Annotated in this window: 41 protein-coding genes and 1 riboswitch (2 of these 42 running past the window's edge); of the genes, 20 read left to right on the forward strand and 21 right to left on the reverse strand. The window is 40.9% G+C overall.

Features of this window, described 5'->3' with window-relative positions:
- The 3 genes from R9C00_09765 to R9C00_09775 all read right to left on the reverse strand — a co-directional run.
- On the reverse strand, positions 1-302 hold the beginning of the coding sequence (locus R9C00_09765; protein ID WPO37737.1) for a T9SS type A sorting domain-containing protein. It extends 799 nt beyond the left edge of the window; 302 of the gene's 1,101 nt are visible here — the first part of the coding sequence; its start codon is at positions 300-302; its stop codon lies beyond the left edge, outside the window.
- A 402-nt stretch (positions 303-704) separates the two neighbouring features.
- Positions 705-1,787 (reverse strand): T9SS type A sorting domain-containing protein, encoded by a 1,083-nt coding sequence (locus tag R9C00_09770; GenBank protein ID WPO37738.1) that lies wholly within the window; start codon positions 1,785-1,787, stop codon positions 705-707.
- Between the two features lie 401 nt (positions 1,788-2,188).
- The gene (locus tag R9C00_09775) at positions 2,189-3,214 is read right to left on the reverse strand and encodes a T9SS type A sorting domain-containing protein (GenBank protein WPO37739.1); all 1,026 of its coding nucleotides are present in this window, start codon (positions 3,212-3,214) and stop codon (positions 2,189-2,191) included.
- 474 nt (positions 3,215-3,688) lie between these two features.
- Here R9C00_09775 and R9C00_09780 point away from each other — a divergent pair, with 474 nt between their 5' ends.
- The 3 genes from R9C00_09780 (at position 3,689) to R9C00_09790 (ending at position 7,536) form a co-directional block, all read left to right on the forward strand.
- Entirely contained in the window at positions 3,689-4,768 is a 1,080-nt protein-coding gene (locus tag R9C00_09780; GenBank protein WPO37740.1) for a transposase, read from the forward strand.
- Between the two features lie 244 nt (positions 4,769-5,012).
- Complete coding sequence (locus R9C00_09785) at positions 5,013-6,119, forward strand: hypothetical protein (protein ID WPO37741.1); 1,107 nt, start codon at positions 5,013-5,015, stop codon at positions 6,117-6,119.
- Positions 6,120-6,165: 46 nt separating this feature from the next.
- Entirely contained in the window at positions 6,166-7,536 is a 1,371-nt protein-coding gene (locus R9C00_09790; protein ID WPO37742.1) for a caspase family protein, read from the forward strand.
- Between the two features lie 480 nt (positions 7,537-8,016).
- Here R9C00_09790 and R9C00_09795 read toward each other — a convergent pair whose 3' ends face one another.
- From R9C00_09795 to R9C00_09820, 6 genes are all read right to left on the reverse strand, one after another.
- Positions 8,017-8,202 carry a DUF2892 domain-containing protein gene (locus R9C00_09795; GenBank protein ID WPO37743.1) on the reverse strand — a complete coding sequence of 62 codons (186 nt, stop codon included), beginning with the start codon at positions 8,200-8,202 and terminating at the stop codon, positions 8,017-8,019.
- Positions 8,203-8,210: 8 nt separating this feature from the next.
- The gene (locus R9C00_09800) at positions 8,211-8,516 is read right to left on the reverse strand and encodes a hypothetical protein (GenBank protein WPO37744.1); all 306 of its coding nucleotides are present in this window, start codon (positions 8,514-8,516) and stop codon (positions 8,211-8,213) included.
- Between the two features lie 66 nt (positions 8,517-8,582).
- Complete coding sequence (locus tag R9C00_09805) at positions 8,583-11,774, reverse strand: efflux RND transporter permease subunit (protein WPO37745.1); 3,192 nt, start codon at positions 11,772-11,774, stop codon at positions 8,583-8,585.
- A 163-nt stretch (positions 11,775-11,937) separates the two neighbouring features.
- A complete protein-coding gene (locus R9C00_09810; protein ID WPO37746.1) occupies positions 11,938-13,038 on the reverse strand; it encodes an efflux RND transporter periplasmic adaptor subunit in 1,101 nt (366 codons plus the stop codon).
- Positions 13,039-13,040: 2 nt separating this feature from the next.
- Positions 13,041-14,354: a TolC family protein gene (locus R9C00_09815; GenBank protein ID WPO37747.1), complete on the reverse strand. Its 1,314-nt coding sequence runs from the start codon at positions 14,352-14,354 to the stop codon at positions 13,041-13,043.
- Positions 14,355-14,763: 409 nt separating this feature from the next.
- A complete protein-coding gene (locus tag R9C00_09820; GenBank protein ID WPO37748.1) occupies positions 14,764-15,009 on the reverse strand; it encodes a hypothetical protein in 246 nt (81 codons plus the stop codon).
- A gap of 182 nt (positions 15,010-15,191) precedes the next feature.
- On the opposite strand from R9C00_09820, the gene R9C00_09825 reads away from it, so the two are divergent.
- The 6 genes from R9C00_09825 (at position 15,192) to recQ (ending at position 23,537) form a co-directional block, all read left to right on the forward strand.
- Positions 15,192-15,527: a DUF6150 family protein gene (locus tag R9C00_09825; GenBank protein WPO37749.1), complete on the forward strand. Its 336-nt coding sequence runs from the start codon at positions 15,192-15,194 to the stop codon at positions 15,525-15,527.
- Positions 15,528-15,636: 109 nt separating this feature from the next.
- A complete protein-coding gene (locus R9C00_09830) occupies positions 15,637-16,272 on the forward strand; it encodes a carbonic anhydrase (protein WPO37750.1) in 636 nt (211 codons plus the stop codon).
- A gap of 180 nt (positions 16,273-16,452) precedes the next feature.
- Positions 16,453-17,121: a nitroreductase family protein gene (locus R9C00_09835; GenBank protein WPO37751.1), complete on the forward strand. Its 669-nt coding sequence runs from the start codon at positions 16,453-16,455 to the stop codon at positions 17,119-17,121.
- 150 nt (positions 17,122-17,271) lie between these two features.
- Entirely contained in the window at positions 17,272-18,552 is a 1,281-nt protein-coding gene (locus R9C00_09840) for a GDSL-type esterase/lipase family protein (GenBank protein WPO37752.1), read from the forward strand.
- 239 nt (positions 18,553-18,791) lie between these two features.
- Positions 18,792-21,164: an ATP-binding protein gene (locus tag R9C00_09845; GenBank protein WPO37753.1), complete on the forward strand. Its 2,373-nt coding sequence runs from the start codon at positions 18,792-18,794 to the stop codon at positions 21,162-21,164.
- 228 nt (positions 21,165-21,392) lie between these two features.
- Positions 21,393-23,537 carry a DNA helicase RecQ gene (gene recQ / locus R9C00_09850; protein ID WPO37754.1) on the forward strand — a complete coding sequence of 715 codons (2,145 nt, stop codon included), beginning with the start codon at positions 21,393-21,395 and terminating at the stop codon, positions 23,535-23,537.
- Positions 23,538-23,562: 25 nt separating this feature from the next.
- Here recQ and R9C00_09855 read toward each other — a convergent pair whose 3' ends face one another.
- The gene (locus R9C00_09855) at positions 23,563-24,156 is read right to left on the reverse strand and encodes a hypothetical protein (GenBank protein ID WPO37755.1); all 594 of its coding nucleotides are present in this window, start codon (positions 24,154-24,156) and stop codon (positions 23,563-23,565) included.
- Between the two features lie 402 nt (positions 24,157-24,558).
- Between R9C00_09855 and R9C00_09860 the strand changes: the two genes are divergently transcribed.
- Both R9C00_09860 and R9C00_09865 read left to right on the forward strand, forming a co-directional pair.
- Positions 24,559-26,982 (forward strand): TonB-dependent receptor, encoded by a 2,424-nt coding sequence (locus R9C00_09860; protein WPO37756.1) that lies wholly within the window; start codon positions 24,559-24,561, stop codon positions 26,980-26,982.
- Positions 26,983-27,045: 63 nt separating this feature from the next.
- Positions 27,046-28,194, forward strand: coding sequence for a PepSY-associated TM helix domain-containing protein (locus tag R9C00_09865; protein ID WPO37757.1), 1,149 nt, complete (start codon positions 27,046-27,048; stop codon positions 28,192-28,194).
- Between the two features lie 15 nt (positions 28,195-28,209).
- Here R9C00_09865 and R9C00_09870 read toward each other — a convergent pair whose 3' ends face one another.
- Together R9C00_09870 and R9C00_09875 are read right to left on the reverse strand one after the other, a co-directional pair.
- Positions 28,210-28,902, reverse strand: coding sequence for a TrkA family potassium uptake protein (locus tag R9C00_09870; protein WPO37758.1), 693 nt, complete (start codon positions 28,900-28,902; stop codon positions 28,210-28,212).
- 11 nt (positions 28,903-28,913) lie between these two features.
- Positions 28,914-30,686, reverse strand: coding sequence for a potassium transporter TrkG (locus R9C00_09875; GenBank protein WPO37759.1), 1,773 nt, complete (start codon positions 30,684-30,686; stop codon positions 28,914-28,916).
- Between the two features lie 394 nt (positions 30,687-31,080).
- On the opposite strand from R9C00_09875, the gene mpgS reads away from it, so the two are divergent.
- Together mpgS and mpgP are read left to right on the forward strand one after the other, a co-directional pair.
- The gene (gene mpgS, locus R9C00_09880; GenBank protein ID WPO37760.1) at positions 31,081-32,382 is read left to right on the forward strand and encodes a mannosyl-3-phosphoglycerate synthase; all 1,302 of its coding nucleotides are present in this window, start codon (positions 31,081-31,083) and stop codon (positions 32,380-32,382) included.
- A 67-nt stretch (positions 32,383-32,449) separates the two neighbouring features.
- On the forward strand, positions 32,450-33,265 hold the full coding sequence (gene mpgP, locus R9C00_09885) for a mannosyl-3-phosphoglycerate phosphatase (protein WPO37761.1): 816 nt from the start codon (positions 32,450-32,452) through the stop codon (positions 33,263-33,265).
- Positions 33,266-33,497: 232 nt separating this feature from the next.
- Here mpgP and R9C00_09890 read toward each other — a convergent pair whose 3' ends face one another.
- The 4 genes from R9C00_09890 to R9C00_09905 form a co-directional block, all read right to left on the reverse strand.
- Entirely contained in the window at positions 33,498-37,022 is a 3,525-nt protein-coding gene (locus R9C00_09890) for a DEAD/DEAH box helicase (GenBank protein ID WPO37762.1), read from the reverse strand.
- A 17-nt stretch (positions 37,023-37,039) separates the two neighbouring features.
- Positions 37,040-39,016 carry a glycoside hydrolase family 97 protein gene (locus R9C00_09895; GenBank protein WPO37763.1) on the reverse strand — a complete coding sequence of 659 codons (1,977 nt, stop codon included), beginning with the start codon at positions 39,014-39,016 and terminating at the stop codon, positions 37,040-37,042.
- A 91-nt stretch (positions 39,017-39,107) separates the two neighbouring features.
- Positions 39,108-39,842, reverse strand: coding sequence for a tRNA threonylcarbamoyladenosine dehydratase (locus tag R9C00_09900; GenBank protein ID WPO37764.1), 735 nt, complete (start codon positions 39,840-39,842; stop codon positions 39,108-39,110).
- A complete protein-coding gene (locus tag R9C00_09905) occupies positions 39,823-40,509 on the reverse strand; it encodes a TatD family hydrolase (protein ID WPO37765.1) in 687 nt (228 codons plus the stop codon). Before R9C00_09905 ends, R9C00_09900 begins: the two co-directional genes overlap by 20 nt.
- Before the next feature lie 202 nt (positions 40,510-40,711).
- Between R9C00_09905 and nadA the strand changes: the two genes are divergently transcribed.
- Positions 40,712-41,707 (forward strand): quinolinate synthase NadA, encoded by a 996-nt coding sequence (nadA, locus tag R9C00_09910; GenBank protein WPO37766.1) that lies wholly within the window; start codon positions 40,712-40,714, stop codon positions 41,705-41,707.
- A 125-nt stretch (positions 41,708-41,832) separates the two neighbouring features.
- Positions 41,833-43,395 carry an L-aspartate oxidase gene (gene nadB, locus R9C00_09915; protein ID WPO37767.1) on the forward strand — a complete coding sequence of 521 codons (1,563 nt, stop codon included), beginning with the start codon at positions 41,833-41,835 and terminating at the stop codon, positions 43,393-43,395.
- A 61-nt stretch (positions 43,396-43,456) separates the two neighbouring features.
- Here the strand turns inward: nadB and R9C00_09920 are convergent, their stop codons facing one another.
- From R9C00_09920 to R9C00_09930, 3 genes are all read right to left on the reverse strand, one after another.
- Complete coding sequence (locus R9C00_09920; protein WPO37768.1) at positions 43,457-44,392, reverse strand: DMT family transporter; 936 nt, start codon at positions 44,390-44,392, stop codon at positions 43,457-43,459.
- A gap of 204 nt (positions 44,393-44,596) precedes the next feature.
- Positions 44,597-47,182, reverse strand: coding sequence for a DNA gyrase/topoisomerase IV subunit A (locus tag R9C00_09925; protein ID WPO37769.1), 2,586 nt, complete (start codon positions 47,180-47,182; stop codon positions 44,597-44,599).
- A gap of 851 nt (positions 47,183-48,033) precedes the next feature.
- The gene (locus tag R9C00_09930; protein ID WPO37770.1) at positions 48,034-48,411 is read right to left on the reverse strand and encodes a group III truncated hemoglobin; all 378 of its coding nucleotides are present in this window, start codon (positions 48,409-48,411) and stop codon (positions 48,034-48,036) included.
- A gap of 244 nt (positions 48,412-48,655) precedes the next feature.
- Between R9C00_09930 and R9C00_09935 the strand changes: the two genes are divergently transcribed.
- The 5 genes from R9C00_09935 (at position 48,656) to R9C00_09955 (ending at position 55,376) form a co-directional block, all read left to right on the forward strand.
- Positions 48,656-49,237 carry a DUF4136 domain-containing protein gene (locus tag R9C00_09935; protein WPO37771.1) on the forward strand — a complete coding sequence of 194 codons (582 nt, stop codon included), beginning with the start codon at positions 48,656-48,658 and terminating at the stop codon, positions 49,235-49,237.
- A gap of 295 nt (positions 49,238-49,532) precedes the next feature.
- Positions 49,533-49,752: riboswitch (cobalamin riboswitch) on the forward strand.
- Between the two features lie 155 nt (positions 49,753-49,907).
- Positions 49,908-50,525 carry a hypothetical protein gene (locus R9C00_09940; GenBank protein WPO37772.1) on the forward strand — a complete coding sequence of 206 codons (618 nt, stop codon included), beginning with the start codon at positions 49,908-49,910 and terminating at the stop codon, positions 50,523-50,525.
- Positions 50,526-50,529: 4 nt separating this feature from the next.
- Positions 50,530-51,111 (forward strand): MotA/TolQ/ExbB proton channel family protein, encoded by a 582-nt coding sequence (locus R9C00_09945; protein ID WPO37773.1) that lies wholly within the window; start codon positions 50,530-50,532, stop codon positions 51,109-51,111.
- A 4-nt stretch (positions 51,112-51,115) separates the two neighbouring features.
- Positions 51,116-51,454 carry a DUF2149 domain-containing protein gene (locus tag R9C00_09950; GenBank protein WPO37774.1) on the forward strand — a complete coding sequence of 113 codons (339 nt, stop codon included), beginning with the start codon at positions 51,116-51,118 and terminating at the stop codon, positions 51,452-51,454.
- A 4-nt stretch (positions 51,455-51,458) separates the two neighbouring features.
- On the forward strand, positions 51,459-55,376 hold the full coding sequence (locus tag R9C00_09955) for a cobaltochelatase subunit CobN (GenBank protein WPO37775.1): 3,918 nt from the start codon (positions 51,459-51,461) through the stop codon (positions 55,374-55,376).
- Positions 55,377-55,455: 79 nt separating this feature from the next.
- Here the strand turns inward: R9C00_09955 and R9C00_09960 are convergent, their stop codons facing one another.
- Together R9C00_09960 and R9C00_09965 are read right to left on the reverse strand one after the other, a co-directional pair.
- The gene (locus tag R9C00_09960) at positions 55,456-56,892 is read right to left on the reverse strand and encodes an aldehyde dehydrogenase family protein (protein WPO37776.1); all 1,437 of its coding nucleotides are present in this window, start codon (positions 56,890-56,892) and stop codon (positions 55,456-55,458) included.
- 167 nt (positions 56,893-57,059) lie between these two features.
- A protein-coding gene (locus R9C00_09965; protein WPO37777.1) for a glycoside hydrolase family 30 protein crosses the window boundary here: on the reverse strand, positions 57,060-57,671 show its 3' end. The gene runs 819 nt beyond the window's last position; only the last 612 of its 1,431 coding nucleotides appear in the window; the start codon falls outside the window, past its right edge; its stop codon occupies positions 57,060-57,062.

Below are 57,671 nucleotides of genomic sequence, written 5' to 3' on the forward strand. Positions count from 1 at the left end.
AGTCCATCAAGTGGGAGTGGCAATGAGGCTGAGCCAATATTAGTTGGGTCAGTCAAGTGGTAATTGTAATAACCATCGATTACTATTACGTCACCAGTTTTTATAGTTATAAAATCACCAAAAGTAGGAATAGTAGGGTTAGCATTGCAATTTGCAGTGCATGTCCAAGTAGAAGCTAAATCCCATACTCCACCACCTACACCATTTGATTCTAACACCCTTTGCCCCCTCACTTCCCCAGTAAATAGTGATAAGACACAAAACAGTAAAGCTATCTGAAAGTAGAAGTAGATCTTTTTCATCCAGTTAAATTTTAAATCTTCGAAATTAGTTTAGCTAGTTAGGTTCAATCTATATGAAGATAATTAAGGATTGATTAATTGTTGGTAGGCAGCTTGTTCAAGTTTTAAGTAGCCTTGAACATCTGTTAGTAGGTATAAAGCGGTTAAAATAACAAATATCACGCTTTTGTAGGTTTTTGACCGATTAGTGATTTTTTTGCAGGCTCACAATTAATGGACTAAGGTAGTATAAACTGCATAAAGAGGCAAGGGGGCAATAGTTAATCTGTACTAATTTAACAGTTTGGGATTGTAAGTTGTTACGATTCCTTAGAATCATGTAATATTTTATGGGTTTTGTGCAAAAACAAAAAAGGGAATGAGCGTACGCTCATTCCCTTTTTTATGAAAAATTATTTGGGCTTAATGAAATATCATATGCTTCCTAAAGACCTGTCCATCAATTTGCACATTCAACATATAATGCCCTGATTGCAACTCCTTTTCAGGGGCAATATCAAGCACATCTCTGTCTAGCACCAAGGTTTTGGTGAAAACTTGCATACCAACCGCATTCATCACAGAAACTTCTATTTCCTTTCCAAAGGCGTTGGGGTAGTAGAGCGAAAAGTTACCGTTGGGAGCAGGGTTGGGGAAGACAGATAGCTCCTCAAGGCTAGCTTTAGAAGAAACCGAAACTACTTTCGAATATTCAAAAGAACCATCTAGATCAATCATTTTGAGGCGGTAATACACCAAATCCCTGCCGGGGAACAAATCCGTGTAAGAATAATCGGTAAGCAAGTCTTCGCCTCCTTTCGGATCGACTTCGGCAACAAAATCAAAATCCAACCCATCAAAAGATTTCTCGATTTCATAATGCGAAAAATCCCACTCCGAAGCGGTAGTCCATTTGATGTTTGTGAAACTGCTGTTTGCAGAGGCGGTGAAGGAGGTTAGGGTGACGGGGAGAGAGATAAAAGAAGGTCTGGTAGCGTCAGCAGGCCAGATGTATTCTTCGTCGGCAGAGGCTATGCTTCCTGTTACTTGTCCACAGACAAGACATGCAGCCCCTGACCAATACCTATTGCCAGAAACACTTATAAAAAGAAAATTCCCTGCGCCCACACCTGAAGTTTCGTCTAATAAACTGGCATCTTCTTCCAAAAATACCGCAGACTCTGGCCCTGTGAGCGTTAGGCTGCCGTAAGTAGGTATTTGGCCAAAGCAACCGAAACCATCACACGAGGCTTCCATGATTAATGTTCCTTGGATGACCAATGTAGTATTGAACATAACATGATCAGTTCCCCTTACAGTCACTGTTACTCCTTCAGGTATTTGTATGATGTCGTTGTCACCAGGGATTCTTGTACTGGGATTCCAACTATTTTGGTCGTCCCAATCCCCACCTGTTGCTATAATTGTCTGACCAAATGTTGTATTAAGTGATAGAAAGCCTAAAATGAACAGGGCGATCTTAAAGTAGAAGTAGATCTTTTTCATACAGTTAAAGTTAAATTCTCCGAAAAGTGAATAAGCTAGTTGGGTGATTGATTAATTAATTAATGCAGATAATCTAAGGATGGATAGTTATTGCTAAGTGGGCTGTTCAGCGATTGGACAGATCCGAACAGGGATTAATGTGAGTTGCTAGATGTTTGTTTAACACAAAACACATCTTTGTAAGTTTTTGATCAATTAGCAAGCTCTTAATTAATAAGCGAAGGTAGTGTAAACAATATAAAGAGACAAGGGCGCATATGTTAATCTGGGGTAAGTTAACACATCAAGGGATGTGAATTGTTACAAATCCTTAGAATCATGTAATATTTTATAGGTTTTGTGCAAAAATAAAAAGGAAATAAGCCTATGTTCATTCCCTTTTTATGAAAAATTATTTAGGCTTAATGAAATATCATACGCTTCCTAAAGACTTGTCCGTCAATTTGTACATTAAGTGTATAATGACCTGACTGTAACTCTCTGTTGGGCATGATTTCCAGTACGTCTCTATCGAGAACTAGATTTTTAGTGAATACTTCCTTGCCTACAATGTTCATGACCGATACTCGTACTTCTTTGCCAAAAGCGTTAGGGTAGTAGAGAGAGAACCTGCCAGCGGGTGCAGGATTGGGGAATATTGAAAGTTCTTCTAGGCTAGCTTGGGTTGACACAACTACCACCTTCGAATATTCAAAAGACCCGTCCAAGTCCACCATCTTGAGGCGATAATACACCAAGTTTTGTCCAGGAAACAAATCAGTATAAGTATAATCAGTAACCAGGTCTTCACCGCCTTGCGGATCAACCTCAACGAGAAAATCAAACTCCAGCCCATCAAAAGACTTTTCGACCTCATAATGTGAAAAATCCCATTCTGAAACAGTACTCCATTCAATAAAAGCAAAGCTGTTTTTTAAAGAGGCACTAAAGGAAGTAAGGGTTACAGGTAGGGAAATTATACCAGTACTTATGGTGATTTCTTTTTTGCCTTCTATGTTTCCATCTGAACCGACTCGATTGAATGAGGATGGTGAGCCAATAATAATTCGTTGGGATTCTGTATAGTCAGTTGCAGGGAAAGGACTGTTGTTGGTAAAGCTAATGCTAGCTCCATCTTCTATATAAATATAAGAGCTGCTTGGGAGTTTTAGTATAGCAATGTTTTGGAAGTTTAATTCGCCATTTATGTAAATGTTTATCGCGGTTAAATGTGCATCAAATAATTGAGTAACATTGAATATTACAATATGGTCTTCTTTTATGATGACATCATCTCCAGGTTCTGGCACATCATCGCAAGTCCAAGTTCCCGGCGTATTCCAATTGCCAGATCCTTTGGATTCGCATGTATCTGCGTTAGCTTCCTTTGCCGATAAAATGACACTAAAAAACAAGACCAATTGGAAATAGAGGTAAATTTTTTTCATGCAGTTAATGTTCAATCTTCTTAAAATTATATTAGCTGGTAGTGTTGGTTAGCTGTGATAGCCCTAGCGGAATTCAAAAGTATTGTAAAGAACCAAAGGGTAAAATATCGGTAAATCAATACTTGGAGAGTTATGTAAGTTATTGGCTAGGTGGTGGCTTTTTGTAGTCTGGCTTATTGTATAAAGATAAATTATATCCTGATTGATTAGAAGTAAAGCAAATTTAGTTCTGAAATATTAACAGATATGGGATATTATTTTATGGATAAGTTTTGTTATGTTGTTTGTTTTATGTGCTTTCTGTTTCAAAAAGAACGAATATAGCTAATGATTTTTCAAGAGTGAGTAATTTATGATGTCTTTTTAGCGAATATGCTTACTTAGAAGTACATTATATTTTTTAAAATTGTCTATCTCTTTTCCAAGGGCTCTTTATGAATTTACTTGAACGCTTATCTTTGTATTCAAAAAACGATGAATTTTCTATCTCAATTTAGTGACTTACTTCCTGTTCTACCACCTTTTGAGTTAGTTCTAGCAGAACGTGACGAGCCTAGCAACACCGTACATCTATATTTAGAGGTTCCACCTGAAGCTACCCCAAAAAAATGCTCTATTCATAGCTATTACGACCGTACCTGGGAACACTTAAAGCTTTTTCAATATCGCTGTTTTATCCATTGTAAGCTTCCTATATACAAAGATAGGGATACCGGTAAACTATCTAAGGCAGAGGTTTCCTTTTCTAGAGATTATTCGCGGTTCACACTTATGTTTGGGCAAGAAGTCATGCGTTTGATGCATATCCACCATTGTTTTACGGCAGTAGCCAGGACACTTGGCATTCGAGTCCAACGGGTTGAGCATATTTATCATCATTATACCCAACATCTTGAAGATGACTACTATAGTCAGCATACAGCCTCTAGGATTGCTTATGATGAAACCTCTACCCGTAAGGGACATGAATACATCACCAGCTTTTTTGATCTAGATACTTGGCAACTACCCGGTAGTTACGAAGGTAGATCTTCTGAATGTGTTGCCCGATTTAAGCAAGATCATCCCTATCCAGAAGCAGTAGAAGAAATTTCCATTGATATGTCCCCTGCCTTCATCAAGGGGGCCAAACAGTGTTTTCCACAGGCTAAGGTTACTTTTGACAAATGGCATGTGATCAAACTTCTCTACAAACATCTAGATCGACTTGGGGAAAAGGCTTATTGCTTTCAAGCTCAAATTGAACTATCAATGGAAAGGATAGGTACTTTTTATCGGCAAGATCAATTTCAAGAGCTAAAAGCCCAACTGTGCTTCATTATGGACCTCGCCCAGGAAACCATGGAAACCAATCCGATCACTAAATCGATTAAAAGCCATTTTGATGGAATTGTTCAATACGCTCAATCTAAGATTAATAACGGTATCTTAGAGGGGCTCAATTCTAAAATTCAAATCATTAAACGGGTTGCTAGAGGGTTTCGGTCTAAAGACAACTTCATCAAGATGATTTACTTTGTATTTGCAAAATACCAGTTTCAAGTAAATTCATAAAGAACCTTTCCAAGTCAAACCAGTTCCTAAGCAAAAGGTAGATTTCCACTTTTGGCAACCAGATTTCCTTTTCTTATGAGAAGGTTTTAAAACTATCAGCTTGTTTTGTAATAAACTGCAGGTAAGTAGTTTTTCATGTTTTTATAAAAACCTTTCAAAACTTGAAACCTTTGACCTTATTTTTACATATATAACATAGCTGTAACTACTTATTGAAGATAAAATTAACAAAACCTCTCTCTGAATGAGAAACATTACCACTTACAAAGGTTGTTTGGCCTTATTGTGTATGCTATCTGCTAGTACCCTGTTGTTTTCCCAACAGCAGATCAAGCCCTACAAAACTCACACCATCAGCACTGCCGATACCGAATTTGAAGGCAGTACGTTGCTAATTGACTTTCAGCTCAGCGAGTCACTTTCAAATATTTCTGGTTCTGCCGCTTCGTTTGACCCTACGTACATCATTGAGAAGGTTACCGTCACCGATGACGAAGGCAAGGAACTTTCGGCCACCGAATTTGATAACCGTCCCTCGGTATTGGATGCGGGGGGAAGCTACCAGCTTGTTTGGGACTTGGAACGACAAGGGGTGCTGGAGCTCTACGGTGTTCAAAAAGTGGAGATTGAAATTGGCTACTCTGAACAGACCAAGCGAGAAATTTCCAACCATAACGATGAGGTCTATAGAAAAAACAGGAGGCAAGGGACGTTTTCCTCTTTGTTTGGTTTCAATAGGGATTATTCCCAGTTCTCTATTTTCGGTGGTTGGCAAACAGGGTATCTTATTCCTGATATAAGTGCGGATGAAGGATACTCAATGAGCGTGACCGATACTGATGCGAGCAATGCGTGGTATTTTGGCGGGCGTTTGTATTTTACCAACTATTTCAGTGTGCAAGCTTCAGCGCATTTTACCAAAGCCAGTTTCCAATACGATTACCACTCTTCAGGCCCTTCGGCTGTTGTTACCCAGCAACTCAAGTACGAAACTGTCCAAATTCCGCTTGTAGCCAATATCCACGTAGGTCCCAAATTTACACTGTTTGGAGGCCTGTATTTTAGTAAAATTAAGAAGGGCTCAATTGAAGAAGAAGGAAAAACTGCCTTAGATTTGTTTGATGAGAATTTGAATGTGGACGGAGAGTCTCCCTTGGTAAGTTCGGACAAAGGCTATCTGGGCGGAGTAGAATATAAAATGAGTAATATCGCCATAGGGGCGAAGTACGAAAGAGGGTTGCAAAACCTTTTCAATGAAAATTATAACTCACTAGAAATTCCTACCAAAGAAGATGGACGGCAGCTGTATCACGGCATGGCTTCAGTTTATATCACTTGGTTTCTCTTTTAATAGGTTAATCTTACTCATTGGCATACCACTAATTTACTACAAGAAGATGAAAAATCTCATTGCATTGCTGTTCTTGCTGTTATTATCATCGAGTCTTTCTGCTCAATATGTAAACTTGAAAGTGTTGCTCAAAAAAGAGAGTGACAAACGGTTTGTGAAATGGGCAGAGAAAGGTGAGTTTGAATCGTCTGAACAGTACAAGGCAAGGATGGCTGGTCAAAAAGAGTATTACAACACCATTTTCCAACAAGTTTCTTTGGAGTATGAGCAGAAGTATTTGGGGAAAATAGACTTTGAAAATTATGTGCTGGGGAAATACGACGCAGACAACGAGGTATTTCCCATCAAGTTCGAAATGCTTGATACAATTTATTTGAAAGTGCCGCGCGATTATGCTCCAGAATTTAAGTCCCGGAAAGATTTTAGAGTAGAAAATGTGGATTTGGTGATGGAAGACAATAGTTGGTCGCTTTCTGAAATTACGATAAGGGACCGGTTCTATGACCAAGTTTACCAAAATAGTGGTAACCCGAAATACAAAATGTACCAATACGAACCGCCAGTAGTCCCTACGGTTTCTATCAGTTCTTTTTCGTCCAATACAGCCGATGTAGATATAGACGAAAATATCCCCGAAACAGATGTTAAGAGAGAAGATGCCTTGGCGGTGGTTTTGGGCGTGGAATATTACCAACACAACGATATCCCAAATGTGCAGTATGCGGTAAACGATGCGTTGGCTATCAAAAAATACCTCATCAAAACAATGGGCTTCAAAGAAGAGCAGATCATCTTCAAGGCGAACCCAACCATGACGGACATGAACTATCTTTTTGGTGGAGAAAGCTCGCCCGAAGGGAAATTGTATAATACGGTAAATCCTCAAAAAACGGATGTGTTTGTGTATTTTAGCGGACATGGAATTCCCAATACAGAAGATGGAAAAGCCTTTTTTGCCCTGTCCGACGCAAATCCTTATTATGTGAAAAGTACCTGCTATCCGCTTGAGCTTTTCTACCGAAACTTGAGCCAAGTCCCTTGTAACAATCTAACAATTGTACTGGATGCCTGCTTTAGTGGTGGCTCACATTCGGGGCTGATTATTCCCAAAGCGTCTCCTGTATTCATCATGAACGAAGCGAGGCTAAGGGCTGCGGAAAATGTCCAGATAATGACTTCTTCTTCGGGCACGCAGATTTCCTCTTGGTATCCGGAAAAAAATCATTCTATGTTCACATACTTTTTCCTCAAGGGAATTATGAGCGATGCAAACTCCAATGATGACGACCTGCTTACTTTTGGGGAACTAGCTGGCTATGTAAACGAACAAGTTACCCGAATGGCAAGGAAAGAATACGGTCGTATCCAACAGCCGAGTATCGATGGGGAAATGGAAAAAGTGTTTGTGAGGTATTGATTTGATGATTCTTTAGGTGATTTCATGCCACGTTAAAAACAAGTGTAATTTCCTTGCTGCTCTTGGTTTTCCAGAGCGAAAGCATTTGCCAACCAAAGGAAAGCTTGATGGAAATTTTACAAAGCTTTTGAAGGAGTAATTTCGTGACTTTTTAATAATCCACCTGAAAGGCAGGATTAGCCACTTTCATAAAAAGCTGTAACGTTTTCATCCCATTTTTAGGAATACTAACTCTGGTAGGAGATTCGCCTATTCCCTAGGGCTGTGGCGCACAGCTCTTTTTGTTCGAAAAAAGTGGATTGTGCGATACAAACCACGGGTTTTTATTGTACTGTTACATTTGTCCACGTACTAAATCACCTGTGTTTTTTGCAATTACTTGGCATGAATAACCTCAATAAAAATCCCTACTCAGTTTCTAACTTATCTTGATAGAATAACTGTGTAGGGATTGGAAGGTGAAAATTAAAGAAAAGGGGATTAGTTTTTTACCCCAACGGTTTTCAAAATATCTTCTAGCAAACACCATTTTGTGAGTGAAGACTGGAATAAATTGATTCCGACAAATGCTGTAAGCCAGAGCCAGTGGATATTTACATAGATTGCCAATAGTAGGCTGGCTAAAATAAATATTCCTGCTACTCCTCGTACAATTCTGTTTTTCATACTTATAATTAATTTATTCTGTCAATGTTAACTAAGGCTACATGTATTTTGGAAGTGGTTTTTAGTGAAGCGTTAAAGGATTCGATGCTTTCAAAAACCTGATCCACATATTCTTCGGGAGTGAATGCATAAAACATCAGTGATTGGTTTTCACCCGCGTCGCTTGCAAACCAGTTACTCTCAAGAGACGTTATCGACATGTTTTTATAACCAGTTATTTTCTGATAGGAAAAAGCTGTCACACCTGATTTTTTAAGGGTTTCTTTTATCTCCTTTTTAAATCCGTCAATGGCTGTGATTATGAGTAATTTCATGTTTATATGGTTTGTTGTGGATGATTCTTGTATCTGCAACCGGAAGGTCGTGGAGGTTTGGTCTCATTACTTTTCCCATTTGTTTTTTTCGGTCATGTAGTAAATAAGAGGTACTACGATGAGCGTGAGCAATGTAGAAACAATCGCTCCGGCTACCAATGAAATGGCAAGTCCTTGGAAGATCGGGTCAAACAAAATGATGGATGCTCCAATTACCACTGCGCCAGTAGTAAGCAGAATAGGCGTGGTTCTTACGGCTCCTGCATCTATGATTGCCTGCTTCAGTGCTGTGCCTTCGTTCAACCGGATTTCAATAAAATCGATCAGCAATACCGAGTTTCTTACCATTACTCCCGCCAGTGCAATCATCCCAATGAAAGACGTAGCGGTGAAAAATGCGCCTAGTAACCAGTGCCCGAGTACAATGCCAACCAAGGAGAGTGGAATGGCAATCATCATGACTATTGGGGTTTTAAAATTCTGGAACCAGCCTACAATCAACATATAAATGATCACGATTACGATCAAAAATGCTGCTCCTAAATCGCGAAATACCTCAAGGGTGATTTGCCACTCTCCATCCCATTTGATGGTAAAATTGCTTTCATCTGTAGGTTGTTCCATGTAGAGCTCATTTATTTCATACCCTTGTGGCAGTTTTATTGCTTTTAGCTTTTTCTCCATTCCCAAAATGGCATAAACAGGACTTTCCAGCACGCCAGCCATATCCGCTAGTACATAAACTACTCGTTTTTGATCTTTGCGATAGATGGTTTTTTGAAGCGTATCTTTGTTGACTTTTACCAGATCGCTTACGGGTATTAGGTTACCATGCTGTCCTTTGATTTTCAGGCTTTGGATTTCTTGCAAGCTGCTTTTGTCTTTGTCATCCAGTGAAAGTACGATGCCTACATTGTCATTGGAATTTTCATCATAGAGATTGGAAACGGGTAGGTCCCTCAATATATAAGTGAGGTTACCTATTATTTGCTTAGGGGCTATGCCATTTAGCATCGCTTTTTCCCTATCTACCACCAGCTTGTATTCTGTCTGGGCTTCTTCCACCATCCAATCGGTGTCTACAATATCATCTGTATTTCCAAGTATGTTTTTTACCTGATTGGCAACGTTGATCTGCTCTTTGTAATTTGGACCATATATTTCCGCCACTAGGGTAGAAAGCACTGGAGGCCCAGGCGGTACTTCCACTATTTTTACATTAGCGTCATATTTTTGGGCTATTTTCTGTATTTCAGAACGAACTACTTTGGCTATATCATGGCTTTGCAGTGCTCTGTCTTCTTTGTGCAAAAGGTTTACCTGAATATCGGCCATGTTGCTTCCCCCACGGTTGTCGTAATGCCTTACCAATCCGTTAAACGTGATGGGTGCAGAAGTGCCAATGTAGTTCTGATAATCTACCACTTCAGGAATGGTGGACAAGTACTGGGCAATTTCTTTGGTAACTGCGGCAGTTCTTTCCAATGTAGTACCTTCGGGCATATCCACTACTATCTGGAATTCATTTTTATTGTCGAAAGGAAGCATTTTAACAGCCACCGATTTAGTAAAAAACATCGAAATTGATCCGATCAGTAGCACAAAGGTAATTCCCAACATGAGCCATCTTTTTACGGTGCTGTCTAACATCGGTTGCTCTACCTTTTTATAAACCTTGTACACCCAGTTGGTTTCCAACCCGTGTTCTTCCTTGTGTTCCTGATCGTCTTTTTCTCTTAGCAAATGATAGCCTAGATAAGGAGTAACAGTCAATGCAACAAACAATGACAACATCATGGCAATGGAAGCTCCAATGGGCATCGGGCTCATATAAGGACCCATCATTCCCGATACAAAGGCCATAGGTAGAATAGCTGCAATAACTGTAAATGTTGCCAAAATAGTAGGGTTACCTACCTCGTTAATAGCAAAGATAGCCGCCTGTTTGAAAGGCAATCGCTTCATTTTGAAATGGCGGTGCATGTTTTCGGCAATGATGATACTGTCATCCACCACAATTCCTACTACGAACACCAATGCAAATAGGGTGATTCTGTTGAGCGTGTAACCCAACATATAATAACTAAAAAGTGTGAGGGCAAATGTGAGCGGTACGGAAAAGAAAACTACTAATCCACCTCTCCAGCCCATAGCCAGCATTACAAGTATAGTTACTGCCAAAATTGCCACACCGAGGTGCATCAACAATTCGCCAACTTTATGAGAAGCCGTTTCTCCATAGTTTCTGGTAACGCTCACATGTACATCATTCGGGATTAGATTGCGCTTGAGTAACTCTACCTGACCGAGGACTTTATCAGCAATCTTCATGGCATCGGCACCCTTTACCTTGGCAACTGAGATGGTTACAGCTGGGTATTCGGATTTGAATCCTTTAAATTCTTCGTTGGCTTTTCCATAACCAAAAGATACATAGTTGCTTGGTTGTTCTGGGCCATCTACAATGGTAGCTACCTGTTTCAGGTAAACAGGCATGTTTTTGTTTACCCCGATGACTAAGTTTTCCACATCTTCTGAGGAAGTGAGAAACTGTCCTGTGGTGATCAGAAATTCTTCATCTCTATTTACAAAACTTCCAGATTGAGAGCTCCCATTGTTTGCCTGAATCATCTGCATGATCCCCAAAGCATCCACCCCGCTTTCAGCCATCTTGTCTTTATCCAATACTACTTTTAGCTGACGATTTCTTCCTCCAATCACCTTGGTAATGGCGACATTTTTTACTTTTTCAATTTCAGAAGTGACTTCTGCCGCAATTGCTCTGAGTTGGAAATCGTCGTAGTTTTCGCTCCAAAGCGTTAAGCCCAGCATAGGGACATCATCAATGGACCTGGTTTTCACCATAGGCTGGTACACTCCCGATGGGAACATGTCTTGGTGCTTCATAAGCTCGTCGTATAATTTCACATAAGAGCGTTCCATATCTTCTCCTACATAAAATTGTACAATGATCATTGCCATTCCGTTCATGGCCATCGAATGAATGTGCTCGACTCCTTTGATGTTTCCAATCACTTTCTCAAGTGGTTTTACCACCCTGTTTTCTATTTCTGTCGGACTCGCTCCTGGATAGCCAACCATAATATCGGCCATTGGTACATTTATCTGAGGTTCTTCTTCCCTCGGAATCAGCGAAGAACTATATACTCCAATTATCATCAGGGCTACCATTAAAAGAATGGTCAGCTTGGAATTGATGAAAAAGTGGGCAATTTTACCTGAAATTCCTTCTTCCATTTTGTTTTATCTATTTTGAGTCTGTGTTTGGGAGGAGGAAATGTTCGTTTCCTCTAAAATCCTTTCAACAGTTTGATAAACCGTAAGAACTAGTCCTGTTTTTTTGTAGCGGAGAAAGTTGTTATGGTTATCAGTGGTTTTTTAAGACTTATTTGAGCGTAGATTAATTTTTTCCAACTACTTGAAATTCGACTTTGGCACCATTGAAGAGCTTTCCTTCAGAAGAAGTAATGAATTGTTCATCGGTCGAGATCCCTGATAGTACTTCCACCTGATCTCCATAGGTTTTGCCAATTCTCAACCATCTCAAAATGGCCACATTTTCATTTCCGATAGTATAAACCCCTTCTAGTTGGCCATTTTTGACAAGTGCCGATTTCGGTATTAAAACAGTGCCTGCTGAAGTAGCGTCTGAAGCTTTTGTTACGGGGAACCGTATGTGTACAAACATGCCAGACAAAATGCTGCCGTTTGTTGTGTCCAAGTCTATTTTCACTAAGTATTGCCCTCCTGTATTTTTGGCGGATAAACTTACTTCGCTTACTTTTCCGTCCACTTCTGTTCCTTGCGATTTGACCAATACTTTCACAAGCATACCATTTTCTATGGCATCGATATCCGTTTCTGAAACCATTGCCATAACCTGCAAATTTGAGCGAGTTTCTATGCTTAGCAAAGGCATCCCTGGGTTGGCCATATCACCTTCTTTTACAAAAGTATTGGTCACAATTCCTGAAAAAGGCGCAGTGATATTGGCATAAGCAAACTGGGCAATAACCTCGTTTTTCATCTGTTTTGCAGCTTCCAAACCTGCCTTCGCCATCTCGTAGCGCGTGGTCATGTCATCTAGCTCTTTTTGCGAGGCACTTTTTTGCTCGAAAAGGGTCTTAAAGCGTTCGTAATCTTTTTTAGCATTAGCATATCCCGCCTCTGCTTGTATGATGGATGCTTCTACCTGTGCTTTTTTTGCTTGCAAGTCTGTATTGTTTATGCTAAGCAAAAGTTGCCCTTTGGAAACTTGTTGTCCCACTTTTACTTTAAGCCCGGTTACATAGCCCATCATTCTGGTGCTGAGATTACTGCTGTTTTCAGCTTCCACCTTGCCGCTGGCAGTGAAGTATTGATCGTTTTTACCCGCTTTTATTTTACTCACTTTTACCATTATTGGGTCTAATGTTTCCGTAGATTTTCTTTCTTCTGAACCACAACTTGTGAAAAACTGTGCAAGAGAAAATGTTATTATTATGATAAGTAGCTGTTTCATTATTATTTAGTTAAAAATTCCAAGTATTGTTGAGTGAAATTGTATTCAAATACAGCCTGTAGTATTTCCAGTTCTTTTTGGATCATTTGTGTTTCAGACTGCAATAAGTCAGTTGTTTTTTCGAGCCCTTGTTGGAAACGGTCTGAGCGAATTCGGTACGCTTCGCGAGATTGTTCCAATGCTAGCTTAGAGAGGTTTACTTTGTTGTATGCGTCTCTTAATTGTCTGTGGGTTTTGTTGATTTCCAGTTGGCTTTGGCTCTTATACTGCGTGCTTTCCACCTGTGCTTTCTGAAATTCAACTTTTTGTTTTTCCATCTTGCCTATGGATTTGTATCCGTCGAACAAGTTCCATGAAAGCTGAGCACCAACAAGGTAGCCACCGGCTCCCATTTGGAAAAGTCGATCGTCGTTCATCAGGTAGCTACCAAAGGCATTCAGCCTAGGGAGGAACTTCATTTTGCTCGACTGAAGCATATTTTCATAAGCTTGTGTTGAAAGATCTATTGCCATGATATCTTTTCTCGCTTCTGATAGAGAAGTGTCAAAAATTTTTAGCTCGATGTCAGAAGCTAGTTCTTCGGCAGGTTTGTAAATTACAGTTGAATTTTCTTCGTTCAACAGAAATGCTAAGTAATCGGAAGCATTTTTTACATTGCTATTTGCATATTGCAACTGGTTTTTTACTTCATTTGCCCGTACCTGAACCGATAATAAATCAGTTTTTTGGAGCATGCCTTGTTTGAAGTAATTTTCTACCAATTGTAGGCTTGCCTCAGATGTTGCATTGGCTTTTTCCAATACTTTAACCGCGCTATACGCCATTTGCAACTGCATATAAGCCTTGCTTACTTCTAGTTTAATGTATTCTTTTGTGCGTTCAGCCTGTAACTGATACGCTTGCATTTTTGTCTTGGCAGCTTTTCTTTCATACACGCCATCAAGATTGAAAATAGGTTGTTGTACTTCAATAGCCGTTGAGTAATTGTCTATCTTATCAGGGTTGTTCAGCAAGTCAGGATTAAAGTCTGACGGAGTTAAGATTTGCTGGTTGAGCTTGCTCCCAAAAGCCATTAAAGGGTTTGTTGTTAAAATAGCTGTATGAGATACCGATACATTCGGTAAAAACAGCGATCTTGATTGATTGTAATCAGCTTTTGCCGATTCAAACGTCTTTTCTGCAATCTTCACCTGCAGGTTTTCCTGAGAAATTTTCGACAGAATATCGTCCCTTGAAATAGTCAAAGTATCTTGTCCAAAAGAAGTGTTGACAGAAAGAATTGTCGAGATTAATACAATTAAATACCTGTTCTTCATTTTAAAATTTCAAATTTCCTTTATTGATGATACAAAGCTAGGGGGAAGGAAATCGCTGGTGAGTAACTAATGTTACTTAGGAGGGGGTTTGGTAAGGATTTATTTTTAAAGTGTTGTAAATGAGTGTGGTATTGTGAGGTTTATTTGTGTGGCAACAAGGGTTTTTTGGAAGACGTAGCCCTGTCCAAATATATTCGAAAGCCTATTGGGGGAAGAAGGGTATCCGAAAATGAAAGGTTTTACCAAAAGTTAAAATTCTAAGGGCTTGTTTGAATCTAGGTTTTCCGAGTGTCGGTCCAAAACCGAAAACGATCACCACGGCGGCGAACCGCTTTGAGGATCTCACTTCAAAAGAAAATTTGCAAATAGCTCCGCTCAAATCATGCTGGCTTTTTTGCAATACGATAGATTATTGACCTTCATACGAACCGTCGGTTGTGTAGTTCATTTCAACTAATTGATAAGTAAAGGGAGGCAATCTATTTGGGAAAGAAGTGTACTGCTTATGCACATACCTGTAAAACCCAAAAGCAGCGTCTTGAACCGTATACTCTACAGATGCACGGGAATGGATAAATTCATCTTTTCCTTGGCTGAAAAGCTGTATTGATAGAAGAATCAATAAAAAGGTGATACAAACTTTCCTCATACTCATGGCGTGTTAAGTAGTTGTATATAGCAATATGATTTATCTTGTTATCCTATGCAAGGAATACTTTTGATTCTGTTTTGGCAGAAAATTGTTACCAAGTCTTTTTCTCTAGTATAGACATTAAGGGAGTCCTAGCTATTTGCTAGTTTTGTCATCTTCAACAAAACGAATTGTCTTATATCTATATGAAAGTCATTACAATTACATTATTAGGATTGATGCTAAGCTTGGTGGCAAACGCCCAGTCAAGCAGTGTTTGTGATATTTTTGGGGCGGTGTACGAAGAAAAGGAAGCCTATCGAGCGGACTACAGGGTGTACATAGAAGAAGATGAATATTCGGCTGACCTTATCGTGTTCAAAGAAGATAACGAGCTCATGGCCGATAAGACAGGGCTTTGGCACTTTGTGAAATACCGCAACTTTGCCACCTTTACTGTCAGTTTTGTAAAAGATAGAGGGCAAGCTAACTTCACCGTCTACTTCACCGAAATTGATGCCGAAGCTAGATGCAATAGGTGACTTTTTTAGGTTATTTCTGTAACCTTGTCGAGGTTTATTGGCTATTCTTATTTATCTTCATTCTAATATTAAATTTATTAGGCATTAACCTCATTTAACTTACTAAAACATGTTTGGTTATAATCAGATTTTTGAAAATAACAAGAAGTGGATAGCCGAGAAAAAGCGGACAAACGCTGAGTTTTTCGAGAACCTATCTAAGGGGCAAAGTCCAGGCTGCCTGTACATTGGGTGTAGCGATAGCAGGGTAACTGCTGAAGACCTGATGGGCGCTGAACCTGGCGATGTATTTGTACATAGAAACATAGCCAACTTGGTGCCTAATAATGATAACAGCTCTGCCTCGGTGATAGAATATGCTATCAACCATTTGGATGTAAAGAATATCATCGTCTGCGGTCATTATTTTTGCGGTGGGGTAAAAGCAGCCATGACCGCCCAAGACCTTGGTTTGCTAAACCCTTGGCTCAGAAATATCCGCGATGTGTATAGGCTTCATAAAGTAGAGCTAGGTGCCATTAAAGATGAAGAAGAGCGCTACAAGCGATTGGTTGAGCTGAATGTGCAGGAGCAATGTGTGAACGTGACCAAAATGGCTGCTTTCCAAAAGAAATTCCTTGCTGATGGCTACCCTACAATTCATGGCTGGGTGTTCGATATCCATTCTGGGGAATTGATTGACTTGAAGTTTGATTTTAAAACAATACTTGATTCTATCAGGGAAATTTATGACTTGGGAGTGTAAATAGCCCAAGAGTTAAAAAAACTAATCATCTTCTTGCTTCCATTTTATTGGGCTCGAAGAGGATTTTGTTTGTTATTTCACTAACAGGCAGCTCCCGCTTTGGGTATATTTCTTCCTTTCGTCTCAATCCTTTAGTTTTGGGTAAGTTTGAGAGTGTGACCTAAGAAATTCAACCACAAAATGAATACAGAAGAAAATTTTATTCCTTACAAAAGGGATACCTACGAGGGAGAAGAATTGAAAGAGAAAGCAAAAAGCTATTTTGAATACATGGATACCCGCCGTTCGCTACGCGAGTTTTCCGACAAGCCTGTTCCCAAAGAAGTAATTGCCGATATTATTCGGGCGGCATCGACTGCGCCTTCTGGTGCACATAAGCAACCTTGGACTTTTTGTGCGGTTTCTAGTGCCGAAATAAAAAAGCAGATTAGGATAGCGGCCGAAAAGGAAGAATACGTAAACTACCATGGAAGGATGAGCGATGAATGGCTCAAAGACTTGGAAGCATTTGCCACCAATGATCAAAAGCCATTCTTGGAAATTGCCCCATGGCTCATCATCGTCTGCAAGCGGATTTATGAACTGGAAGGGGAGGAGAAAAAGAATAATTATTATGTAAATGAGTCGGTTGGCTTAGCTGCTGGTTTTCTGCTAACGGCAATTCACAATGCCGGGTTGGTTGCGCTTACACATACACCTAGTCCTATGAACTTCCTCATGAAAGTATTGAAGAGACCTGCAAACGAGAAGCCTTTTTTACTGGTTCCAGTAGGTTACCCAATAGCAAATGCCAGTGTTCCCGACCTCAAAAGAAAAGACCTAGATGAAATAGCGATATTTTATGAATAGAGGCTTGTTTTGTCCCAAGGTGTTGCAAAACAGGTGGTTATATTCTTCATTCAAATTCATATTTTTGGTTTTTGATGAAAGAGAATTTGAAAATAGACGTTGAATCCGTAGTTTGCAGTTAGAGTCTGTTATGGAAAATAGTATTAGCACATGATTAAGGTAAAAAAGGTTTTATTTCTAGTTTGGATAGTTTCAGCCCAACTTGCGTGGGGACAGGACATGGCGCAGCCAGAAGCGTATGGCATTGATAGCATGAGCGCCAGTGCATTGGAAATGAAATATGATTTTGTGCGCTATGACTTAAACCAACTCCAGCTTTTCCATGCGGATGCACTTAGCCATTACTTTGAAAAAGCCCAACGCCTCCAACGTACAAATGATACTAAGCTTAGCATACTTCATATAGGAGATTCGCACATCCAAGCTGATATTTTCTCTGGCAAAGTAAGAAACGATTTCAATAGCGATTCGAGGTTCAACCTGAATGCGCGTGGACTAGTTTTCCCTTATCGTGCTGCCCGCACCAATACCCCGTATAATTACAAATCGTATTATACAGGAAGGTGGGAAAATATGCGTGCTGTAAAAAGCAAGCACCGTAGCGAATGGGGGCTTACTGCCATCACGGTACTTACCAATAGCACAGCATCTACTGTAACAATTAAGCCAAATGATGGGGAGCAAAAATACTTGATCACCAAGGTGAAAATATTCTATCCCAATCATGATAAAAACCAGTTTGTGCCTTATATCCCAATTGATGAAGACAATTACATTACCAGTTATTTCACGGGAGATGGCTTTGTGGAATATACCTTTGATAAGCCTCTGAACGAGGTAAAGTTGCAATTGCAAAAAACAGCAGATAACCAGACTGAGTTTTTGTTGCAGGGCATGACCCTTGAGAATATGGAACCGGGCATGACGTATCATTCTACGGGTTTGAACGGAGCTGAGGTTGACACCTATTTGCGTTGTAAAGATTTTGCCCGCCAAGTAAAAGTGATCAAGCCTGATTTGGTGATCATTTCCCTGGGTACGAACGATGCCTATATGTACACTTTCAATAGCAGCCTTTTCAAGATGAAGTATAAGCGCTTGCTTGCACAAGTGAGCGAAGCAGCCCCTAGGGCTTCAATCATCCTGACCACGCCGGGCGACGGCTACCGTAGAAGGCGCTATCCTAACAAAAATAATGAGAAAGCTGCCGAGGCTATCATGGAAGTGGCTAATGATTTGAACCTTGCGGTTTGGAACTTCTACGAAGTAATGGGCGGTTATCAATCGGTGAATACTTGGTATAAAAATGGGCTTTCCCAGCGAGATAAATTGCATTTCACTACCAAAGGCTACAACCTTCAGGGCGACTTGTTCTACGAATCGTTGGACAGAACTTACAGGCAATGGCAGTCAGGTGTTTATGGGCAATAAGTTTTTATTACAAATACTTCAAATTACTCCATCGCGCCTGTTTTTCTGAACTTGCCCCCTTTTTCTGGTTGATAAACAAAAGCTCTAATTTTCTCTCTTTCATCAAAATCAATCTCATTTCTTTTTTCTGCCCTAATTGTTGATTAGCTTTCAACTGAAAAATTAAAAGCTATAGCACAGGTTTTTCTTTGTATTGACTTGCTGTTACTATTCCATATATGAAGAGTGTCTTTCAGAAAATGCATAGTCTTAACAGCGGTAAAATGCTGGTATCAGGTGTTTTACTGATTCTTTCTTTCGTGGTGATGGACTTTGTGATTTCCTTAAAAACAAGGGAAGTGACAAGGGGAATGGCCTATGAGCTTGCTTACGAATCGGCGCAGAGCAAGGGGCAATTGCTTAGCAAAGATTTTGAGCTTTCGCTAAACATCACTCGCCAACTCCGAAATATAATGATAGAGTTGAGGGAACGGGAGAAAAACGACAGGTCATTGATGGATAGCATCATGTCAAAGGTCTTAAAGAATAACCAGGAAGTGTATGGGATATGGACGGTGTGGGAGCCTAATGCATTTGATGGGAAAGATTTGGAGTTTGCGAGGCGCGCACATAGCAACGGACGGTTTATGCCCTATTGGCGCAGGGATGGAACGTTGATAAAGAAATACCAATGCTCGGAAAAGGAAACAACAGAACTGTATGCACAAGCTCAAGTCAGTAGGCAAGAAGTGTTTTTAAATCCTCATCATCATATGGTAGAGGAAGATACGATGCTTATTATTTGTTCGCTAGTTCCTATCATAGACCAAGGTGATTTTTTGGGTGTTGTTGGGGTTTATTTTGAGTTGGAAGATTTAAAAAATAGGATTGAAGGTATAGAGGTAAGAGATGGAGGATATGCTTCCTTAGTAGCTAACAATGGAGTGTTTGTGGTGCACCCGGAGCAGGGGTATATTGGTAAGGACATTAACGAGAGGTACGAAGCCGATGCTGTAAAAAAATCGATTGAGAAAGGGCAGTTGTTTACCCACAAAGTGTTTTCAGAATATTTGGGTGAAGAGGTTTACAGGGTGTATGTTCCAGTTGTGATGAAAGATCCGAACGAGCCATGGTCGCTTATTATCAACATACCCGACAAAGCGATTAACGCCAGTTCGCGTGAACTCAGTTTTTATACCTTAGGTATCGGGATGGGGACTACTCTCATTATCTTTTTCTTACTTTTTTATTCAGTAAAAGGTTGGGGGTATGAATTAAAAAGACGACAAGAAGTGAATGCTCGGCTCAGCTCCGTGTTAGAAAGCCCAACGGGAGTCTCTATTTTTTCCATAGACTTATCCAATCAGTACCTTACCTTCAACAAATTGCACGAAAAGCAGATTCAAGAAGAGTATGAGATCACAATTTTTGTGGGAATGGATGTGCAATCTTTTATAAAAGCTCCTTACGACTCCCTTTTGAAAAATGGATTTGCCAAAGCCAAAGAAGGTAGTTCGTATGTGGTGCAGCGGAAATATAAACGTAAGTACTTTGAGGTTATTTTCAACCCTATTTTTGATAAGGATAAAGAGGTGATTGGGATTACCGTTTTTGAAATTGATATCACCAAAAGTAAAACTGCCGAAATGGAGCTGTTGACCTATCGGGATCAGCTGGAAAAGTTGGTGGAGAAGAGAACGGAGGAGTTGAATAGGCAAAAAGACGAGCTTCACGGCCAAAAGGAGCGGATTAAAGAGCTGTTGGAAGACAGCAACCAGAAAAATGAGGAGCTAAACACGACACTTTCCCAACTAAAAAGCACGCAGACGAAGCTTCTTAATTCAGAAAAGCTGGCTTCTTTAGGGCAACTTACCGCAGGTATTGCCCATGAGATAAACAACCCTGTTAATTTTATAAGCTCGAACATCTATCCCCTCCGCAGGGATTTTAGCGATATCAAAAAACTGATAGAGGCAGTGGACAGGTTGCCTGAAAGTGAGGACAAACTTGCTTTGGTAAATGAAATAGTATCACTGAACGAAGAGCTAGAAGTAGATTTCTTGATACAGGAAATAGACCAGATGCTCGATGGCTTAGCGGAAGGGGCTAGAAGAACGAAGGACATTGTCACGGGTCTGAGAAATTTCTCTAGAATGGACGAGGGAGTGTGGGAAATCTACGATTTGCAAGAAGGCTTGGATGCTACGCTCAACCTGCTCAACAATAAGATTAAAAATGAAATAGAGGTAGTGAAAAACTACAGCAAACTATCCCATGTGGAGTGCCAGCCGGGCAAGGTCAACCAAGTGTTTATGAACCTGCTTTCCAATGCTATCCAAGCTATGGAGAACTCTTCCCAGCCTAAAGTATTGACCATTGAAACCAAACAAGAAGAAGAGTACGTGATGATCAGTATCGGCGATGAAGGAAATGGGATGACAGAAGAGGTGAAGAAGAAGATATTTGAGCCTTTTTTCACGACCAAACCTGTAGGCGAAGGGACTGGTTTGGGGCTTTCCATTAGCTATGGCATCATAGAGCAACACGGCGGTAGAATTGATGTAGAAAGCCAAGTAGGAGAAGGAACTACTTTTACCGTTTGGCTACCCGTTTCGAGGGAAATCGGGTTTTAGACCTGCTTTTAGGCTACTTGCGGCTGTGAGGAAAGGTTTCTGTCAATTGATTCTTAAATAATATGAATCCAATTTACAGGGCGGTAAATATTGGGCAATAGCCTCATAGTTAGGTGGGTTAATAGTTGGTTAATTACCCTTGCAAGTTTCAATTTAACCTTGCCAATCAACAAGAATTCCGTAACCTCACCAGTTCAAGAATAAATTCCTTAGTTTTGGAGAAACAAAATGAAATTTATTCCCCTCCCAATGGTTCTTGAAAAAGTATTACAAAAACATTTTGGCTATAGCAGCTTTCGTCCACAGCAAAAGGAGATTATTGAGCATGTGTTGGAAGGTAAGGATGCGGTGGTACTGATGCCTACGGGAGGTGGTAAATCCATTTGTTATCAAGTGCCTGCGTTAGTCAAAGAAGGGCTTACCGTGGTCATTTCCCCACTTATTGCCCTAATGCAAGACCAGGTCCAAAGCTTGCGAGCCAATGGAGTGGAAGCGGCATTTCTCAATTCTAGTTTGAATGCGGAGCAGGAAAGTGAGATTCGGGGGAAGCTAGAAAAAGGCGAGATCAAGCTGTTGTATGTCTCTCCTGAGAAATTGTTTTCAAGAAACTTTCTCGATTACCTAGGCATATTAAAACTTTCCCTTTTTGCCATAGACGAAGCCCATTGTGTGAGTAGCTGGGGGCATCATTTCCGACCCGAATATAAAAAGCTATACATATTAAAAGAAACATTCCCCAATATCCCTGTAGTAGCGCTTACCGCTACTGCCGATAAGGCTGTTCGTTCGGATATTGGTACACTTTTGAAGCTGGACCAGCCCAAATATTTCATCGCCTCTTTCGATCGACCCAACTTATCTCTTGCGGTGTTGCCCGGAAGGAAAAAGTGGGAGCAGATACAAGGGATAGTGGAGAAATACAGGGGGAAAAGCGGTATTGTCTATTGCAGTAGCAGAAAAGCGACGGAATCTCTTGCGGTAAAGCTTCAGGGAATAGGCTTAAAAGCGGATTTCTACCACGCAGGGCTAGATAACTTGACTCGCCACAAAACGCAGGAGGATTTCATCCAAGGAGATTTGGATATAATTTGTGCTACGGTAGCCTTCGGAATGGGCATTGACAAAGCCGATGTTCGGTATGTGATACATAATAATATGCCTGGAAACTTGGAAAGTTATTACCAAGAAATTGGGCGTGCGGGTAGGGATGGGCTTCCCTCCGAAACCGTTCTTTTTTACAGTTACCGTGATGTGCAAACCCATATTGGGTTTATGGAAGACATTACGGACGATGCCTACCGCAAAATCCAGATGGCGAAGCTGGATAGGATGCAAGAGTTTGCCGAGTCGCAGGTGTGCCGAAGGAAGGTGCTCATGACCTACTTTAGCGAGATTCCTGAAGAGGACTGTGGCAATTGCGATGTTTGTAAAAATCCTCCCAAGTACTTCGATGGGACTATGCTGGCGCAAATGGCGCTATCTGCCATGGTACGGACCAAGGAAAAAGTGGGTATCACTACACTGGTAGATATTCTGAAAGGAACGTATTCGAATGCGGTGCAAGAGCATGGCTATTCCCAAATAAAAACCTTTGGTGCAGGAAGGCAAACGACCAATTTTGCTTGGTTGCTTTTTATCCAGCAGTTTATCCAACAGGGAATTGTCGAACTAGATTATAAAGACCATTACAACCTGAAGCTGACAAGGCTGAGTAAAGAAATCCTTTTTGAAGGAAAGAAAGTTCAGCTAGTAACACCAGAAACAATAAAAGAAAGACAAGAACAGCAGAAGCAGGTAAAAATAGAATCAACACCTACAAAAGCTGCCATCAACCCTTCTTTGTTCGAAAAATTGCGGATTCTCCGGAAGGAGCTTGCCGAAGCACAGGGTGTTCCAGCCTTTATGGTTTTTGGGGATGCCAGCCTGAAAGATATGTGCGAAAAGTTGCCCAAGTCTATGCAAGAGTTCTTGAATGTTTCGGGAGTGGGGGAGCACAAAGCTAAGCAGTATGGCGAAGAGTTCTTGAATGTGCTGAGCAAGTTCGGACCTACCCCAAAGCAAAAGGGCGACACACATAAAATTACGCTTTCCATGTACCGAGATGGCAAAAGTGTAGAGGAAATAGCCCAAGAGCGGGGCATCCAACCCACCACGGTGTATTCCCACTTTGCTAAGCTCATTTCCGATGGGGAAGCAGTTGATATTCATGAGCTAGTCTCCGAGGAGGAAATTAAGAAGATGGAAAAGGCTGTAGGTGAACTAGGCTTTCAGGATGCCCTCAAGCCTTACTTTGACTTTTACAACGGGGAACTAGAGTATGGTAAAATTAGGGTGGCATTGAGTTTTCTGAAATTAGAGAACAATGAAAGCTAATTTGGGGAATGGCCATTTTGCCAACTTATTTATCAAAAGGCACATTTGTGATCACTACCTCCAGCGGTAGTTTTTTACGGACAGAAACATAGCAATCGTCGCTTATGGAGCTATCTGCAATGGATAATTCTTCGTTGCATTTATCAGAGTCTTTATATCCCATAACAGTATAGGAAGACCAATTGATTTTGAGGCTTATTGAGTTTCCTCCAGAAATGAATTCAACCGCTTCACTTCCTATGGAGCTTATGGGGGTTCTTGGGTATATATTCCAGCCTTTAGATGGTATTTCGTTATAGATATCATCTAAGGCCAAAAAACTACAATATTTTTCAAGGCTATCCCTATGAGTTGTCATTTCTTCTAACGGTTTGTAAAAAACCAGTTGAATAACCATTCCTTCATATGAGATTTCAATAATATCGTCTTTTTCCTCGGGGCGCTCAGGGTGGTATCGGGTGATAAATGCAGAGGCTTTGTCCCCCTTTACTTTTAAGGAATATTTTTCAGGGTTTTCACTGTACCATCTGTTGATGTTCTCAATCACTTGTTCTTTGGGCAATTGCGCATTTGCTGAGCAAGATGAAAGTAAGAGCAATAAGGGAATTAGAAATTTCATGAGTTGAGCGTTTTGATATGTGAAGGTCATGTTCATTTGTCTTGAATTACATTAGTTAAACGGTACAATTAGTACTCGATTTTACCTCTTTTATTTAAATTAAAAGCTGTGTGGGGATTATTTTTTAAAGTTGGTATTACTTATTCGGTATGCATAATGAGGCAAAGCCGATGAGGATAGTGGCGTTATTTGCAGAGGTTTTATCGAAATAATGGCTGGGGGTTATGATCTGCTTTTTCCCTAATAATGCAACCTGTTCTTCGAATTGTGAAATATTTTTCAGGCACATAATCAGTTGGTTACCTACTCTTATTTAGATTAATTAAAAATAATATTGACAAGTAGGTTTTGCTCAATTACTTTTGCGGGACACTTATTTGAAATGAGTCTAAATAAAAACAAATGAAAAAACAATTTACCTTTCTGATTTTATTTTTGCTTAGTACGCTGGCTTTTGCTCAGAGCGGAACGGTTAAAGGTGTGATCACCGACAATACCCAAACGACTTTGATAGGGGTCAACATAGCATTGAAAAACACAACGGAAGGAGTGCATACCGATGTAAATGGATATTTTGAACTTTCAAATATTTCTGAGGGAGAGTATGTTTTATCTATTTCCTACTTAGGCTTTAAAACGAGGGAGATACCTTTTGCAATTACAAGTGGTGAAACCCTTGATCTGCAGACTATCATTCTATATGAAGGAAATGAAATATTAAGAGAAGTTACAGTTACAGGTGAGCGTATCAACAAGTTTTCGAGGGAAAAAACAGCGTATGTAGCCAAGTTGCCTCTCAAAGATATAGAGAATACGCAAGTTTATAGCACTATAACAAATGACTTGCTTGAGTCTCAGGTAGTCACAAACTTCGACGATGCGTTGAAAAATGCAGTAGGAGTAGAAAAGCTCTGGTCCTCTACTGGTAGAGGTGGGGATGGCGCTGGTTATTTTTCCCTCCGTGGTTTTTCCGTTCAGCCTCAGTTGGTAAATGGCTTGCCAGGCTTGACTAACGGGACTATAAACCCAGCCAATATCGAACGTATAGAGGTTTTGAAAGGTCCTTCGGCCACGTTGTTCGGAAATAGTGTGACTTCTTACGGAGGGCTGATAAATGTAGTGACCAAAAAACCATTTGTTGGTACGGGAGGAGAACTTTCATTTACTTCAGGTACGTATGGACTGAACCAGATAACGGGTGATTTTAATACTGCCATAAGTGAGGACGATAATATTTACTTTAGGTTAAATACATCTTATGCAACCGAGCAAAGCTTTCAAGATGCAGGGTTCAGGGAATCATTCTTTGTAGCTCCTTCTCTTTCGTATAAAGTAAACAATCGCCTTGCATTCTCATTTTATGGGGAAATTACTCAGGCAGAGCAAACTAACCCGATGTTTTTGTTTTTGAACAGAAGCGCGCCTACAGCGGCAAAAAACCTTGAAGAACTAGGCTACAATAACAAGTTGTCGTTTACCAGCAATGACCTTACGCTCCAAAACCCTACGCAGAATTATAGGGTGGAAATGGACTATAAGCTTTCAAGTAAATGGAAATCGCAAACCTTGCTTTCTAAAAGTTTTACTTCTACCAAAGGGTATTATTCGTACTTGTACGATTACGGTGTTTTGGGTGATAATGTATTTACTCGTTTTATTAACAAGCAAAATGCAAGTACGCAGACTACCGATATCCAGCAGAACTTCATTGGTGATTTTAAAGTAGGCTCACTGAGAAATAGGGTAGTGGTAGGGTTAGATTATTATACTGCTACGGAGACAAATAACAGTACAGGTTATGCTTTTTATGGAAATATCACGCCTGATGGCGGAACAATTGGCGACAATCCTTTCACGCCAGATGTGGAGAATGACTCGTACCCGCTTTCAACTTCTGGGGTAGACGCGGCTTTAGCTTCTCAGGCTGTAGGAAATCAAAAGTCGAGGTATCATATCTACAGTATGTATGTGTCGGATGTATTGAACATCACCAAGAGCTTATCGGTAATGGCTGGGCTTCGTCTTGATAGGTTTGACAACGAAGGGAGTTTGGCAAGTGAGGAGGATGATTATGACCAAACCACCCTTTCTCCTAAACTTGGAATTGTTTATCAGCCTATTGTTGACAAGCTTTCTTTGTTTGCCAACTATCAGAATGGGTTTACCAACGTAGCCCCACAATTGGTTGGAAACCCAGAAGATGGACCTCAAACACTAAAGTCGTTTGATCCAGAGCAAGCTAACCAAATGGAAGTGGGTATTAAGACAAACCTCTTTGACAACAGGTTGAATGCCACCGTAAGTTATTATGATATCACGGTTACAGACCGTGTGATTACCGATCCGTCTTCGCCCTTCAACAAGATCCAGGGTGGAGAAGTAGAAAGCAAAGGTTTTGAAGTAGAAGTGAATGCCAACCCTATTGATGGACTGAACCTGAGAGCGGGCTACAGCAATAACGATAGCAAAACGGTAAAATCCGATAATGAGAATATTTTGGGGCGTAGGCCATTGGAAGCTGGTCCGGAAACGCTTTATAACTTTTGGGCAAATTATGAGATTCAGCAAGGAAGTTTAGATGGCTTTGGGCTGGGCTTAGGTTTCAATGGGGCAAGTGAACGATTTGCCATTAATTATGCGGCATCTGGCGAGTTTATTTTGCCTAGCTATACCATTGCAAATGCCTCTATTTTTTACCAAGCTGCCAATTATCGGGTAAGTTTGAAGCTCAACAATGCTTTCAATAAGGAATATTACAAAGGTTGGACTACCATTACGCCACAGACGCCAAGAGCTTTGTTGGCAAATGTGACCTTCAAATTTTAAGTAAACTATTCTTCACTCAAGGGCAGCCTATTTATAGGTTGCCCTTTCCATATTTAGAGTCAGATGAAATCTAGGAAATTAATCTTCACACTTCATAAGGTATTGGGGCTAGTCACTGGAGTGGTTGTTTTCATTGTCTCCATCACAGGTTGTTGTTTTGCTTTTAAAGAGGAAATTGAAAGCTTGTATAGCGACTATAAAAAAGTTGAAGTTCAAGATGCGGCTCTCCTTACTGTTACGGAGGCAAAAACGATAGCCAAGAGTGTTTTTCCTAACAATACCGTTCACGGAACGCTCTTCAAGAAGGCAGACGATGCTGTTGAGGTTATTTTTTACGACCGCGAACCTGAGTTTTACCAAAGTGTATTTATAAATCCTTACACAAAAGAAGTGATTCAAGTTGATGACCGCCTTTCTGGGTTCTTTGCTTTTGTGCTCAAAGGACATATGTGCCTGTGGATGTCGAGGGAAGTTGGAGAGCAAATAGTGGGCGCATCTATCTTCACCTTCATGCTCATCATCATTTCTGGTTTCTTTTTGTGGATACCCAAACAACGAAAAAACCTAAGGCAACGATTGAAATTTGATTGGAAAGCGACAACAAAATGGAAGCGTAAGAACTTTGATTTGCACACCGTGGTGGGTTTTTATATATGCATTTTTGCCTTGGTTTTTGCTTTTACCGGCTCGTTGATTTCGTACAATTGGCTGAAGTATGTGGTGTATAAATCGACGGGTGGGGACAAGGTGCCGGCTTTTATCATCCCCGATAACCTTAGTGAAGCTCCTTTTGCCGAAAATGGTATCAAACCTATTGACTTGCTTATCCCTAAGCTTCAAAAAGAATCGCCAAATGCAGCTGGGTTTGAGTTGCATTACCCTGCATCTGACACAGCCAGTATTTATGTAGAAGTTTCAAACAGCGAAGGTTTGTACTACGATGCGGACTACCGCTTTTTTGACCAACACACGCTGGAAGAAATTGAGACCGATGCGATTTATGGAAAGTACGAAAATGCGAAAATCCCCGACAAAATCTTACGGATGACCTACGATACACACATTGGTTCTATTGGCGGGATAGCAGGTAAGGTCATTGCCTTTTTGGCTAGCCTTATTACTGCCAGCCTACCGGTAACGGGTATTCTGTTATGGTATGGCCGCACTTATAAGAAAAAGAAGAAGCTGAGCTTGTCAGAAGTGAGGGTGTAGAGGTGTGCTAAGAGCTCAGATCAGGCTGCTCATCATTTTTTCTAGTGCCTTTATTTGCCCAAAGAGGATGAGCGTGTCATTTTTTTCAAACTTGATACTACCGTTGATCACGCCGGCTACCTTGTTTTTGCTGATTTCTCTGCCCAAAAGGTTTTTCTTTTTGCTGTGCCTGATAATGGTGATAATAGAAACATTCCATGAGTGGATAATATCTATTTCTTCCAAGGTTTTTCCTATGAAACTTTGGGGGACTTTAAACTCTGCTATTTCGTACTTATCATCTAACAGGTAGGTATTTATGTTCCCAGTTATGGTTAGCCTATTGGCAAAATTATCGGCAAATTCAGCCTCTGGGTTTATTATATCTTCAATGCCCATAGCCTCAAATATTGTTTTTTGGATTTCGGAGGTATAACGTGCTACAATTCTACAATTGGGTACATGTTTCTTAAAAAGTGCAGCAGTGGTAATGGCCGCTCCTGAGTCTTCACCGATGGAGATGATAACTCCATCGGTATCTGATAGGGGAAGTTGGCTTACAGCCAGTTCATTAGTGCTGTCAAGTTTGAGAGCATGTGTCAGTTTATCTTTGTACATGTTGATAGAGGCTTCGTTGTTGTCAACGCCTATTACCTCATGTCTGTTCTCTGCTAGTTTTAGGGCTAGCGACGATCCAAAGTTTCCAAGTCCGACTACTATGTATTTCAATGTGCAAGAGTTTAGTTGATGAAAATTTCTTCCCGGGGGTATTCTATAGCTGAATATTGATATGTATAAAACTGCCTTGTAATACCAATAAGGAGTGTAAGTAAACCTACACGGCCAATCAGCATGGTACTAATAATTACCAGTTTGCTGGCATCGCTAAGTTGTGAGGTGATTCCCATACTCAGACCCACAGTGCTAAAGGCTGAAATACACTCAAAAGCAATTTGCATGATACCAAGTTTCTTATCGAAGTGAATGAGCAAGAAGGTTGAGATACCAATCATGATCAATGAAAGGGAAATAATGGTGGTGGCGCGCTGCAAAGCTGTTTGCGAAATTTTTTTGTATCCTACAATGATGTTTTTGTACCCCGTAACTTGTTGGATGATATTGAAACTGGCAATGGCAAATGTACTCGTTTTGATCCCACCACCCGTTGAGCCAGGAGATGCCCCAATCCACATAAGGAACAAGACAATCATAATAGTAGTGAAGTGAAGGTGGCCAATCTCTACGTTATTGAACCCTGCCGTACGTGTGGTGATTGAGCCAAATAATGCAGTGAAAAATTTCCCTATTCCCGAATGTTCTTGAAGGCTATTGTTTATTTCCAGTAGATAAAAGAATAACGTTCCGAAAACTATGAGAGACAAGGTCGTATAGAGTACTATTTTACTATTCAAAGAAATATGCGGCTTTAGCTTTTGGATATGGCCTTTCCACGTAATATTGAACAAGCGGTAAGTCGTATAGAAAAACCATTTTTTTAGGTAATGGAAAATATTGATGAATACCACAAACCCCAAGCCTCCACATACTATGAGCAGGGCAATACTCATTTGTAGGCTATAGTTATACCTGAATCCCTCCTCGTACAGGGAATTGGACAGTGTGGAAAAACCGGCGTTGCAAAATGCGGAAATGGAATGAAACACACTGAAAAACATGCGTTTTTTAAATGTTCCGAAGGTATCATCTAATGATGAAAATATCAGTAATGTACCTATTCCTTCTGCTGAAAAAACAAAGATGATGATTTGTATCAGGCGCTTGAATGTACCATCTAGTGTGTCGGCATTTATCATGTCTTTTATGTTCAGGCGTGATTCAAAAGAGCCAAAACCTTTGAAAAAAAGTGCGAATAGGGAAGTGAAACTCAACATGCCAAGTGCGCCAAACTGGATAAGGCACATAATGGTCAGTTGTCCTATTAGAGTAAAATCCTTGCCTGTATCTAAGACGGCTAGACCTGTTACGCAAACTGCACTGGTAGATGTGAAAAGTGCATTGATAAAATTGATGCCATGCACTGTAGCCTTGGGGGCCATGAGTAATAACGTTCCTATGAAGATGAGAACAACGAAGCTTAGTACAAAAACCAAAGCGGGGTGAAGTGTTTGGCTGTTAAGGTTGTAAAGTCTACTGGACAGATCGAAAAGGATAAGTACAAATACCAGATCCATTGTGAATGGGTTGAGGCTAGTAGAGTCGTAAAATATAAAATTGGAAGTGTTGAGAGAAGAGACGATCAATAATATAATTGATAATAACGTGACTACGTAATAGCCAATGGGCTTCTTGTTCAATTTTCCTTTTTTTGGAAGATGCTTAATAAAATAGAAGGTAAAAATAAAACCACATAGAAAGTAAAAAAAATCGGTAATTAAGTGCATCCAATAGTTCATGCTGTAGCCATAGTCGAGCGTAAGGGCTACGAGGGCAATCATGCTCAAGATAAAAATGACAGAATCTCTAAAAAGCTGGAAGGAAGCTGTTTTGTTCATCAGTTCAGACCTAAAGTAAAGCGGATGTTTTTACTACAATGTTTTTGCACGATAGTAAGGTGAGTATCTAATTGTATTATTAGGTGTTTTTCATATTTACTTTAGTGATGCCAAGGTAGGGCTTGTAAAAAAGAATTGCAACTTGGTGGTAGAGAAGCTTGACTATTGGGTGGTCCGAGTACTCTTTAGATCTTTTTTCCAGGTTATCCCCTCCTAATCTTAACTGCTTGGAAATAATAATAATAACTGGAATTTATGGAAAATTGACGAATCATTATTTGGGTTCTTCCTAAAAAATTGCTCGAAATTGCCTATATTCCAACCTGACTTTTACCTTAGGCCAGACTACTTTCTTTTATAATTATCATTTTTTTGAACCTAAAAAGATTAAAGCATGAGAATTGAAATCCCCAGAGAAGTAGAGAGATTTGGACCAATTATTTTCCATGGTGTGCAGAAGGTGTATGAGCTTGACTCTGGCTTGAAAAACCACTCTAACCAACAAGACGAGAACCCTGTTTTAAAAAGGATAGCCTACGACGTACAGCATGAGATCCAGAATGAGATGGCGATTGTGGTGCCCGTAAGGAATGAAAAAATCAAGCTTATAGAAGGTGTGCTTTCTGGGATTCCCCACCACTGTTTGGTCATTATAGTATCTAATAGCCCAAGGCATCCGATTGATAGATTTAGGATAGAAAAAGATGCGATAGAGCACTTGAGCAATTTTATGGGGCGTAGGATTTTGATGGTTCACCAAAAGGACCCGAAACTTGCCGAAGCGTGCGAAGCTGCAGGTTATCCATTTTTGCTAGATAAGGAAGGGGTAGTGAAGAACGGAAAAGCAGAAGGGATGATTTTGAGTACTTTATTGGCGTACTTGTGCGGCAAGAAGTACATCGGTTTTATTGACTCGGACAACTATTTCCCCGGTGCGGTGCATGAATATGTGCAGGAGTACGGCGCTGCTTTTGCCATGAGCAAGTCTAAGTATACAATGGCGAGGATTTCGTGGCACAGTAAGCCAAAAATAGTGGAGTCGAACTTGTTCTTTGCCAAGAGGGGTAGGGCTTCGGAGCATACCAATAAGATTTTGAACAGGCTGGTGAGCTACTATACGGGCTACGGAACGGAAATTATAAAGACTGGGAATGCAGGCGAGCATGCGATGACCATGGATTTGGCCATGCGACTAGATTATTCTTCGGGTTATTCTATTGAGCCGTATCATTACATAAATGTATTGGAAAAATTTGGTGGAATAATAGCCAATCCTTCGGACAAGATTATGCAAAATAGGGTAGAGTTTTATCAGATAGAATCTAGAAACCCACATTTGCACGAGGTAAAGGGTGACCAGCACGTAATGGACATGAGCCGTGCGGCGCTGGAGGTGATGCACAATTCGCCTATTTGCCCAAAAGAGTTGCAAGAAGAGATTATAAAAGATTTGAGAGCAAGGAAACTTCTTGGAGAAGGAGAGGAGCTTGGTAACTCGCTTACTTATTACCCTTCTCTCAAAACGGTGAATATGAAAAAGTTTGCCAAGGTGCTCAAAAATGAACCATATGTAGATATGTTCAAGGCGGATCTTTCGAAGTTCAACCAAGAAACGGAGGATACGATGCTGACTAGGGACAAGGCTGAAGGGATGAAGGCACATTTGCCAGAAGAAGGGAAGCTAGAAGCGAAATAATATTTTTAATGAAAAACACATGAACCGAGGCTTTCCTAAGCCTCGGTTTCTTTTTGTCTTAAAAACTATGAAAACAACTAACCCAATCATATTTACCGACTTGGACGGTACACTGCTCGATTTTAAAACGTATTCGTTTGACGTGACGAAAGGAACGGTAGAGAAATTAACCGAGTTGGGTATCCCTGTGGTATTTTGTTCTTCCAAAACGAGGGTAGAGCAGGAGGTATACAGGAAAGCGCTTGGCAATGCGCATCCTTTCATTACCGAAAATGGCAGTGCGATTTTTATTCCCGAAGGCTATTTTGCCTTTGACTTCAAGTTTCACCAAGAAGCGGATGGATATAAAGTGGTAGAACTTGGGGAAACCGCAGATTTCATTAGAGCGCAAATAAAGCTTGCCCGAGAAGAATCTGGAAACGTAAATTTCGGTTATGCCGACTTGACTATTGCCGAGATATCGGAAATCACTACGCTTGACTTGGAAGCCTCGAAAAGGGCGGCTTCAAGAGAGTATAGTGAGACTATTTTGAAAGGAGACGTAAGCTCGGAGCAATTCGGGAGATTCAAAGATGTGTTGGAGCAGAAAGGCTTGGCTTGTGTATCTGGCGGGAAGTTCCACACCGTAATGGGGCTGAAGAGCGATAAAGGAAAAGCGGTGGAAATCCTCGCTGGTTTGTACCGAAAGCAGCTTGGGGAAATCACCACGCTAGGGCTGGGGGACAGTGCCAACGATGGCCCTTTGCTCAGGGCGGTGGACAAACCTTATTTGGTGCAAAAGCCAAACGGGACATGGCAAGCTATTGAATTTGAGGGGTTGGAAAAAGTAGCAGCGATTGGTCCTGCAGGGTGGAACGAGGCTGTTGCCGGGTTGTTGGAGTAAAAGCAAAATGGCTTTTTATGAATCTACTTGATAATTCAAGAAATGGAAACCCTTAAGCATGGTGATTAGAGGCTAGACGCCAGAAATAAGAGGTTAGAAAAAATTAAAACTTCAAGAGGTTATTCTTTTTCTAACTTCTAGCCTCCTGCCTCTAACTTCTCTTGAACCTTAAACCATTACTCATCCACTAGTTTTTCCGAGGTATCAAGTAAATCATAAAGAACCTTCAAAATCATGTATCCAAGCTGAAAATATCTTTCAGTTCATTGTTGCTCAGATCGCCTATCCAGTTTTCACCGCTGCTTACGGTGAGTTCGGCGAGTTCTTTTTTAGCCTGAATCATGGCATCTATTTTTTCTTCAAAAGTGCCTTGGGTAATCATTCGGTAAACCATTACGTTTTTCTTTTGTCCAATTCGGTAAGCCCTATCTGTCGCTTGGTTTTCCACGGCAGGATTCCACCATAAATCGTAATGGATTACATTATTGGCGGCTGTCAGGTTCAAGCCCGTACCACCTGCTTTTAGGGACAGAATCATGGTCTTTAAATAGGTTTTCCCCTGAAAGTCTTGCACCATGGTGTCTCGTTTGTTTCTGGAAACTCCTCCATGCAGCCAAAGTGGCTCATAGTTGTATCGCTCCTTTATAAGTTTTACCAAGAGGTCTCCCATTTCTTTGTACTGGGTGAAAATCAGGGTTTTTTCTCCGTTTTCGTAAATGGTATCTAACAAAGAAAGCAGCATTTGTGTCTTGCCCGACTTATCAGGTTCTATGGTTTTCTTTTTGAGAAAATGGTTAGGGTGGTTGCAAATCTGCTTTAGAGAAATCATGAGTTTGAACACCAGTCCAAGTCTTTTGATGCTTTCCTCAGTTTCTATGCTTTTCATAGCTTGCCCAACTACATTTTTGTAGAGGGCACTTTGCTCTTTAGTGAGTGAGCAAAGTTGGTTTGATTCAATTTTTTCAGGCAAATCTTTGATAATGGACTTATCTGTTTTCACCCTTCTCAGGATGAAAGGTGCAGTCATTGTCTTAAACCGTTCTAGTTTTTCGTGGTCGCGGTGTATTTCAATGCTCTTTATAAATTCAGTTTTGAACTTAGCAAGTGAATTTAAATACCCTTTGTTGGTGAAGTCGAAAATGCTCCAATATTCAGAGAGCCTATTTTCTACAGGAGTGCCGCTCAATGCAATTTTATTGTAGCTCTTGAATTTTTTGAGAGCTTTGGTCTGTTCAGTTCCCGTGTTTTTTATGTTTTGGGCTTCGTCGATTCCTAGCAGCGCCCATGTGGTCTTGGATAATATTTTTACATCGCTGCGGGCTGTTCCATACGATGTAAGCATCACATCGTACCCCTCGGTTGTGAATTTTCTTTTAGGGCCGTGGTAAATCAATACCTGCAAATCGGGGGCGAATTTTTCAATTTCCCGTTGCCAGTTGCCTAGAAGGGTAGTAGGTAATACCATTAAGGCCTTATGCTTTTGTAACTGCCCTTCTTCTTTCATTTTGAGTAAAAGACAAATTACCTGCAAGGTTTTTCCTAAGCCCATGTCATCGGCAAGCAAGCTGCCAAAACCAAGCTTGTTGTTTTTGTACATCCATTCAAAGCCCCTGAGTTGGTAAGGGCGGAGGGTCGCCTTCAAGCCCTTGGGCAATTCTACTGCTTCAAATTTTACCAAATCTTTCAGTAGTTTTTGGGCTTTGGCATCGAGGCTAGCCTTTGCGCCTTCGTAGTCTTTGCTTAGTAATATTTTTAATAGTTCTTTGTCGCCAAGAGCGGGCGGGTTTTCCAATTTTTTCAGAATGCCAGCTATTTCTTTTTCGTCCAGAAGAACATATTGGTCGTTCAGTTTTACAAGTCCCTCGGTTTGTTTCAGTAGCTTTCTAAATTCATCAGCTGTAACCAACTGGTTGCCTATGGCAACTTTCCATTCAAAATCCAGCAGGTTTTCCATGTTGGCAAATGAAACGCCTCCAGTCACTTTTCCAGCAACCGATTTTACCTGTCCAGAAAGTTGTGGTCTTGCGAGTTTTTGAAGAGACTTGGGCAAAAGTACTTGGATATTGAGCAAACGGAGGGCAGGAATGGCATTGAAAAGTACATGGGTAAATTGCTCGATGGAAAGTTGGATATGTTCTTCTCCTTTGCTGCTGATGATTTGTTTTACTTCGGGAAGGTATTCTGCCAACAACGACAAGTCTTGCATGATGCCAACTCTTATTTTATCGTATTTAGCCTTTGCAAAAAGTGAGCGGATGCTTACTGGCTCCCCCAAACTCTCTTTGCTGTTTTGAACCCACAGGGAAATGTCAAAATGGGCGTCTTCTAGCTCTTGCTCTTCCACTTTCAAGACAGGTACCCACTCTTTTTCAGACAAATAAAACTTCTGTAGCCATTGTTGGATAGACTGGGCTAATTCTTTTTTTTCAAACCCAAGTGTACTTATAGTTTTTTGATGGAAAAATGCATTGAGCACGTCATCGTTCCAGGCAGACTGAGGTATTTTATGATAATCGTAATAACTGTGTTGGTAGTGGTTGAGGAAAAGTGCCAGCAACATTTTAAGTTGCTCTTCTTTAGTAGCAGAGAACTCTTTTTTGTCTTTTTCAAAGAGTACCAACCCAAAGGGCATGAGCTTCACTAGCAAGTCGAAGATTAATTTTACCTCGGGGATAAGGAGGGCTGGAATCCACCGAATGCTGTAACGGTTTGTGCTTGTTTGTACGAGTTCGGGAATGAAGGCCGACTTGGCAGCAAGGTGTTTGTAAAATTGGTTGGCTAAAAAAAGAGTAACAACCGAAGGGTGAAGGTTGAGTAAATGTGCTTGGTTGATTTTATCCAGAGAATCTGTAAGGGTGTCGAGCTTGTTGAAAAGTACTTTTTTCTCTTCAAGTAATTCGAGCCTTTCGAAAAACATTTCGTTGTTTATGTAGAGACGTACACTGCCTTGTTCTGTTTCAAATAGTTCGTTTTCTGTTTCATAGGTTTCGTTCAGTGCTTTTTTGGCATTTTTTCCCACTTGCTTGTAAGCATGCTCCACAAATGACTTGAAATCCCCAGATGTATAGAAAACAGGGTTGCCAACGAGCAGTTTGAGCAGGTTGTCTTTGTTGTTTTCAGGAATGGTAGAAAAGTCAATGCGCTCAATAAGTGCATTGTCAAAAGAGTAGGCTTCGTTTTTTGGATTTTCACTGTAAAGCTCTGAAAGTTGGGCAATGGGCAATTCGAGTTTTCCTTTTTCGCTAAATCCAAGATTTTGTAGCGAGTCCAAAACATCTAAGCCATGAAGCAAAAATACCATAAAAGGGTTTCTGTCGATAGCATCGGCAATAATGTAAATTACGGCAGCGAGGTGCTTGCATGGCAATGCCCAGTCGGGACAAGAGCAGCTCGCATCTATATCGTGCCATGAGTTTGGAAAGAGTTTGATCCCCTCCCTTTCGAGTTCGCTGAATAACTCTTGGGGTAGCTTTTTGTTGAGCAAAGAAGAGAGGATAAAAGGGTTCTCAGTAATGACTTTCATAACCACAGCTTTTTCATTTCTACTGAAAAGGTGGATGGCTATGTTTTGTTTGTAAGGTCTGGGGCTTGAGCCTGCTACTTTGGCGGAGACTTTGTTTTGCTTTATTTCTATATCGAGAACCGCTCCTTTATTTGCATAAGTCCTACCTCTTGGCAACCTATTGTCAAAATCGATGTGCTGAAGGGCCTTAAGCCACTGTTGTCCCCACCATGTGTTGCCGTATTTTTTTGCCATTTTCTACTTGCAGATATTTAGTTTTTTATCTTCTTAAGAATTACGGCAAAGCCTCCGCCCGGGGCAACATCGAAAACAAGCCTGTCGATTGCTGTTACCTTTTGGGTTTCTTTTACATAATCTTCACCTACTCGCTCGGCGTTAGGACCGTCTTTGTAGATCGTTGCTTCATAATTTCCTTCTCCCAAGAAAGAAAGGTTTACCCCAATTTCTCTGGCTTCCCAGTTGGAAATACCGCCTATATACCAAGTATCTCCTTTTTGGCGGGCAATCACGGCAAACTCTCCAACTTCGCCATCAATGGCTTTGGTGTTGTCCCAAGTGCTGGGCACTTTGCTGAGGAACTCCAATATTTCTGGTTCGGCTTCGTAGCTGGTTGGTGCATCGGCAAGCATCACAAGCGGAGCTTCATACACGATGTACATCCCCAGCTGGGCAGAGCGTGTGCCTTGGCTCATAGGTCGTTCAAAAACCACTTTGAAATCAGCTTTATTTGCATTGGTCATTGCACCTGGTGTATAGTCCATAGGACCTGCTACCATTCGGATGAAAGGGATGGTGGCGGCATGGTCTGGCGTAGTGCCGTCTGGCTCGGCAAATTTGTTGTACTCTAAGCCTCTTACCGCTTCTTGGTTGATCACGTTGGGGAAGGTTCTGTTCAGTCCTGTGGGTTTGAAAGCCCCATGGAAATTCACCGCTATTTTGTATTTGGCGGCAACCTCGGCTACCCTCCAGTAGAAATTCACTGCCTCTTGGTCATCCCTGTCCATAAAATCGACTTTGATGCCTTTTACACCCCATTCGGCAAATTGCTCCATGGCTTCGTCGAGTTGCTTGTCGAGCGTGTGCCACACGCACCAAAGGATGATGTCCACCTCTTTCTCTTCGGCATAGGAAAAAATCTTTTTTACATCAATATCCTCGGCAAGCTTTAGCAAATCAAACTGGTCAGACCAACCTTCGTCGAGGTTTACATATTCGAAATTGTTTTTGGAGGCAAAGTCGATGAAGTATTTATAAGATGCTGTATTGATTCCTGCTTCAAAGCCAACTCCCCTGAGGTTGAGGGCATTCCACCAGTCCCAAGCAACTTTTCCGGGTTTTACCCAAGAAAAGTCTCCTTCTGGAGCACGGCTAAGTTTATACACCATATCGTTGTCGAGCAACTCTCTGTCTTCCGTAGAAATAATGATAGCCCTCCAAGGAAGATCCCTTGTTCCTTCAATTTTTGCTATATAGTCTTCTCGGCTTACCACAATTTTATTGAAATTGCTGTGTCCCCCAACCTTTGTTTCTTTTGGGAAACCTGGGAAAGTCCCTGTTATTTTCTGTGGGTTCTCTTTGTCCTTCTTTACATGGAAACCAGGGTAGTCGTAAAGGTCTGCTTCGGTGATCACCATCTTCAAGTCACTTTTTCCTTCTACCAAAAAAGGGAGCATGGTCAGCGAGTCAGAAAGCTCAGAGAGTTTTCCTTTGGTATATGTGTTTTCGTAACTGTGCTGAAACGTATTATTGTTGGTGTGGGAAACATAAGCAGCATAATCGTGGGTGAAATTGAAAGAAACCTCTTCTTCCTTCACTAGTATTTCGGGCGAGTCAACCATGGGGGAGAATCGCCAAGCAGCGCCATCGTCATAAACCCTGAAGGTAAGCTTAAATTCTTTGAAGGTAAGGATGATCTCGTTGTATTTGTTTACGATTTCATTCCTCTTCCAAAATATAGGTTTTATGATTTCATCTACCGAGTTGGAAAGCGCTTTTTTTACCTTGTCTTTTTTTCCAAAAATAGTCCCGTCGGCAAGGGTAACCGAAATGGGCGACCCGAGGATGAGTTCTTGGCTTTCGTGCTGTAATGAATAGGTTATTTTATCGGCAACATCAACCTGTACTATGATCTCTTTGTTGGGGGAAATGACGGTATAAACTTTTCCCTTTTGAGCAATAGCTGGACTGATGATAGTTAGTATGGTCAATAGTGCAAATAGTTTTTTCATTTCATGTGGTCTTTTGTGCAAAAAAATAAGTTTATAACATTTGAAAGCTAATTGCAATGGAAAGTGTTTTGGCAAAAATAACCACCTTGCTCTAAATCCCATCTATTTTCTCGTTTATAAGGGTGCGAATGGCAACGGAAGCGCAACAGCAACCGAAAATGTTGGGCATGTACGAAATTGTTCCTATCACCGATTTCTTGTTGTTGTTGCCATCGGTTATGATCAACTTAGTTTTGTCAATTTGCTCGGTAGAGAAAACAACAGGGAAGCCCGTGCGGATTCCTCTTCTTCCTAAGCGCTTGCGCAGCATTTTGGCAAGCCTGCAGTTGTACGACTGGGAAATGTCGGCAATGTGGGTTTTGGAAGGATCTATTTTTCCTCCAGCGCCCATCGAGCTTACAAAGCGGATATTATTTTCGTACAAATGGGCAACCAGCTCTATTTTGGGGATGAGCGTATCTATGGCATCTATGGCAAAATCGTAATGCGTCCCGATGAGGTCTTTAATGCAAAATTGATCAACATAGCTGTCTATCAAATTCAACTTAATCGCTGGGTTGATGTCCCTGAGCCGTTGGGCTATCACTTCTGTTTTCTTTTTGCCATTCGAGCTGACCAAAGCTGCCAGCTGCCTGTTTCGGTTGCTTGCCTCCACAATATCGGCATCTACCAACGTCATTTCCCCAACGCCTGATCTGGCTACCATTTCTGCCGCTGCGCCACCTACGCCACCAAGCCCGCAAAGTAAAACATGTGAGTTTTTTAATGTTTCTAATTTCTCTTTATCAAGCAAAAGCTCGGTGCGTTCATTCCAAAATTTTTCCAAAGCAATCTTTAAAATTTCTTTTAACCATCTTTTCTATTTCCCCAATGCCTACTCCCTTTATCTTTGCTGCCGATTGGTAGATTTCTGAAATAGAAACCTCAGCTTCGTCTGTTTCTAAAAAAAATCGGTTTTGGGGAATTTGTGCAAAAATAGAATGAATTTTAGAATTTGGGTTTAAAAGAATTTTACCAAAAGAAAAGAAAAAGCCATGAGGCTCTAGTTGGTTGTAAATCTGTTGGTTACCATTGAACCCGTGAAGTATAAGTGGAATGGTTGGTTTTAGCTTTTTTTTGATGGCAATCAAATCTGGGTAGGCTCTTACACAATGAAAAATAACAGGTTTTCGGTATTTCTGAGCTAGCTTTACCTGCGGAATCAAGTAGGTCTGTTGGGTGTCGAAACTGGTTTTGATAGCCCTGTCAAGCCCTGCTTCCCCAACTGCTATAATTTGGTTATCTTTCAATAGATTTTCCATATGGGAAAGGGCATCAGCCAATATAGTTTTTTCGATGTGCCAAGGGTGAATACCCATGGAATAGGTTTGGTCAGAATTAAGAATAGAAGGGATTTCGTGGGCGGAAAGGTTTGTGACCTGAAGTGTGTTTATAGGTATTTCTGATTGGCTGTTGTGGGTGTGGATATCGATGTAAAGGGTGTTTTTTGGCATGTTCAACTAGTGTTTAATGCGAGAGTAAAATTACTAAATATTGAATAGTTGAGGTGCTAGTGGACTAGAGAGATATGGGAACGTTGCAAAAAAGCTAGAATAATTAAAGTTCAAACATTCTCTAACTATATGAATGAAATCATAGTTTATTAAATGGTTTTGACCTAATTTTGGGCATTTTTCAACAATGAGCTAATTAAAAATGAGCATAGCAATCGCTGAGAAAGAGTTAGAAACAAAAGGATACCTCGATTTACCCATTGAGCAGTCAGTTGATTTGGTGGCGGAGATTGAGCGATTGAAAAAAGAGAAAAACGCCATTATCTTGGCGCACTTTTATCAAGATCCTAGTATCCAAGACATAGCTGATTATTTGGGTGACAGCTTAAAACTTTCCCAAATTGCCGCTGAAAACGATGCGGATATCATCCTGTTTGCAGGGGTGTACTTCATGGCAGAAACTGCCAAAATATTGAGTCCTGAAAAGAAGGTGATTTTACCAGATTTGAATGCAGGGTGTTCTTTAGCAGACTCTTGTCCAACCGAGCCATTTGCCAAATTTGTAGCTGATCATCCTAACCATACCGTGGTTACCTACATCAATTCTAATGCGGAGATAAAGGCAATGAGTGATATTATTTGTACCTCGTCCAATGCCAAGAAAATCATTGAAAGTATTCCAGAAGACCAGCCGATTTTATTTGCGCCAGACCGCAACTTAGGGCAGCACATCATTTATGAAACAGGCAGGGATATGGTGCTTTGGGACGGAGCTTGCGATGTGCACGAGGTATTCTCGATTGAGCGCTTGCAAAAGATGAAAGAGGAGAACCCTGATGCTGAAGTGATTGCGCATCCCGAATGCCAGAAATTAGTAAGGATGTTTGCCGATTTTATAGGCTCTACCAATAATTTGCTCAATTATGTGCAAAAAAGTGATAGCAAAAGATTTATAGTATTGACAGAGGCAGGCATTATCCACCAAATGGAAAAAGCAATGCCTAACAAGGAGTTTATTCCTGGTCCTGTAAACATGGATAATACTTGTAGCTGTAGCGAGTGTGCGTTCATGAGGCTAAATACTTTGCAAAAAGTGTATTTGTGCTTAAAACATGAACAGCCGGAAGTACATATTGAAGAAGAACTTAGGAAAAAGGCATATGCTCCAATAAAGCGCATGCTTGATATTTCAAAATAAGGGACTGAACGAATTGAATTTTACTATTCAGGTATTCGTTTATTAGTCGACTGCAGTGCTTTGTGACTCTCAATTGTTGATTGTTTTGGCTAAGCAGGTTTTGTGGTAATACATCTAATGAACAAATGAAGAATGTTGACTTTTTGATTGCCGGTTCTGGACTTGCTGGGCTTACGTATGCTTATAAAGTTGCAGAGTTGTTTCCCGATAAAAAGGTCTGTGTACTGACCAAAAACAAAATGAAGGAGGCAAATTCTCATTATGCCCAAGGAGGAATTGCAGCGGTAATAGATAAAGTCACCGATTCGTTTGAGTCGCACATAGAAGATACACATATAGCTGGTGCGGGTTTGTGCAAGGAGAATGTAGTGGAATTTGTGGTGAGGGAAGCCCCAGATAGAATTTTCGAGCTGATTGAGTTAGGGACTCCCTTCGATACGAAGGAGAATGGCGATCTAGACCTAGGTCTTGAAGGCGGGCATTCCCACAACAGGATTTTGCATCATAAAGACAGCACAGGTGCTGCAATTTTGAACTCCTTAGTTCGGAAGGTTCAAAAAATATCAAATATAGAAATTCTTGAGTATTGCCAAGTTGTAGATATCATCAAGCAAGATGAGAGTGGGGAATGCTTAGGGCTGTATGTGATTTTAAATGGTTCGGACAAGGTAACGCCAATTACTTCGTCATTGACGCTGTTAGCTACTGGAGGCGCTTGCCAAGTGTACCCAAGTACGACCAATCCCAAAATAGCTACGGGAGATGGTATTGCCATAGCAAGTAGGGCAGGAGCGGATATAAGCCATATGGAGTTTATCCAATTTCATCCAACTTCTCTCTTTCAACCCGAAATCAGTCAGGTGTTTTTAATATCGGAAGCGTTGCGTGGGGCTGGGGCAGTTCTTAAAAACCATGAGGGCAGGGAGTTCATGTACGATTATGACCCTCGAGGTCCTCTTGCTCCCCGAGATATCGTTGCTAGGGCGATAGAGAGTGAAATGAGGAAAACGGAGCAGTCATATGTGTATTTAGATGCAAGGCATATTGTACAAGAGAAATTGTTAGCTCATTTCCCCAATATTTATAAAAGGTGTTTGTCAAGAGGAATTGATTTGTTCAGCGATATGATTCCTGTCGTCCCTGCGGCGCATTACACCTGTGGAGGGATTGAAACAGATGAATTTGGGCAAACATCTATCTCGCGGTTGTTTGCTTGTGGAGAATGCGCTTATACTGGTTTGCACGGTGCAAATAGGTTGGCATCCAATTCCCTTTTAGAAGCGCTAGTTTTTGCCCACAGAGCAGCTCAAAAGAGCAAAATACTTTTTGAAAGTAGGATAGATACTTCTTCGACATTCACAAACCAGTATGGTGAATTAGTGCTAAATGATATTAGCCAGCTTGCTGTTAACCAATTAAAGCAAGAGGTAAGGCAGGTGGCAAGAGAATATGCGGGAATCAACCGACAGAAAGTTGGCTTGGCAGCTGCTAAAGTGAAGTTAGACGGATTGGAGGCTAAAATAAAGCGCTTGCATAAAGAAAGTCCATCGTGGAAATCCTTTGAGTTGATAAATTTATTGGTGGTAGCTCAGCTAATTGTCCGAGATGCATTTGATCGAAAAGAAAGTGTTGGAGCACATTTTATCTCTACCGAAGCATCTCTTTACATCAATGAGGAAAGTGCTTAACCTTTAGATTTCTATCTTTCCCAAAGGATCGTAAAGCCCCATTTAAGGGGCTTTTTTTGTGTCACCTCGCTATAGCTTTTTCTGTTTCTTTCTTTTTGCCCTTGCTTCTTCCCACCAAAATAATCCCCGATATTACGATAGCAGTGCCGGCAATCTGGTACGCAGAAATATGTTCGTACAAGAAAATGCTCGCCAAGATGATGGTGGAAATAGGTCCTACACTTCCAATGATGGAAACCGTAGATGCGCCAATCCGTTTGATAGCCTCCGAGATGAGAAAGGAGGGGAAAACAGTGGAGAAAAGCGCCATGCCCAAGCCAAGTGCATATACTTCCCAAGGATAGCCAAATAGTTGAGTACTGCCCTGAATAGAAAAGTGGGCAATTACACAGATGCAAGAAACGATCATGGCATAAGAAGTGAATTTTTTAGTGCCAAATTTGGGCAAGAGCTGTCCCGATCCTATCAAGTAAATGGCATAGGTCAATGCGCTTAGGAAAATAAAGATTCCACCTAAGAGAGGGTTGGAGCTGCTGCCCGGTGAAAGCTTGTCCATGAAAGCAACGTAAATGCCCAAATAGGTAATCAAGATGGCAACCATCTGTATTTTAGCAATGGCTTTTCTAAGTACTAACCAAGATATGAGTAAGACAAGGGTAGGGTACACAAAAAGGATGAGACGCTCCAAACTTGCATCAATAAATTGAAGACCATAGAAGTCAAAATAACTGGCTAAGTAGTAACCAACAAAACCCATAACAACTACCCATAGATAATCTTTTTGGGTGGGTTGAGAACCAGTTGGGTTTTTAGAGCGGAGGGCAATGGCAATGTAGAAAGGTAGGGCAAATCCCATCCTGAGGAGTAGGAGCGATACCGGGTCGATCTCGTAATTGTAAGCCAATTTGACCATGACTGCCTTGGCGGAGAAAAGAATTGCCCCTGCCAAGGCTAGAAATACCGCACCTAATTCTACATTCTTTTTTTGTGTTTCCATTTCTTGGTTTTGAGTGTGTGACATAAAAAAAGCCCCCTGACATATTCAGGAGGCTTTTCACATAATCGTATATTTACAATTATCAATAAAGCATCCTTCCCATTCTGAGCAGAATGAGTTGCCATGCGATCATATTGATAATTGAAATCCTATTCATAATGCTAATCTACTTTTAAAATCTTGATTCGCCAAAATAAATATTCTCTAAAACAATTTTAACTGGTCTTTATCGTCTTTTGGAGCCGATGAGTCATCGTCGTTACCATTGTTTTTGCTTTTGAGCTGTTCTGGCGTAAGCTCTTCATATTTTGTCAATAGTTTGACTTTTTGCACTTTGTCGTATGATAGCTTGTTGCCCATTGCCTTCCACCCTTTTAAGTCGATGAACTCATCAAGTGCGACTTCCGTTTTTACCAGCTCTCTTTTAGCGTTCTTGGCTTGTACTTCCACCATTGGTTTCAGTTGGGTGGTTGCCAAAGTGAGTTTCGAGCCAGAAGATTCACCTATGAAACTATAGCGTTGATTGATGGAGGTAGTCTCGACCACAAACCTTTTTACATAGTAATCCTTGTTTTTGCCATCGTAGTGGATGACGGAAATGGGTTTTTCTGGTTCAAACTTCTCTATTCTCACCAGTTGCTTTTGATCATATCGATTGCTCAGCTCGTAGTCTGTGATCTCATACTCGCCGTTTTGGTAGATCGCAATGATCTGGTCACCGTTGTTGAACTTCCCGAGGTACTGTCCATTGTCGTCCTTGTTTAGTCTGCCAATAGCCGAATCGTACCACAAGTCCATTGCGCTTAGGGTAGAAACTCCCTGTTTTAGCAAGCTGACTTTGCGGATAGGATATTTGGTGAGGATATTTCCTTGGGAGGCTCTTCCTTTTATGTCTAGCGTGGCAAAGTCGTAGTCGAATTGCTTGGTTCTAGCTTTGCAAGTTGCTGTCAGGTTCACCGAAACTACCTCTGCTTCACCGTTAGGATTTGCCGTGAAATACAGTACTTTTGTCCCTTTTGTACCTATGGTAAGGTCGTAAGGTTTGTCCCGGGTGATGGCTAAGACTTGGAATCTTTTTACCCTCGTAGTACCCGATTTCCCATCTCTATAGATCAGGTTGAACACCTTGCGCTCGTCGCCTTTTATAAACACTTCCACATGTATAATGCCCTTCCCAACAAAAACCTTATCTTGGATTTTGGTGACTACAAACTTGCCATCTTCGAAGAACACAATTATGTCGTCTATATCCGAACACTCGCTCACATATTCGTCTTTCTTTAGCCCGTAGCCTATGAAGCCTTCTTTTCGGTTTACATAGAGCTTGGCGTTGTTCGCGGCAACCTTAGTAGCGGCTATGGTGTCAAAAGCGGTTATATCTGTTTTCCGCTCTTTCCCTTTACCATACTTTTTAAGAAGGTTTTTGTAATAATCAATAGCGTAGTCCGTGAGGTTATCTAAGTTGAAGTTGACTTCCGCTAATTCCTCTTCCAGCTTGCGCATCATTTCGTCAGCTTTGAAGCTGTCAAACTTCGAGATACGCTTGATCTTGATCTCGGTAAGCCTTATGATGTCGTCATCATTTATTTCCCTGTAAAAATCCTTTTTGTAAGGATCGAGGCCTTGGTCAATAGTCTCTATAACTGACTCCCAAGTTTCACATTCTTCAATGTCCCGGTAGATTCTGTTTTCGATAAAAATCTTTTCAAGGGAGGAGAAAAGGATCTTTTCTTGAAGCTCTCCTTTCCTGATCTCTAGTTCGCTTTTCAGCAAATCTGCCGTCTGTTGCGTGTTGAAACGAAGGATGTCGTTCACGCTCATGAACCTTGGCTTGTCGCCAATTACTACACAGCAGTTGGGGGAAATAGACGATTCGCAATCGGTGAAGGCGTAGAGGGCATCAATGGTGATATCGGGCGATTGACCTGGTGCCAAATGAACTTCAATCTCTACATCTTTTGCCGTATTATCAACTACCTTCTTGATCTTGATTTTTCCTTGATCATTAGCTTTGATGATCGAATCGATCAAGCTTTGGGTGGTCGTGCTGTAAGGTATTTCTTTTATTAATAAAGTCTTGTTGTCAGAAGGCTCGATTTTCGCCCTTATGCGTATCTTTCCTCCTTTCAATCCTTCGTTGTAATTGCTGAAGTCAGCTAAGCCTCCCGTTGGAAAATCGGGCACAAGATTGAATGATTTTCCTTGTAGGATTTTTATAGAAGCTTCTATAAGTTCACAAAAATTGTGAGGCATAATCTTGGTGGCTAAGCCCACGGCAATACCTTCAGCTCCCTGCGCTAGTAGCATCGGGAATTTTACCGGAAGGGTCACAGGTTCTTTTTTCCTGCCATCGTAAGAAGCTTGCCATTCGGTAGTTTGTGGGTTATAGACCACATCGAGGGCAAACTTGGAGAGCCTTGCTTCTATATACCTTGGTGCGGCAGCGCGGTCACCAGTGCGGATATCGCCCCAGTTTCCCTGCATGTCTATGAGCATATCCTTTTGCCCCATGTTCACAATTGCATCGCCTATGGAGGCATCGCCGTGGGGGTGGTATTGCATGGCGGTACCGATGATATTTGCTACCTTGTTGAACCTGCCGTCGTCAAGCTCCTTCATGGCGTGAAGAATTCTTCGCTGAACGGGTTTAAATCCATCGTTTATAGCTGGGACAGCTCTCTCTAAAATAACATATGAGGCATAATCTAAAAACCAATTCTCATACATCCCGCTAATCGGGATCACTTTTCCATCTATGTGCTCTTCGGCGTGTTCGTTATTGTTTTCCAATTTTCTCTCTCTCTGATATTGTTATTTAAAGAAACTTCAAAAAATCTCCATCTTCATTTCATGCAAGTGCCAAGATACCTCATTTAGGTTCTTGTTAGAGGTGTTTGTTGGCGCAATTCGGCAAATTTAATTGATTATTTTAATGATAATAGGGCTGAATGGGCGATATTCTAATAAGCTATGATATATCTATCTGTAAATAAGTTATTTAACTTCTAAAAAAGAATTATAGCCTTTTTGCTACCATTATCTCTTATACTTACTTCGAGTTAATTTAATAATGTTCATAAAATTAGCAATTGATTTTATAATAAACAATATTTTAATACTTAGGCAAAAAAAATCTCCCGAACTCAAAGAGTCGCGAGAGATTTGATAGGATGGTTTAATTGTTAATCTGTCCTGCTATAAATATAAGAGTTTCCATATAGGAGGGTATACCTATAATTAGGGATATTGTATGTGTGCATACAAAAAAATATTGTTTATACTTTTTCTAAATAACAAAATGAAAGGAAGTTTAGGTAGGATTCAACTATAACTGGGTACTTACTATTATAGGTGTTTTTTGCCATTACTTAGTGCTCGTTTTTCGTTGAAAAGTGGGCTTGGTTTTAATGAGGGCAAGTCACTATTTTTTCATTAAAATAGAAGAGGGTTTTCTAATTCTTTCTTGGTAAACAGCTATGATTGGGTTTATCAAGATGGCAACAGATAGAAAATGTTTAAAAAATGAGCAAGATAGGTGTGGTTAGTTTTCCTGTATTTTGCAGATTGGCTTATAGGGTAGGGAAAGTGTATGTTTTTTCTTAAAAGAAGCCCTGCTTTTTCACAAAGCTCCATAGTTTCATCTAGCCATTCACTTGCCCTATCTTGAATTCCATCAGCCCAGCGATTTGTGAGGCTCGTTTTATTGCTTCCTCTGCTTTTTCTCCCTCAAAATATTGCTTTACCGTGCTAACCCAAAGGCTGAGCCACTGGGCAAAATGTGTTGGTTGGATGGCTGATTTCTTGTTTAGGTCAAAATGCTTCAGCATTGGGTTTCCTTTGTAAACCATGTTTCCTAGCAAAGTAGTTTCCCAAAAATCATACATAACGGGCATGTGTTTTTCCATGTCTAACTGCACTACTTCGGTAAAAAAATGCCCTATTGCCTCATCGGCAGTAGCTTGTTTGTAAAATTTATCTACCAAAAACTGTATATCTTCTCTAGTCTCAAGGGTTCTCATGTTATTTTTTTGGTTACGTTTATTCAAATGTACACATACATTTTTCTTTTCTCTTTAGAAACTCAATTACTGGTTGAGAGTATTGTTAAACCCTTAAATATTGGTTAAGTCTGGTTTAAAGGGGATAAACCCTGTTCAACTAATAAAATGCTTGCTCAACGAAATTTTTGTAGTTCTTAAGATTTAATTTGACATTTTTGTACAGTCAAATAACAAAATATTTTACCCCTATAAAAAACTAATAATGAAGAAGATTCTGATAACTGTATTTGCAATGGTATTACTGTCGGCGTGCAGTAGTGTAAAAATCGTAACAGATCAAGATAGCTCTTTTGATTTCTCGCAGTACCAATCAGCCGAATATTTTGGTTGGAAGGAGAACAGCGATAAGATTTTGAACGGGTTTGACAAAGAGCGCATAGAAAAAGCCTTTGCTTCCGAGTTTGAAAAAAGGGATGTAGAAATAGTGGAGAAAGGAAAAGGAGATTTAGTAGTTTCCCTTTATATAGTGACCGAACAAAAAACGGAACAGGTGGCTACTACCAATAATATGGGAGGAGGTTATTATGGTGGATATGGGCGGTACTATGGTTACGGTCCAGGCTGGGGCTGGGGCGGAGGTTATTCAAATACTACCGTGCACGAATACGATTATACCGTTGGCACGTTGGTCGTTTCAGTTTATGACAAGAAAGAGCAGAAGCTGATTTGGGAAACGGCAGCCGCAGGTGAAGTAGATGAAGATCCCAAGAAAAGGGAACATAAAATACCTATTCTCGTGGCGAAAATGATGAGTAAATATCCAGTGAAGCCAGTGAATAAATAGTTGTTTTTTTTAGGAGAAAACCAGCCCTATGAAACTTGTTTCGTGGGGCTTTTTTATTAGGACAATTTCAATACAACTGTCCTGTTTATGATGAGCAAAGTATCAAGTACCGGTTATGGTACTTGATACTTTGTAGGACATTCCTAGCACAAATGCTTCTGCTATGCCTATTTCCTCCCATGCAATATTGGTTATGTCTATATTATCACCAAAAAGCTTACTGAAAATTCATTTTTTTTAATTCTGCCTAAAAGAAAAATACTTTGTGCTTTTGGCACTCCCTTCAAATAAAAAACTACATTTGCAGCGATTTGGCGGATTTCTCTTTTTCAAGAGAAACCTTAATATGGGAATCCAGTGATTTGGTTTTTTAACCAAAAAATCTGGAGCTGTACCCGCAGCTGTAAGTCCATTATATGATTTTGAAATCACCTAGCCACTTTTTTGTTCGTCAGAAAGGGAAGGCTTCAAAGTCAGGACGAGCCAGAAGACCTGCCAAGCATATTTTTTATATCGTCAAAGCTTTCGGGATAAAAGCATTTGGGTAGGTCTGTTGCAGTCCTTTCTATTTGAATCTTCCAAAACCCATATTGATCTGGTGTAGATTAATTATGTGAAGAGAAGAGTTTTTCCCGATTTGTTTTTGGTATTCTAACTTAATACAGAACAAATGACAGATTGGGTAGACGTAGGACTTTTATCACTTCAAGGAGCTTTTTTACTTGTTGGCAGTTTGGGTGCTTTTCTATATTTCCCATCATCTGGGAAACAAAAGAAAGCTGCTGGCTTGCTAACCGCTTTGGTAGGAATATGTCTTGGAATAGGAATCTTTTTTGCCTCTTTTTCAGTAGCTCAACACCAAGCAATGGTGGTGTGCGTGTCGTTGCTTTCATTTGCAGTTTCCCTTCAGCTTATTTCAATTCCACGAGTTTTCGGCCTTATTCCCAGTTTTCAATTTGCCATAGGGATAACCCTTTCAATTAGTTGCTTTTTTACCTATCCAACACCTTCTAATTGGTTTTTTCTTTTAGTTCTGATGGGAATGATAGGGCTAGCGTTTGCCAAAAAAATATCTCTTTCCTTACAGAATTATTGCCAAGGGGGAGCTTTTATTGTTGCTCTGACCTGGTTGGCAGAGCCTGTCTATGCCCATGCATTTTCACATAAGAAACCTATCCAGACTGTACAGTGGGATTTCTTTACTAGCCTGCCAGCTATTTGCACTGTGATAGGTCTGGTCTTGTTAGTAGTCATTGGTCTTTTCATTCCTCGCAAACATAAATTTTAATTATATGGACATTCTTGAATCGCTCTTACTTACTATTTCAAACTTACTTTTTTACCCTGTCATAATCTGTTTGCTGATCATAGCAGTTCAGCAGTGCATAAGTTTGGGCAGGCTGGTGAATGAATTGCGCCAACGTATTTCCAATAACCATCTGTATGTAAAGTCTTTTAACACGAATATAAATGCGGTAAAAACCGAGCCTTTGCCAACTACCCAAAAATTAGAAATGGAGTATATGCTCTTACTTCGCAAATGGGAAATGGCGTATTCAAAATCGTTAAGCACAGATAGGTTGGTAGTGAAGGCAGGGCCTGCATTGGGGCTTATGGGCACACTTATCCCCATGGGAACGGCTTTAGCCTCCCTTTCCGAAGGAGATATGATGGCGATGTCGGTCAATATGGTGACGGCTTTTACCACTACGGTGGTCGGCATGGCTTGTGGGCTATCGGCATTTGTCATTGTTCATGCTCGCACCAACTGGAAAAGGGCGGATACCTTAAGCTGTGAGGCTATTTGCCAACAGCGCATGGTTGATTTTTCTGAAAACCAACCCTCAACTTCTACTCAACCTGCAACTATTTAAGCGTATGAATTTTTTGAACCGAAATGGGCTTTCCAATGATTTCCATCAAGAAGAAGACCCTGTTAGCAGTGTGGCAAATTTGTTTGATGTGAGCATCGTATTTATAGTGGCGTTGTTTTTTGCCTTATTCATGACTTATAAAATGCTCGATTTTTTTAATCCAGACTCAGAGCTTACCATCACCAAAAAGAATCCCGATGGCACTATCCAAATCATTACCAAAAAAGGTAAGGAAGTGAAGATAGAAAAAGTAACCCCATCGGAAGAAGAAGGGCGAGGTGTAAGGCTAGGAACCGCCTACCAGCTAGAGGATGGTAAAATTATTTATGTACCTGAAAAATAAAATCATGACCCGTTTTTTACTGTCGTTTTGCTTGTTCATGAACCTAGCGGTATTTGCTTTGGCTCAAGAACAAAAAGTAGCACTCATAATGCCCGACCAGTATTTTTTGCTGGGTGAGAAGGTGAAAAAAGAAGTGCCAGCTCGTGTAAAGCCTTTGGGCTTAACTTGTGAAGTGGAGTTGTTTTTATATGCCGATTTGGGCGATGCATCATTGCCAAACTTCGAGGAGTTCGATTTGGTGTTTGTGGATATTATCAACCCACAAAAGGTGGCTGCTGTGATGCCCTTGCTTCGGAAAGCCCAGAAAAAAGGTGTTCCAGTTTTTGCCATTGGGAATAATCAGTCGAGCCTTATGAGGCAGTACCCCGAAGTGGTGGTAGATGAAAAAACATATGCCTTTTACGAAGAATCTGGCAAGGAAAATATAGTAAGAATGGTGTTGGATCAGTTTGGTCGTACCCTCGGCTTACCTGTACCTCCTCAGAAGATTGTTCCATTGCCCGAATCAGCTCTTTGTAACATTGAAAGTCATCAGGTTTTTGTAAATTTTGAGGCGTATAAAAAAGGGTATAAGAACTATGTAGAGGGAAATCCTTGGGTAGCGCTGAACGTTTGGCGTAGTAATTTCCTTTCCGAACAGCTTGCCCACATCAAAGAACACATCCGCACTATTGAAGATTATGGGTTCAATGTTCTCTGCTTTTATGGCCAGCCAAATTTGGTATCGGCAGATTCCTTTTTTTATGATAATGAGAAGAAGCTTGTGCCCGAAGCTATTTTAGGGATGTCATCTTGGTTGGGCGTGAACCCCGAAGAGGGCAGAAAAGTATATGAAAAATTGGGCGTGCCTGTTATCAATTTGGTAGAGCTCAACCAAACGCAGCAGGAGTGGTTGGAGAGTGAAAAAGGTATTTCAATTTATAAAAGAACCAATTCCCTGAGCATTCCAGAGCAAATGGGAATGGTGCAGCCGATAGTGACGGGCGTAAAAGAGCCTTTCCCCGAATACCAGCAGTTTAAGGTGAAGTCGCCGGTGCATCAGCAAATCCAGCGCTTAGCCAAACGCTTGCAGACCCTGTACTTGTTGCGGGTGAAGCCCGAGAAAGAAAAGAAGGTTGCCCTCATCTATTATAGTCACCCTCCTGGGAAAGAACTGGTAGGAGCGAGCTATCTCAACGTAGTCCCCAATAGCTTGCACTCAATGCTCAGCAGGATGAAGGAAGATGGGTATGAATTGGGCGGTGATTTGGTAACAAAAGACCAACTATTTGATGATGTTTCCGACCACGGGTTGAATATTGGGAACTGGGCTCCTGCAGAAATAGATCGAGTAGTAAGAACGGGAGAAGCTACGTTGGTCCCTTTATCCTTGTATAAAAGTTGGTATGAAAAGCTTTCGCTAAATCTTCGGCATGAAGTAGAAGAGGTTTGGGGAAAGCCTGATACTTCGTCTATAATGACGTGGCAAAACGAAGCCAATGAACGTTTTTTTGTACTTCCTTCGGTGAAGTATGGCAACGTATTACTTGCTCCTCAGCCAGTTAGAGGGTGGTCGCAAAATATAGATGTGATGCATCATGATGTATCCGTACCCCCTCACCATCAGTACATTGCCTTTTACCTTTACCTGCAGCACAGCTTCCATGCCGATGCGGTTGTACATGTGGGGACGCACTCTACGCTAGAATGGCTGCCGGGTAAAGAAACAGGCTTAAACGAACAGGATGCTTCTGAAGCATTGATTGGGAATATGCTCAATGTGTATCCTTACATAGTAGATGATGTAGGGGAGGGGTTGCAAGCAAAAAGGCGATCAGGAGCTGTAATAATCAGTCACATGACTCCGCCGTTCGACCAACTGAACATTAACCCAAAGCTGAAAGAATTAGAAAATTTGGTTTCTGAATTTGAAATAGCCGAGTCTAAAAGCGTAGCGTTGGCTCATGCTAAAAATAATGAGATCAACCTTTTGGCTGCTCAGCAAGGGTTGTTCAACGACTTGGGGATAGATTCTATTGAAACGGATGAACAGATGCACTTGCTGGAACACTACATAGAAGAGGTGCGTGAGCAATTTACCCCTATGGGTTTGCATACGTTTGGCAAGCTGCCACCAGCGGAAAATATAGAGAAAAACGTGGCAGCAATCTTGATGAACCAAACGGAACTGGAAGGCGATGCACGAAAGGATTTCGAGAAAAGTCTCCGCAGTAGGATTGTCGCTAGTGCCGATTCGGAACTGAATAGTTTGATGGATGCCCTTGATGGGGAATATGTAAAAGCAGGACCGGGGAATGATCCTTTGCGAAACCCTTCTTCTTTGCCAACGGGCAAAAACTTTTATGCTTTTGATCCTTCCTATTTGCCCGCTCCTTCGGTGTATAAAGCAGGACAAAAACTGGCGAAGGAGTTTATCAGAGATTATATGGAAAAGCATGATGGAGAGTTTCCTGACAAGCTTTCTTTTAACCTTTGGAGTACGGAGTGTATTCGGAACGAAGGGATAATGGAGTCCCAGATTTTGTGTTTGATGGGGATCAAGCCTGTGTACGATGGCTTTGGAAAAGTAGTGGATGTAGAGGTGATTCCTCGAAAAGCATTAGGAAGACCAAGAATTGACGTGGTGATGATTCCTTCAGGGCTTTACCGCGATATTTTTGCCCAGCTCATGGTTTTTTTGGATAAAGCAGTGGCGCTGGCAGCTAAGCAAGATGAGGTGGATAACTACATTCGCCTTCACTCGGAACACAATTACCATGTTCTTACCGAAATGGGAGTTTCTTCTAAGGAAGCTTACAAACTGGCAAACATACGAATGTACACTACACCCGAAGGTTCGTATGGAACGGGGACAAACACGATGATAGATGCCTCGGGTACTTGGGAAAATGACAGGGAAGTTGCAGAGGTGTTTTTGAACAGAATGCACTACCCTTATGGAGGAGAGTTTTGGGGGAATATGGGCACTGAAATGAATGATAGTTCCCTACAGGTATTGTTTCAGCACAACCTTTCGGGCTCTAAAGCCGTGTTGCATAGTCGTACCTCTAATTTGTATGCAGCTATTGATAACGATGACTTTTTCCAGTACTTAGGAGGGACAGCTTTGGCAATTAGGGCAGTAGATGGAGCGACGCCAGAGGTAATTATTTCCAACTTGACTAACCAAGGGAAAATGCGGCAAGAAACGTTGGAGTATTTCCTGAGCAGGGAGATGCAAACTCGCTACCTAAATCCTGATTGGATCAATAGTATGCTGGATGAAGGATATTCGGGCGCTCGCTTTATTCGTATGCTTAGCTCAAATCTTTGGGGCTGGCAAGTAACCGTGCCCGAATCGGTCGATAGCAGTAAGTGGCAGAACTTTTATGAAACCTATGTGGAAGATAGGTATGAGCTTGATGTAAAGAAAAAGTTTGTTGCTGCTAAAAACGAATATGCCTACCAGGTGATGACCTCACGATTAATAGAAGTTATTCGCAAAGGCTATTGGACGCCTGATAACACAGTGAAAGGAAGATTGCTTACAGAGTTTAACGCTACAGTCAAAAATGTTGGCTTGGCCTGTAACATGAATGTTTGTAGCAACCCAGGCCTAAGCAGCTTCATTCAGGAGGAGATGGAGAAAATAGCTGGCATTTCTCCCGCAGACCTTGCTGTATATAAAGATGCGCTAGAAGAAATAGGGAAAACTTCGCAGAGGAACACGCCTATTTTAGAGAATCAAATTGCTAAAAACACCAAAGCTACGGATGAAGATTATTTGCCAAAGAAAAAAGTGAAGGGGTATGAGATGGAAGAGGTGTATAATAATAAAGGAGAGGCGGTAAGTGAGAAAATAGAAGGTAAGAAATACATTGTATTGTTAGTATTGGCTGTCTTTACAGTTTGGTTTATCGTAAAGAAAAAATCTTCAAAATAATGAAAAAAAACGTTCCTTTTTGTTTAGTGAAAAGGAACGTTTTTTTCATTATTTGCTATTGTTAATCAAGGTATTAGGTTTACAACCACTTTATCATGAGGTTTAGCAGCTTTTTGGTTTTTTCATTAAAAGGTGGGTACATAAGCTTGGCACTGGTTAGACCAATTCGCTGCCTAAGCACAGCTCGCTGATTGGAAAATGCAGTGAATCCATAAAACCCGTGTGCCTTACCTATCCCACTGTTATTCACACCTCCAAAAGGCAATTCGGGGTGGCTTATGTGAAGTACTACATCGTTGATACAAGTACCACCAGCAGACGTATTTTCCAAAATATACTTATCATACTTTTTGTTTTTGCTGAAAATATAAAGGGCAAGGGGCTTTTCTTTTTGGTTTACTATATTGAGCGCTGTATCAATATTTTCGTAGGAGACAATGGGTAGAATTGGACCAAAAATTTCTTCCTGCATCACTTTACTATCCAAGTCAACCTTGGTGAGAAGGGTAGGGGAAATGTAATTTGTTTCAGGATTGGCCTTCCCTCCATAAGCTACTGTCGCCCCAGTCTCTACTGCTTGTTCTATCAAGCCAGAAAGGCGCTGAAATTGCTGCAGGTTTACTATCCGGCAATATTCTTCGGTTTGCTCTATACCTTTACCATTAGCATTGTATGCCTTTTCAATCTGATCACCCAGTATTTTTATAAATTCATCTTTCACATTAGCATCTACCAAAGCATAATCAGGTGCGATGCAGGTCTGTCCATTATTCAGAAATTTCCCCCAAACTATTTTTTCAGCAGCATCTTTCAAATCGGCCGATTTGTCTATAAACAGAGGTGATTTCCCGCCCAATTCTAGTGTGACGCTGCTGAGGTTTTTGGAAGCAGCTTCCATTATCAGCTTGCCCACCCTAGGGCTTCCCGTGAAAAAAATATGATTAAACGGCAGTTTCAATAATTCGGTGGAAGTCTCCAGCCCACCTTCTACCACAGCCACTTCGTTCTCTTCAAACACTTCCCCAATCACCTCTTTTACCACTTTTGATGTATGAGGAGTAAGCTCAGATGGTTTTACAATAGCGGTGTTCCCCGCAGCTATAGCCGATAGCAAAGGATTGATGCAGAGCTGAAAAGGATAATTCCACGGAGCTATGATAAGGGTAGTACCTTTGGGTTCGTAAACCACTTTGGAACGAGTGCCTAACAAAGAAAGTGGGGGGCTTACCTTTTTAGGTTTCATCCAGCCGCTAAGCTTTTTGCAAGTATGTCTTATTTCAATCAGCTCTTTATAAATCTCCGAAACAGCCGTTTCTATAGGGTGCTTTTTGAAATCACTATGGATGGCATTTTCTATTTTTTCCCTATTGGAAAGAATAGCTTTTTCTAGTCTTTTGAGTTTGGCAACTCGTTCCTGAGCCGTGCTTTTTCTGATAGTAGCAGCATTTGCTTGCTGTGCACTAAAAACTTTATTGACTGCCTGTGCCTGGCTGTTTGATTGGGTTAAGGTTTCCATGGTTAAGGGAGAGTTGTTCTTGAGCCAATGTAAACAAAACCACATTAATTTGCTAGTGTTTTGAGTTTGCCAAGCTTTTCCCAAAAAACAATAGCCTCGGATAGTCTTGTCAGACGTAACCCGAGGCATTGTAAAGTTAAAACTTATATATAAATAGAATTGGAATATTATTTTCCAGCAAACACAAGTGTTTGGATAGCCCGAGCCGGTATTTCTATCTCTGTTTGTGTTGAGTTCACAACTACTTTGTACCTTATTGTTTCATCGGTCTCATTCATCACCACCGTGACCAATCCGCCATTTTTATTCAGAAAGGAAGTCGCTTCAAGCGTGCTTCTACTTGGCGCCGTGCTCACTCTTTTTGCCGCTGGGCGAATGAATTTGGAGAAATGACCAATGTAATAATACGAAGGGGTAAAGATCAGTTCGTCCTTGTCGGTATCGGCATGGATGGGAGCAAAGCAAAAGTTGCCTACATGGTTTGGTCCGCCATTTTGATCTAGCAAAATGTTCCAATCTGTCCAGCCAACTGTCCCCTTATTGAAATCGTTGATCATCGATTTTCCGTAGCGTTCGGCATTGGGCCAGAATTGGTACTTCGCCACATCAAATTTCTCGTTGCACCCTTCGGTAAAAAGCAGATTTTTATCTGGAAAATTCTCTTTTACTATCCCCAAGTTATCGAAGTTTGGCTCTGCCCCAGTCCATGTTTCGTACCAGTGGAAACCTATTCCCCAAGCATATTTAGCAGCTTCAGGGTCTCCAAAAATGGTGTTAGC

The sequence above is a fragment of the Flammeovirgaceae bacterium SG7u.111 genome (assembly GCA_034044135.1).
In the GTDB taxonomy this organism is placed as follows: Bacteria; Bacteroidota; Bacteroidia; order Cytophagales; family Flammeovirgaceae.

Excerpts from the sequence above, each read along its gene's own strand:
- R9C00_09770 (WPO37738.1), bottom strand. The coding sequence starts at position 1,787 with ATGAAAAAGATCTACTTCTACTTTAAGATCGCCCTGTTCATTTTAGGC.
- R9C00_09775 (WPO37739.1), bottom strand. The coding sequence starts at position 3,214 with ATGAAAAAAATTTACCTCTATTTCCAATTGGTCTTGTTTTTTAGTGTC.
- R9C00_09780 (WPO37740.1), top strand. The coding sequence starts at position 3,689 with ATGAATTTTCTATCTCAATTTAGTGACTTACTTCCTGTTCTACCACCT.
- R9C00_09785 (WPO37741.1), top strand. The coding sequence starts at position 5,013 with ATGAGAAACATTACCACTTACAAAGGTTGTTTGGCCTTATTGTGTATG.
- R9C00_09790 (WPO37742.1), top strand. The coding sequence starts at position 6,166 with ATGAAAAATCTCATTGCATTGCTGTTCTTGCTGTTATTATCATCGAGT.
- R9C00_09795 (WPO37743.1), bottom strand. The coding sequence starts at position 8,202 with ATGAAAAACAGAATTGTACGAGGAGTAGCAGGAATATTTATTTTAGCC.
- R9C00_09800 (WPO37744.1), bottom strand. The coding sequence starts at position 8,516 with ATGAAATTACTCATAATCACAGCCATTGACGGATTTAAAAAGGAGATA.
- R9C00_09805 (WPO37745.1), bottom strand. The coding sequence starts at position 11,774 with ATGGAAGAAGGAATTTCAGGTAAAATTGCCCACTTTTTCATCAATTCC.
- R9C00_09810 (WPO37746.1), bottom strand. The coding sequence starts at position 13,038 with ATGAAACAGCTACTTATCATAATAATAACATTTTCTCTTGCACAGTTT.
- R9C00_09815 (WPO37747.1), bottom strand. The coding sequence starts at position 14,354 with ATGAAGAACAGGTATTTAATTGTATTAATCTCGACAATTCTTTCTGTC.
- R9C00_09820 (WPO37748.1), bottom strand. The coding sequence starts at position 15,009 with ATGAGTATGAGGAAAGTTTGTATCACCTTTTTATTGATTCTTCTATCA.
- R9C00_09825 (WPO37749.1), top strand. The coding sequence starts at position 15,192 with ATGAAAGTCATTACAATTACATTATTAGGATTGATGCTAAGCTTGGTG.
- R9C00_09830 (WPO37750.1), top strand. The coding sequence starts at position 15,637 with ATGTTTGGTTATAATCAGATTTTTGAAAATAACAAGAAGTGGATAGCC.
- R9C00_09835 (WPO37751.1), top strand. The coding sequence starts at position 16,453 with ATGAATACAGAAGAAAATTTTATTCCTTACAAAAGGGATACCTACGAG.
- R9C00_09840 (WPO37752.1), top strand. The coding sequence starts at position 17,272 with ATGATTAAGGTAAAAAAGGTTTTATTTCTAGTTTGGATAGTTTCAGCC.
- R9C00_09845 (WPO37753.1), top strand. The coding sequence starts at position 18,792 with ATGCATAGTCTTAACAGCGGTAAAATGCTGGTATCAGGTGTTTTACTG.
- recQ (WPO37754.1), top strand. The coding sequence starts at position 21,393 with ATGAAATTTATTCCCCTCCCAATGGTTCTTGAAAAAGTATTACAAAAA.
- R9C00_09855 (WPO37755.1), bottom strand. The coding sequence starts at position 24,156 with ATGAAATTTCTAATTCCCTTATTGCTCTTACTTTCATCTTGCTCAGCA.
- R9C00_09860 (WPO37756.1), top strand. The coding sequence starts at position 24,559 with ATGAAAAAACAATTTACCTTTCTGATTTTATTTTTGCTTAGTACGCTG.
- R9C00_09865 (WPO37757.1), top strand. The coding sequence starts at position 27,046 with ATGAAATCTAGGAAATTAATCTTCACACTTCATAAGGTATTGGGGCTA.
- R9C00_09875 (WPO37759.1), bottom strand. The coding sequence starts at position 30,686 with ATGAACAAAACAGCTTCCTTCCAGCTTTTTAGAGATTCTGTCATTTTT.
- mpgS (WPO37760.1), top strand. The coding sequence starts at position 31,081 with ATGAGAATTGAAATCCCCAGAGAAGTAGAGAGATTTGGACCAATTATT.
- mpgP (WPO37761.1), top strand. The coding sequence starts at position 32,450 with ATGAAAACAACTAACCCAATCATATTTACCGACTTGGACGGTACACTG.
- R9C00_09890 (WPO37762.1), bottom strand. The coding sequence starts at position 37,022 with ATGGCAAAAAAATACGGCAACACATGGTGGGGACAACAGTGGCTTAAG.
- R9C00_09895 (WPO37763.1), bottom strand. The coding sequence starts at position 39,016 with ATGAAAAAACTATTTGCACTATTGACCATACTAACTATCATCAGTCCA.
- R9C00_09905 (WPO37765.1), bottom strand. The coding sequence starts at position 40,509 with ATGCCAAAAAACACCCTTTACATCGATATCCACACCCACAACAGCCAA.
- nadA (WPO37766.1), top strand. The coding sequence starts at position 40,712 with ATGAGCATAGCAATCGCTGAGAAAGAGTTAGAAACAAAAGGATACCTC.
- nadB (WPO37767.1), top strand. The coding sequence starts at position 41,833 with ATGAAGAATGTTGACTTTTTGATTGCCGGTTCTGGACTTGCTGGGCTT.
- R9C00_09920 (WPO37768.1), bottom strand. The coding sequence starts at position 44,392 with ATGGAAACACAAAAAAAGAATGTAGAATTAGGTGCGGTATTTCTAGCC.
- R9C00_09930 (WPO37770.1), bottom strand. The coding sequence starts at position 48,411 with ATGAGAACCCTTGAGACTAGAGAAGATATACAGTTTTTGGTAGATAAA.
- R9C00_09935 (WPO37771.1), top strand. The coding sequence starts at position 48,656 with ATGAAGAAGATTCTGATAACTGTATTTGCAATGGTATTACTGTCGGCG.
- R9C00_09940 (WPO37772.1), top strand. The coding sequence starts at position 49,908 with ATGACAGATTGGGTAGACGTAGGACTTTTATCACTTCAAGGAGCTTTT.
- R9C00_09945 (WPO37773.1), top strand. The coding sequence starts at position 50,530 with ATGGACATTCTTGAATCGCTCTTACTTACTATTTCAAACTTACTTTTT.
- R9C00_09950 (WPO37774.1), top strand. The coding sequence starts at position 51,116 with ATGAATTTTTTGAACCGAAATGGGCTTTCCAATGATTTCCATCAAGAA.
- R9C00_09955 (WPO37775.1), top strand. The coding sequence starts at position 51,459 with ATGACCCGTTTTTTACTGTCGTTTTGCTTGTTCATGAACCTAGCGGTA.
- R9C00_09960 (WPO37776.1), bottom strand. The coding sequence starts at position 56,892 with ATGGAAACCTTAACCCAATCAAACAGCCAGGCACAGGCAGTCAATAAA.